Here is a 55,508-nt window from a genome sequence, read left to right on the forward strand (position 1 = left end):
CGGGCCGGCCCACGGCGGCAGGTAGTGCACGCGGCCATTGATGCGGTCGAGATGTCCTCGGCCGGTGGGCTTTTCCGGATCATCGTCATTGACCGCGTTGTGATACGCACACAGCGGCACCATATTGGCCATGTTGGTCGGCCCGCCATCTTGGAAGCGGGTGAGGTGATGAATCTGCGAGTCCTCGGCAGGCGCGTTGCAACCCGGCCACGCGCACGTCGGGTGCTCCGCAGACAGCGCGAGGCGCTGCTTGGTGTTAGCGAAACGGCTCGCCATGTACAGGTTCACGGGGCCGTGGTGGGGGTGGACGAGGGTGATGAGGCCGACGTCGGCAAGCTTTTCGCGTACGAACTCCGCGCCCGTCATCGTGGCCCCATTGGTCAGTTGCAGCTCAATCTCCTCACCATCGCCATCCACGATGCGGTCGAGCTCATCCAAGCGCACGATGACGTTGGACTGCAGCTTCTGGCCCGAACCGCCCCCGCCGCGGAACACGGTATGCGCCGCGGTGAGCAAGTCCTTGTCGGTGGTCTTCAGTACGGCCAGCAGCTTCGAGATGTTGAGCGAGGAATCCGTAATACTCAGCGTGTGGTTGCGGCCTGCGCGCCGCGTCACCCGCACGCCCGGGGCGGGGTCCTTGGGCGGGCGCCACTCTTTGAGCTTTGCCTTCGCCACCATGGGGATTTTCTCCCGCGGGGTAGCGGCCAGCAGTTGGCGCAGCTCCCAAGCCTTGCGGGCCTTGAGCTTGGAACAATAGCGCTCGATATCGAGGAGCGTGAACACGTCGTGGCCCGTGCGGCGCGCTTTGCGCTGCCGGGAGCGGAACATCGTGTCCCCGAAATACACCGCGTGCAGCCCCAGGAGCTTCTCCGCGAAGTCCGGTCGCGCACCCATCTCAACCAGCTGCGCGCGCGTGACACCGGCGCATTGCTCGACCACGTCGAGCCCGCGCGTTAGTGCTTGAATGTAACCCCCCAGTTGCATAGCCCACAGCCTAAACCAGGTTGGGCAACCTCGCTACTTGAGCGCAGGAATAGCAGCGCAGAGCTTATCGACGTCCCCCTCTTCCGTCGACCACGCCGTACAAAAACGCACCACGCGTAGGCCTTCGTGTTCTTCGAAGAACTGGCACACGAAGTCCTGTGAGAGCTTCTCTTCCTGCTCGCGTGTCAGCAGAGCGAATTGCTGATTGGTGGGGGAGTTAAAGAGCATGTCGATGCCCGCGGCGTGGAAGGCCTCGGCGATGCGCTGGGCCTGGGCGTTGGCGCGGGCACAGATCTGCTCGTAGAGGGTCGTTGCAGCTGTGCCGGTGACCTCAGTGTCTGGGGTAGTTGCGCTAGCGTCTGCGCAGGAAGCGTTGGTTCCGGGGAGCGCATCGTCGGATTCAGGAGTGGGGGCGCTGAAGAGGGCGGTGAATTGCGCGCCGAGCAACCAGCCCTTAGCTAGCAGGCCGCCGCTTTGCTTCATCGCATTGCGAAAGCGCGGCGCACCCGCGGGGAAGACGATGGCTTCGCCGAAGAGGGCGCCGCATTTGGTGCCGCCGATGGTGAAGACGTCGACAAGCGCGGCCAGGTCCGGCAGGGTGATATCCGAAGCGGACAGGCCGTAGCCGAGGCGGGCGCCGTCGACAAACAGGCCCAACTCGTACTCATCGCAGACCTCGCGCAGGGCCACGAGTTCGGCGCGGGAGTAGGCGGTACCAAACTCGGTGGGCTGCGTGATGTAGACCAGTGCGGGCTCTGGCATGTGTTCCTCCACCCCGGAGGCGCGGTATTCCTCCATGCACGCGCGCACTTGCGCGTCGGTGATCTTTCCCAGCTGGTTCGGCAGCGTGATGACCTTGTGCCCGGTGTGCTCGATGGCGCCCGTCTCATGGGTGGCGATGTGCCCGCTATCCGCCGCGATGACACCCTCCCAGGGGCGCAGCCGGTGGGCAATGATGGTGGCGTTGGCCTGCGTGCCACCGACCATGAAATGCACCTCGGCGTTCGGCGCTTGGCAGGCAGCGCGGATGCGCTCAGCGGCCGTGGCGCACAGTTCATCGGCGCCATAGCCGGCATAAGCCCCGCCCGCCCCCGCGATGGCATCAAGGACGCGGGGGTGGGCGGAGCGGTGGTAGTCGTTGCCGAAGTGAATCATGCTGGGTAAGTCTAGCCGGTGACCGTGACCTCGCCGATGCCTGCGTCGATGTGAATGTTCAGCAGCGCGTCAGGGTCCTGGCGTTCGGTGCAGTTGCTCTCGCCCAGGCCGTCATCACAGGTCAGCGCGACGGGGATGTCTTTCGGGAGGATGACCTCGACGGCGCCGATGCCGGCGTCGACGGTGACGTCGTGCTCGCCTTTCAAGTCGTGGAGCTGGCTGAAGTCTACCGTCGACTCACCGATTCCCAGGTCGTAGTATTCTTCGAGTTCATCTTCATGAGTGGGCGCGATGTGCTGTTCACCGGCGTTAAAGCGGAAGCTGAAACCGGACTCATCGTCGGCCTCGGAGACGAAGGTGACTCCAAGGAAGGCGATCGTCAGGGCGGCGCCCACGGCGCCGAGAGCAATCGCGCCCTCGACCCACTGCGAACCGCGCTTCTTTGTCGGTTCTTCCCGCGGGCCCGGCTCCGGCAGATCCCAGGCATCGGGCACCACACCGAGCGGATCCCAGGACGGCGGGGTCGTGCGCCCTGGCGGGAAGGGGTGGCCGTCTGCCGGGGTATAAGGGTTGAGGTTGACAGGTTCCTCGCGCACCGGCTGCTCGGCAGCTAGTAGCCCGCTGGGTGGTAGCGGCTCGCGTTGGTGAAGGGCGTACCACGCCAGCGCTAACAGGCCGAAGGTCAGTGCAGCGGGCGGAAGGCCGGCGAGGAATTGTCCGCTCAAGAACAGCGGGCCGGAGCCAAACGTCAGAAGGACGCCGATAATCAGCACCCAGCCGAGCTCTTGTTCCTCCTTGACGCCATCCTTGCCCAAGGCCGCATCGAGCGGGCAGTAGGGTGAGCCGAAGCGCGGCATGAGCGCCCACGCGGCGAGGTAGGCGGCGATGCCACCGCCGAAAGCCAACGCGGCGACCACGAAGGCCACGCGCACAATCGTGGGATCAAGCTGGTAGCGCACCGCGATGCCTTCGCAGACACCAGCGATGTGCGCGTCACCGCCCTGTTTCTTGGGAAGGCGGACGGGGCGGGTCGTCCACATCTGGTTGAGTGTGCTGTTCTTCGTCATGCTTTTATGGTGCCGCGTGGGGCCTCGCGGCGGTATCGGTAATCGCCCTGATTTTTCGACCTCAGGGTTGTCCCCGATGTGCCCGAGGGGTGGTGCGTGGGACTATGTCTAGTATGACTTCGCCCTATGTGCCTGCAGAAAACGCGGCGCCTTATCCCGTGATGTCGCGCCCCCAATCTGGCCGCGTGGTCGCCGGCGTGGCGGCGGGGCTGGCGCAGAATCTTGGGGTTTCGGCGCTCTCCGTGCGCATCGCTTTGACCGCGTTGACTCTGCTGGGTGGGGTGGGGGCGATGGCCTATGCGGGGCTGTGGATCTTCACGCCCGCGCTTGACGACGCCCCCTCCACCCGCCGCAGCCCCCTTTCCCTCGTGCTGGTGTTCCTGGCGCTGGCGGGTAGTGCGGTGGGGGTGTTGGGGGTTTCGGGGGCGTCGCTAAGCGTGGCGGTGCCGTTGGCAGTGGTGGCCATCGGCGCGGTGCTGGCGTGGTTGGCGTATGACCGCGGGCTGAACACGCCGGTGGGCCTGGTTGCTGTGGCGGCCGGTGCCGTCTTGGTCATCGGTGGCGTTGTGGTGGCGGCGGTGACGTGGGAGAGCGGATCGGGTTCGGCGATCCTGGCCACGGCGCTGACGCTGGTGGGCTTCGGTGCGCTGGTGGTGCCGCTGGTGTTGAAGCTCTGGCGTTCGCTATCGCAGGAGCAGGCGGCCAAGGCGGTTTCAGAGGAGCGCGCCGAGATTGCCGCCCGCCTGCACGATTCGGTGCTGCAGACGCTGGCGCTGATTCAGAAGCGGGCGGGGGATTCGCGTGAGGTGACGCGTTTGGCGCGCGCCCAAGAACGCGAGCTGCGCGCCTGGCTTTTCGACGCCCCCTCCGCCGCCCCCACCACCTGTTTTGGTGCTCTCGAAGCGGCGTGCGGGGAAGTGGAAGATCTCTTTGACATACGGGTGTCCGCGGTGACGGTGGGTGAGGACACAGAGCTGACGGAGTCCGCGAAGCTGCTTATCCAGGCCGCGCGTGAGGCGATGGTCAATGCCGGCAAGCACGCAGGCGTGGACGTGGTGGATGTCTACGCGGAGTTGTTGGCGGGCGAGCTGAGTATCTTTGTGCGTGATCGCGGGGTGGGTTTCGACGTGGAGAATATTCCTGCTGATAGGCATGGGATTCGTGACAGTATTCGCGCGCGCGTAGAGGGATCTGGTGGGCGCGTGCGGATTTCCTCGACCCCGGGGGAGGGCACCGAGGTGGAGCTCGCGGTAGCGTTATGAGCATGGTGAAGGTCTTTTTGGTTGATGATCACTCCGTCTTCCGTGCGGGCGTGCGCGCGGAGCTGGCGGCGTCCTCGGAGATTGAGATTGTGGGCGACGCCGGCACCGTTGCGGAGGCGCTGGAGGGCATTGCGCGTACCTCGCCGGACGTGGTGCTTCTCGACGTCCACATGCCCGATGGCGGCGGCCTCGCCGTTATTAACGCGACGGCTAATCAGCCGGCGCGGCCGGTGTTTTTGGCGCTGAGCGTGTCGGATGCGGCGGAGGACGTGATTGCGCTGATTCGGGCGGGCGCGCGCGGGTATGTGACGAAGAATATTTCCGGCCCGGATTTGGCGCGCGCGATCCTGCAGGTCAACAGCGGGGATGCGTATTTCTCGCCGCGCCTGGCGGGCTTTGTCCTTGATGCTTTTGCCTCCGGCTCGCCCGCGCCGGAGCCGGAGGAGGGACAGGACCCGGCGGTGGATGCGCTCACGAGGCGCGAGCTGGAGGTCTTGCGGTTGCTCGCGCGCGGCTATACGTACCGCGAGATTGGCAAGCAGCTGTTCATTTCGGTGAAGACGGTAGAAACACACGCCTCCAATATTTTGCGCAAGACCCAGCAGTCCAACCGCCATCAGCTCACGCGCTGGGCCACCTCGCGCGACCTGGCTTAGGTGGCCCGCACACACCAGGCTTGGGGAAAGGTCTAGGCGGACCGACCCAGACAGCTCGGCCCGCACGCCCCGGGCGTTGGGGGAGACGGGCTGAGCCTAGGCCGGGGGCGCGTAGGCGAGCTTGCGGGAGCCGTCGACGTGGGGAAAGAGCAGGAAGGCCGCACCTGAAACGAGCACCCACACCAGAGCGCTGCCCCAGGCAGGTAGTGCGAGGAGCGGGGAGAACATGACCATCAACCACAGCACCATAAGCGGAATAAGCTGTGCGGCGTTGGGCAGCATGGTGACGTTGTGGTGCTGGGCATAATCGCGCAGGTCAGCACGGTAAGGGTGCAGGAGTACGAGCGCGCAGGCCGCGAGAAGGAAGAGCAGGCTGAGCCCTAGCGCGAGGCCGAAGTGGATGCGGCTGGCACCCACCGCCACGGCGGCACCAGCCAGCAGCGAGGCGCCGAGGCGTACCCACGGCGGAGTGGGGATCGGGGTGGTGTGCGCGTGGAGGGGATTCATGGCGCCTAACGCTACCAGCGCAATTGCGCGCGTCCGGAGAGAGGTTCATAATAGGAACCATGAATCAAACAGGTGTTCGCGTAGTGGGTGGATCGCAGGCCGAGCAAATTGCGGTCCTGCGCGCCCAGATTCAACGCCTGGAAACCCCGGATGTTGCTGCGCAGGTGCAGCCGGAGGTGGAGCTTCTCGGCGTCCCCGAAGGGCTATCTGAGCTGCTCCCGGGCGGTGGACTTCCCCGCAAGCGGGCAACCGCCTGTGCGGAATGTGCCGCGCTCGTCGTGGAGCTGGTCTCCCATGTTAGCGCGGCGGGTGGACACGTCGGGGTAGTGGGCTGGCCGGATCTCTCACTCGCACAAGTGACCGAGAGTGGTGATATCTCCCGGGTTATCACGGTGCCCGATCCAGGTGTAGAACCCTGGGCGGTGACCGGCGTGCTGTGCGAGGGGCTGGACCTCGTCGTGCACAAAGGCACAGGCGAGCTGAGCCCCACCCGGGCGCGCCCCGTGCTGGCGAAAGTGCGGGCAGGGCAGGCAGCCCTGCTCACCGTGGGAACCCGGCTGTCGGGCACAGCTGTGGAGATAGGCGCGGAAGTTGTCGCTGTGCATGGCTTGGGCCGGGGCAGCGGGCGGATTCGGGGGGTTGATATAGGGGTGCGGGTGGCGTCGGCAAGCATGCGCCCGCGTCGTGGAGTGCTCACGTGTGGGCAGCATCCGGAAGCGCGCCCGCACTTGGAGGTCGTGTGAGGGTCGCGGCGCTGTGGTTCCCGGACTGGCCTATCCAGGCGCTGCAGGACGCCGAGAGGGCGGCGTGCGTTATTGCCGCCCAGCACCGCGTGGCGGTGTGCAACGCGGTGGCGCGCCGGGCGGGGGTACGCCGCGGGATGCGGGTGCGCCAAGCCCAAGCCCTCCTGCCGGAGTTGCGCGTGGAGGAGGCCAACCCGGACCGGGACGGGGTGGTGTTCGCGGAGATTGCCGCGGGCCTGGACGCGGTGGCTTCGTCGGTGGAGGTGCTGCGCCCTGGGCTGGTCATCGTGGACGCAGGCGCGGCCGGACGTTTCCACGGCAGTGAGGCAAAAGCAGTGGAAATGCTTGTCGACGCCACCGCCAGATCCCACCTCGACGCCACCGTCGGCGTCGCGGACGAGATTGCCACCGCGCTGATTGCTGCGCGCCACCACAACCTGGGCGCGGTAGTCCCGGCAGGCGGCTCGCGCGACTTTTTGGCTAAGCAGCCGGTGGGAGTATTGGCTGCGGAGGTGGCGCTGGGGTGTGCAGCGGACGTGGTGCACGCCTTGGAGCAGCTGGGCGTGCGCACGCTAGGGGAGCTGGCGGGCCTGCCGCTGCGCCAAGTCACCACCCGCTTCGGCGAGGCCGGGCGGCGGTGCCACGCTGTGGCCGCAGTTGCGCCGGATAGGCGCGTGGCGCCGGAGCTTGCGCGCCCCGACTTGGGTGTGGAGCAGGGCTTCGAAGAACCCTTGGAGCGCGTGGATGCTGCGGCTTTCGCTGCGCGTCAGCTCGCGGCGCGCCTGCACGTGCTACTCGAGGAAGCCGGCGTGGTGTGCCTGCGCCTGCGCGTTGCCGCGGAGTTCGAGGGCGGCGAGCGCTTGGAGCGGATTTGGCGTACCCAGGAAGCGCTCAGCGAGGCGGCCACGGCGGACCGCGTGCGCTGGCAGCTCGACGGCTGGTTGAGTGCTGCGCGGGCGGGGAGTGCGCCGGGTGAGGGAGGGGGCATCGCCAAGCTGGCGTTGGAACCGGTGGAGGTCGCCCCGCCGGAGGATGGGCTCCTGTGGGGCGCGGGTGAATCCGCGGAGCAAGCCAAGCGCGTCATCGCGCGCGTGCAATCCCAGCTGGGGGTGGACCGCGTGCTGCAGCCCCGCCCGGCGGCGGGGCGTGGGGTGGCCGAGCGCATCGAGTACGTCCCCTATGGTGAGCAGCGCGATCCGCAGCCGGAGGGCACGTGGCCGGGGCGCATCCCGGCGCCGCTTCCGGCGAGCCTGGCCCACCCAGCCGCGCGGATTCGGCTTATCGACTCCTCCTCGAAGGACATCATCGTCACCGCCGAGGCCCTCCTTTCCGGGGAACCAGCAGGCTTAGGATGGGGCCAGCACCGCTACCGGGTGACTGGGTGGGCCGGCCCGTGGCCCGTGGATACCGGATGGTGGGAGGCGGGTGTGGCGCAGCGTTGTGCGCGCCTGCAAGTAGTGGGAGAAAACGACAAAGGCCAGCGCGCCTGGCTGCTGGTGTGGGCAGGCGGGCGCTGGTCGGTGGAGGCAACCTATGCCTGAACGGATTAATTCAAGATGTCGATAACCAGGCGCGTCGGCGCCCTGAGCACCTGGACCGAGTACGGGTGGCGTTCATTAAGCCCGATAACGAACTGCGAGCGAGCCTCGAAGGTGCCGCTGCTGACCACCTGGGTCACCAGCCCGCCGGCGCCCTTCACGGTGCCGATGTTGGGGTCTTCCATGTCGAGCTGGAAGGGGTAAGCGGTGCCGTCGATGCTGACGTCGAGCGCGGTGGAACCTTCATAAGCAATCGGGTTGCCGGAGCCCTGCTGGGCGGGAGCGTCGGTGTAATCGATGAACCAGCCCGGCGAACCGTCCCCGACAAACTCGAAGACCACGCGGTCAAAACCTTCATGCTTGCCCACGCGGACATCAGTCACCACCAGCTCCGAGGGGGCCGGTGGGCGGAGGGTTTTCATCTCCATGTTGGCGTCGCCCAGCGGGGTCAGCCCAGCCGGTGCGGCCGGGGAGGGGGCAGCAGGAGTGACTGTGGCAGTGGAGGTGGAGGCGCCGGACAGGGTGGCGTCGAGAGTCTTCGTGGGGCCGTCGGAGCTGCCGTCCGGGGAGGAAGACGGAGCGCATCCCTGAAGCGCGAGCGCACCCGAGACAACGAGTGCGGCAACTGGGGCGGCTGTGCGCAAGAGGTTATGTTTCGGCATGACTTCGAGCGTAGTGGCACTACGGGGAATTATATGCATCGCGCTAAGCAACGTAACCACATTGTTGTGAAAAGAGTGATGCCAGTTAAGATGGCGCCATGACCTTCTGCTCCGACGTCCAGGTCGAGCCCCTGGCCGGTACTGCTAAACAAGAATCTGTGTACGTCCTTTTTGAGTGGCCCACGGCGTGGTCCCGCGACGTGCTTGACGGACGTACCTTTGGCCCCGGCTTGACTGCGAAGCTCAAGGCCAAGCTCAAAGGCGTGGCGGGCCTGCAACTCATTCGCCGCCCTGGGCGCGCTGGGCATGAGCGGGGGACGGGGCATTTCCGTTGTTTCGTCGTGTGGGCACGCGAGGGTTTAGTGCAGGATTACGTCCTGAACGGCCCGGAGGACATCCTCGATCTGGATCTGGAGCACCCCACCGGCACGTGTCTGCCGCTGGTGCTCGTGTGCACCCATGCCAAGCGCGATGCCTGCTGCGCAATCAAGGGACGCCCGCTTGCCGCCTCCCTGGCATGCGAATTTGAGGAGACCGTGTGGGAAACCTCCCACACCAAGGGACACCGTTTCGCGCCGTCGGTGCTGTTGATGCCCTGGGGATATTCCTTTGGCCGCCTCAACGTGGAAGCCGGCCGCGAGCTCGTGGGCAAGGCCTTGCACGGCGAGTACTTCTACCCCGCCAACCGCGGTTCCGGCCTCGCCACGCCCCGGGGTCAGGTGGCGGAGCTCGCGGTGGCACGCCAGCTTCTCGACGCCTCCGAGACCCTCCACTACGGCGACCTCACCGTCGACGCGGTGGAGAACCCCGCCGCAAAGAATAGCGTCGTTGTGCGCCACCGTGATGGCCGCGCATGGGACGTAGAGCTCGAAGAAAAAGAGGCCTCCGGCGTCGTCTCTTCTTGTGGAGACGAGCCGAAGACCTCTCGTTTCTATGCCGCGCGCAGCGTCGAAAAGCGCAGCGCATAGAGCGCGGGCGCGGCACCTCTAAACTGTGCCGAGCCAGGCGCGGCGCGCGGCTAGCGGCGCATAATCTTGGCCGAGAGCCAGTTGCCAAAGAACTGCGCTGCCTGCACCAGCACAATGATGATGAGGGTAGCCACCACGGTGACCTCCCACTCGAAGGCGCGGTAGCCGTAGACAATGGCGAAGTCACCCAAGCCGCCGCCGCCGACGTAGCCGGCCATCGCGGACATATCGACGATGCCGATGAACAGGAAGGTGTAGCCCAGCACCAGCGGGCCCAGTGCCTCCGGAATGATGACCGTGGTGATGATCTTCCACGGCGAAGCACCCATTGCGCGGGCTGCTTCAATCACGCCCGGATCCAGCGCCACGAGGTTCTGCTCCACGATGCGCGCCACCGCGAAGGTAGCCGCAATCACCATGACGAACGTGGCCGGCTCACGTCCGATGGAGCTGCCCAGCACCGCCACCGTCAGCGGCTGCACAAAGGCCAGCAAGATAATGAACGGAATCGGGCGAACAAAGTTCACCAGGATATTGATGACGAAGTGGATGGGCTTGTTCTGCAGGATGCCACCCGGGCGCGTGGTGTAGAGCAGGATGCCCAGCACGAGGCCGATGATGCCGGCGAGCACCAGGGTGGTGGCGACCATGATGAGGGTGTCCTTGATGGCGTCGACAAGCGTGCTGCCCAGTCGGTCCCAATTGGCCTGCGCGAGGTAGGTGACGTTCATCGTTGGATCTCCTCAATGTCGGTGGTGCGTTGCATGTGGGCGTAGAAGTCTTCGATGGCGGCGTCTGGGCCGTTGAGGCGCACGGTGATCTTGCCAAAGGAGTGCTTCTGCAAGGTGGTAATGCCGCCGTGGACCACGGCGATGGACACGCCCTTGTCCGCGAGCTTGCCCGCGGCATCGAAGAAACCGGACTTCTCCGTCAGGTTGATGGTGAACAAACGCCCCTCGTGGGCCAAGAGGTCATCGGCCTCCACGACGTCCGGGGTGTTGCGCAGCGAGGTGGCCACGAACTTCTCCGCTACCTTGGTCTGCGGATTGGAAAAGACCTCGTAGACGCTGCCGGCCTCGATAACGCGTCCGCTTTCCATGACGGCCACCTTGTCGGCGATGGAGCGCACGACGTCCATCTCGTGGGTGATGACCACGATGGTGATGCCGAGGTCGCGGTTGACTTTGCGCAGCAGGTCAAGAACCTCGTGGGTGGTGGTGGGGTCGAGCGCCGAGGTGGCTTCATCTGCCAGCAGCAGGGAAGGGTTATTAGCCAGGGCGCGGGCGATGCCGACGCGCTGCTTCTGGCCGCCGGAGAGCTGCTCCGGGTAGTTATCGCCCTTGTCCGCCAGGCCGACGAACTCCAGCAGTTCCTGTACGCGCTGTTTACGCTCTTGCTTGTCGACGCCCTGCAGCTTCAGCGGGTACTCAATATTGCCCGCCGCGGTGCGCGAGGACATGAGGTTGAACTGCTGGAAGATCATGCCGATGTTGCGGCGGATGCCGCGGAGCTTGGACTCGGGGAGGGGGACGACATCGGTGCCGTCGAGAAGCAGCTGCCCTGAGGTCGGCTTGTCCAGGCCGTTGATCATGCGCACCAGCGTGGATTTGCCCGCGCCGGAGAAGCCGATGATGCCGATGATCTCGCCGGGCTCGACGGTCAAAGAGACATCATCAAGCGCTTTCGTGGTGGCCTTTTTGTTTTTAAAGACTTTGGTGATGTTGCGGAATTCAATCCGGGTGCCCCGGTGGGCGCCTTGTTGTTCAGTCACGTGGTTTTCCTTTGTACGTGTCCGTGTGGTGAATAAGCAGGGAGTAACGGGCAAAATCCCCCGGGTCACGCAAACGAGCGTGAGCGCGGGGGAGGAGGGAGATTCGCTTAGCTGGAGGAGGCTTCCTCTTCCAAGCGCTCCAGAATCTCCTGAAGCTCTGGCTGCGGTTTATCCACGAAGATAGTGGTGCCACCCGTGGTGTCTTGCACCGCGGCCTTCACCTCATCAGAGAGGTAGAGTTCAGCCAGCTTCTTGACCTTCTCATTGTCCTTGTCTTTTTCCTGTACAGCCCACACGTTGACGTAGGGGTCGAACAGGATCTTCGGGTCGGCGTTGGGGTTTTCCGGGTCGTCGTAAAGCACGGCGTCGGCCGGGTTGATACCCGCGCGCTTGAAGAAGGAGTTGGTGATGATGGCGGGCTTGCCCTCGCCGAAGGCGGACGGGGTCTGGGAAGCATCGACCGGGGTGATGCTTACCTTGGATGCGGCCTCGTCGATGTCGGCGGGATCCGGGGTGAGCTTGCCCTCTTCCTTGAGCTTCAGCAAACCGTTGGCTGCCAGCAGGTTGATGGCGCGGCCCTGGTTCGTGGCGTCATTCGGAATGGCGATGTCCTGGCCCTCGATGCCGTCGATGCTGTCGTGGCCCTTCCAGAACAGCGGCATGGGGTAGACCTGCGTGGAGGCCACCGGAACGAGGTTCGTGCCGTTGCCCACGTTGTACTCGGCGAGGAACTTCAGATGCTGGAACTTGTTGGTATCCGTGCTGCCCTCAGCCAAGGACTGGTTGGGGGTGGCGTAGTCGGTGAAGCTCTTCATCTCGATCTCGATGCCTTCCTTGGCAGCGAGCTCTTTGAGTACGCCCCACTCCGGAAGTTCGGCGTCGGTGGTGCCGACGATGATGGGATCCTCGGCGGTGCCGGCGGCGAAATCGGAGCTTGCAGACGAGCAGGCGACCAAGCTGGTAGCAGCAACCAGGCTAGCGGCGGCGGCTGCTACGAGGCGGCGGATGCGCATGATTCGTCCTTTACTAGTTAGTCAGTGATGGGATTGTGCTTAGACCTGCTCTTCGAGGCGCTCCAGAATCTCCTGGAGCTCCTCCTGGGAGCGGTCGACGGCCACGGCGGTATCACCGGAGGACTTCAGAACGGCATCGGTGACCTTCGGGTCCTTCCACAGCTCGGCCAGCTCGTGAAGGGTTTCGTTATCGGCGTCGTCGGCGCGTACGGCCCAGACGTTGATGTAGGGCTCGGCCTCAGTGGAGTCCGGGTCATCCTGAGCGACGGCAGACTGCGGGTCAATGCCAGCGCGCTCGAGGAAGGAGTTGTTGATGACGGCCGGCTTACCCTCGCCGTACGCGGCCGGAGTCTGAGCAGCGTCTACCGGGGTGACCTTGACCTTGGACTTCTCCTCATCGATGTCCAGCGGGGTGGGGGTCAGCGGGCTGCCCTCCTTGAGGGTGACCAGGCCTTCCTGAACCAGCAGGCCGATGGCGCGGCCCTGGTTGGTGGAGTCATTCGGAATAGCAACTTCCTGGCCCTCGATGTCAGCGAGGTCCTTGTGGTCCTTCCAGTAGATGGCCAGCGGGTAGATCTCGGTGGCGGCCAGCGGGACGAGGTCGGTGCCGTTGCCCTTGTTGTACTCAGCCAGGAACTTCAGGTGCTGGAACTTGTTCGTCGTCAGCTTGCCCTGGTCCAGAGCCTGGTTCGGAGTGTTGTAATCGGAGAAATTCTCCAGCTTGACGTCGAAGCCAGCTTCCTTGGCCAGGTCCTGGAAGACGGCCCACTCTTCCATGTTGGCGTCGGTGGTGCCGATGGTGATGGTGGAGTCCTTGGTGATGGCTTCGCCGGAATCCTTGGACTCGGCGGAGTCCGAGGAATCGGAGGAGCAAGCAACCAGCCCGGTTGCGGCGATGACGGCTGCCGAGGTGGCGGCAAGTACGCGACGGATGCTCATGGTGGGTTCCTAGTGTCCCTTCTTGGTTTGTGCGGCAAGTCGTGTCACCGCAGGAGTGTTCACTGCAGGAAAAACTAGCAACGATTGAACCGCTTTGTCTATCCGGCGGATCGTTCAACGACAACCTTGACGGGAACCTGTGTTCGAATATAGTATGTGAGCCTATGAGATTCAATGGGGGTGAGGCGCTACCGTGGTCTCGGGTGGAGAGGATTCTCTCGGGCCGTCCAGGGCCCGTCCCGGTGTCGGTGGACCACCTACCGCAGGCCGCGGACGCGCCGAAGGTGGGGCATTCCGCCGTGCCTTTCGCGGAGCTGCACGCGGTGAGCTCGTATAGCTTCCTCCACGGCGCCTCCGAGCCGGAGGAGCTCGTGGCGCGCGCCGTCGAGCTGGGCCTGTGGGGGATTGCGCTGGTAGATAGGGATGGATTCTATGGACTTATGAAATTTGTGGAAGCTGCCGCCCAGGTGGGGCTGCCCGCCGTTTTTGGCGCGGAGCTTAGCCTCGACCCGGCTCCGCTGACGGTCTTGGCGCGCACCCCGGAGGGCTACCGGCGGCTATCCCGGCTCATCTCCCGCGCACGCATGGAGGCGGGGGAGAAGGGGGTCGTGTCCTATCCTTCCCTGGCGGAGATTGGTGCGCAGTTGCAGGATGAGTGCCTCTTTCTGGTGGGCTGGGAATGGGCGGAGCATTTCGATCTTCTGGTCGATGGAATAAAAATAGACAGCATGGTTCTGGAGTACGCATGTACCCAGCTCCCGGAGGACGCGGACCACCACCTACTGCTGGATTCCTTGCCGGTTCCGCGCGCCATAGCCACCGCCCACCCGGCTGCCGCCACGCGGGAACACGCGCGGTTGGCCGGAGCCAAACAGGCCTTGTCCAGACGCCTCGCGCTTGCCGACGCCTCCCCCAACTCCCACCCCATGGGCTCGTCCTGGCTGCGCTCCGGGGAACAGATGGCGCGCTTGCTGCCTGAGCGTCCCGAGCTCATTGTGGAAACCGTCCGCGTTCTCGAGGAGTGCAGCTTCACGTGGGAGGCGCTGGCCCCGAACCTGCCTGATTTTGACGTGCCGGAAGGCCATACCGAGATGTCCTGGCTGGAGCACCTCACCTTCGAGCGAGCAGCGGCGCGCTATGCCACGCGCCCCGAGGAGATTCGGCGCAGGGCGTGGGAGCAGATGCGGTATGAGCTGGGCGTCGTCAAGCAGCTGGGCTTTCCCGGCTACTTCCTCATCGTGTGTGATCTCGTGGACTTTTGTAAACGGGAGAACATCCTGTGCCAGGGGCGCGGGTCGGCGGCGAATTCGGCGGTGTGTTTCGCGCTGGGGATTACGAATGCGGAGCCGATTTCCGCGGGCCTGCTCTTTGAGCGCTTCCTCTCCCCGGACCGCGATGGCCCGCCGGATATTGACATCGATATTGAATCCGGGCGGCGTGAGGAAGTCATTCAGTACGTCTATGCCAAGCACGGTCGCGAGCGCGCCGCGCAGGTGGCCAACGTGATTACGTACCGCCGCAAAGGGGCGTTGCGGGATGCTGCCCGCGCGTTGGGCTATCCGCAGGGTTCGGCCGATGCCTGGTCGAAGGGCATTGCGCCCGCGCCTTCGGATGTTGAATCCTTAGCCGAGCAGTTTCTGGGCCAGCCGCGCCACCTGGGTATTCACTCCGGCGGCATGGTGCTCTGTGATCGACCGATTGCGGATGTCGTGCCCGTGGAATGGGCACGCATGGAGAACCGTTCAGTGCTGCAGTGGGATAAGGATGATTGTGCCGCGGCCGGGCTGGTGAAGTTCGACCTGCTGGGCCTGGGCATGCTCGAAGCCCTGCACCACATGATGGATTTGGTGGAGGAGAGCACCGGCAGGGTGGTCAACCTGTGGGAGTTGGACCTGGCTGACGTGGAAGTCTATGACATGCTCTGCCGCGCGGATGCGGTGGGCGTGTTTCAGGTGGAGTCGCGCGCGCAGCTGAGCACTCTGCCGAGGCTCAAGCCGCGGGTCTTCTTCGACCTTGTGGTGGAGGTCGCCCTCATCCGCCCGGGTCCCATCCAGGGCGGGTCGGTGCACCCCTACCTGCGCCGCCGCGATGGCAAGGAGCCGGTGACCTATGACCATCCGGTGCTGGAGAAATCCCTGGGCAAGACGCTGGGGATTCCGCTCTTTCAGGAGCAGCTCATGCAGATTGCGGTCGATGCCGCCGGTTTCAGTGGCGCGGAGGCCGATGACCTGCGGCGCGCGATGGGCTCGAAGCGCTCGCCAGCCAAGATGGCAGCGCTCAAGCAGCGCTTCTATGAGGGCTTGGAGGAAACCAACGGGATTGTCGGGGAGGGGGCGGATAAGTTGTGGGCCAAGATCGTGGCTTTCGCCGCGTATGGCTTCCCGGAGTCCCACTCGCAGTCTTTTGCCTCCTTGGTGTACTTTTCGGCGTGGTTTAAGCGCTATTACCCGGCGCAGTTTTGCGTTGGCTTGTTGCGCGCGCAGCCGATGGGCTTCTATTCGCCGCAGTCGCTTATTCAGGATGCGCGCCGCCATGGGGTGGAGGTGCTGCCGGTCAGCGTCAACGAATCGGGCCGCGAGGCGCGCGTGGTGGTGGGCGCGGACGGCCAGGCTCGCATCCGCTTAGGCCTCAACCTCATCAAAGGCCTAGGTGATAAGGCCGCCGACCGAATTGAAGCGGCCGCGCCGTTTGTCGACGTCCCCGATCTCTCCCGCCGCGCCGATCTCACCGTCGATCACGTGGAGACCCTCGCCGTGGCGGGGGCCTTGGATGTCTTTGGGATGGATCGCCGCCAAGCGCTGTGGCAGGCGGGTGTGGCCGCAACGGAGCGGGCGGGAATGCTGCCGGGGCTGTCTGCTATCGAGGCGCCGTCCTTGCCGGGGATGAGCGCTTTTGAGCTCATGGCGGCGGACGTGGCGAGCACCGGCGTGACCCACAATCAGCAGCCAATGGAGCAGGTTCGTGGGGAATTGCAGGCCCGCGGAATCCTATCGGCGGCGGACCTGCCGGGCGTGGAGGATGGCACTCGCGTGCGCATCGCCGGGGTGGTCACGCACCGCCAGCGCCCGCACACAGCGGGCGGCGTGGTCTTCTTCGGTCTGGAGGATGAGACCGGGTTGATGAACGTGATGGTCTCACCCGGCCTGTGGGCCCGGGATAAGGTCACCGCGCGAACAGCGCCCGCGCTCATCGTGCGCGGCATTGTGCAGAATGCCTCCGGGGCGGTCACCGTTGCCGCGGACCAGCTTGAGCCACTGGCCTTCGGTGAGGCTCTTTCGCGGGGCTCGCGGGATTTCCGCTAGTGCTCGACGCTGAAGAGATCGCCGGGCTGGCACTCCAGGGCCGCGCAGAGTGCGGCGAGGGTGCTAAAGCGCACGGCCTTGGCGCGATTATTCTTCAGCACTGAGAGGTTCACCGGGGTGATGCCGACTTGCTTGGCCAGGTCGGTGCCGGTGATCTGGCGCTGGGCCATCACCTCGTCGAGGTGGCAGGTCACGATAGGTTCAGTGTTGTTAGACAAGGCCATCCACATCCTCTTCGAGTGCGCTGCCACGCTTGATGGCTACGGAAAAGAGAATCAGCACGCAGACTGCGATATAAGGGATGGCCAGTTCCGCTAGGGGCGTGCCCGTCTGGTTGGCCCACCAATCAATTCCTAAGTCGTTGGCGGCCCAGTTATTGCCCATGCCCTCGATGCCGAAGCGGGCGATGGCCCACACGAAGATGCACACGGCGAGTCCGTTGAGCGAGCGCGTGGAGCGGGGGTCGAAGAGCTTGCCCTGCTGCATCGTGCGGGCGAGGGAGAAGATGAAGCCCGCGGCGGCGAAGATCGCCACGATCTTGAGGATGAGCGCGGTCATGAGCATCCAGTAGGCGCCGCCGTCCAGGTTGTGGGCGCCGAGGCCTTCCGGCACGGCCGCGCTGAGGGCGGTGTTAAACGTGCCGTCGAAGACGTCCCTGGCGTAGTTGGGCAGGATGAGCGCGATGGTTAGAACGGCGATGAAAATAGCGGCGCCGATGTCGTTGCGCTCCTTCTTTGCTTTCTTTTCGGGGTCTGTCATGGTTGTCCCTTCCGCCGATATCTTATCGACTATCGATGTTGTCGTAATTCGATAATATCGATTAGCGATAAGTATGGCAAGGGGTGCGGGGTTATTCCTTTGAGATGAGCTCGTCGCGATTCATTTTGCCGGCCAGGGAGCGCGCCACGGAGAAAGGAACCCACACCATGAGCAGCAGGATGATTTTGAGGTAGAGCTGGGAGACGAATGCGCCGTCCATGATGGGCATGGCTCGGGCACCCCAGGCAATGAGACCGGTCACCGGCAGCAGGATGACGAGTGCCGTGAGGGAGAATTTGAGACCGTCGTCGCGGGCCTCAAGGTGTTGCTGCATCTGGTACTCATCAAGTTCCGTTCCGGGTAGGTCTGCCGCGTTGATAGTGGTACGCAGGCGAGCGGTCATCAACGCGCAGAGCAGCGTGCCGAGGGCGGCAACCATGAGTGAGGTAAAGGCGCTCCAGAACTGCAGGGGGATGGAAGCGATGATGAGGGTGGTGAACAGGTCGGTCAGGGTGATGTAGCGCTTGCGGGTCTTAACGGAATCGGGAATGGTGGCGGCGGACATGGGTGGGTTAGTCCTTTCGGTAGATTTCGGAGGACATGGGGGTGAATTCGGTCCGGGAGAACACGGCTTCCACGGGCAGGTCGAAGACTTCGCAGATATTGAAGGCGAGGTCCAGGCTGGGGGAGTGGTCGCCGCGCTCGAGGGCGCCAATGGTTTGGGGGTTGACCCCGATGGCGGCGGCAAGCTGTGCGCGCGTCATGTCCCGTTCAGCGCGGAGCACGCGGACCCGGTTAAATAGTGGGCGGGTTGGCTTTTTCTTTGGGGACATACACCGCAGTGTTGTATAAACCCAACGACTTGTCAAGGGTTCGTGTTAAAGTTGCGGCATGAATTCCGTATCCCCGTCACTCACTAAAGCCCGCTACATTTCGCGTTTGAGTTGGGACGTCATTCTTGCTGCCCTGGCGGCCGGGGCGGCGTATTTCTGGTGGGATTGGCTCTATTGGGTCGCCGGCGCGCTCATCGTGTGGGCGCTCTACGAACTCTGGCTCATCCCCGCGCAAGTCAGGAACTTAGGCTGGCAGGAAACCGCCGACGAACTCTTGGTTACGCGCGGCAAAATCTGGCACACCTTCACCGTCGTGCCCTATGGCCGCATCCAATTCGTCGACGTCACCGCCGGCCCTATCGAGCGCGCGATGGGGCTGAAGAAGGTGCAGTTGCACACGGCGTCGCCCAGCAGCGACGCCACCATTCCCGGCCTCCTTGCCGCCGACGCCGACGCCTTGCGCGAGCGCCTCGCCGTCAAGGCCCGCGAGAGGATGAGTGGGCTGTGAAGGACCGCGCGCTTGTCGACGTCGACGGCTACACCCGCGTCCACCGCCTCACCCCGCTGCTGCGCTTTTGGTCGCTGATTCTGGCGCTGCTCGCCATTTTTGCGGTGAACATCAACGCCTCCATGATTTCTGATGTTCTGTCTTACCTGCAGAGCGGGCACTTGGGCGAGATCGGCCGCGGCACTCTGCTGGGTGCCGGCGGCTTCGTGCTCGTGTGCGCGGTGATTTGGCTGATGTCAGGAATCTGGTGGCGCAAGCTGGGCTACAAGCTCACCGAGGATGAAATCGCTCTGCGCCATGGGGTCATCTCTACGTCTTTCCGCTCTGCGCGCTACGAGCGCATTCAAGCGGTAGACGTTGTGGAATCCGTCATCGCGCGCCTGTTGGGGCTGGCAGCAGTGCGCGTGGAGACCGCGGGTGGCACCTCTTCCGTCATCAAAATTGAGTACTTGTCCAAGGCGAAGGCGGAAGAATTACGCGCGGAGTTGCTGCGGCGCACGAATAAAGGTCCTACCAGTGAGCCAGCACCAGAAGCGGAGGAAGCCACCGCCCTGATCCCGGAAATTCCCATTCTGCGCACGATTGCTGCCGAGGCGCTGCGTCTGCCCACGCTGATTAGCGCGCTCGTTATTGGCGGTTTGCTCTTCATTCCGGGCATGTGGACCGCGCTGCTGCCCATCATCGTGGGTTTCGTGGGGCGCGTGTGGGGGCTGGTAGATTCCTCCTGGAAATTCACCGCGCTTCACGACGCCCCCGCCAACGCCCTCAACGTCTCCTACGGTCTTGCCGACCGGCGCCGCCAAACCATCCGCATCAGTCGCATCCACGGCGTGCGGGTGAGCCAGCCTTTCCTGTGGCGGCGCTTTGGCTGGTACGAAGTAAACGTGTCGGTGGCCGGCTACGGCGCTAAGGGCAGTGGCAAGCAGTCTGGTTCTACGCGCATCCTGCCGGTGGGCACTCGCGAGCAGGTGCTGGAGCTTTTAGAGCTCATCTCAGATCTAGACCGCGCGCAGATTGAGGATTTCGCACGCCCTGAAGGGCACACCCAGCCCACCTATACGTCTCCGCGCCGGGCCACTTGGGTGAGCCCCATCGACCGCAAGCAGCAGTCGGTGACGTTGGTGGATTCGCCTCAGCCCGTCACCATCGTGCATCGAGGCCGCATCAACCGCCGCGTCATGGTGATTGGCACCCCGCACATCCAGGAGCTCACACTGAAAGTCGGGCCGCTGGGGCACCTCGCGGGTGTGCGCACCGTGCGCTTCGACCTTGTGGCCGGCCCCGTGAAGATGGCTGGCCAAGACCTCACGCCTGCCGACGCCTCCGAGCTCCTCACCCGCCTGCGCTCCCGCCGCCTCCCCGCTCTTGAGTCTGCGCCTGCTCCTAGCGGCGGCGACGAAGCTTAAGCAGCACCGGCCCGCGGGTGCTGCTGGGGCCGGCACACGCCGAGGCTGCCGAACAGGACCCGCATCCGCCCGCGGGGCAGGAGCCGAGCGGCTCCATATTGAGCACCCCGCTGGCGGTGAGATGATCCAGAATCACATCGACCGTGCCGGGCTCTAGCCCGGTCTGCGCCGCGATGGCTACGCGCGAGCGCACTCCGGACTCGATGGCTTGCTGTACGGCGTGAATGGGCGAGGCGGACACTAGATAAACACCCTCAGTATCTGGAAGGCGCTCACTGCCAGCACCCACGCGGTGGCCAGCTGAATGCCGAAGCCAAAGAGCGTCCAGCGCCAGCCAATCTCGCGACGCTGCGCGGCAATCGTGGCCACGCACGGAGTGTAGGCCAGCAGGAAGAGCATGTAGGCCCACACCGCGGCGAGGGGATGGCCACCGGAGGCGCGGTCGAAATCTTGACGCACGTGGTCACTGAGCGCGCTGTGGGATTGCTCCTCTGCGGAAGCGTCGGTGACGTCGTCGACGGCGTAGGTCTGCGCCCATGTCGAAATCAGCGCCTCCTTGGCCACGAAACCCGTGACCAGCGGACCGGCCAGGGACCAGGAATTGAAACCAGCCGGAGCAAAGGCCGGGGCAATGGTGCGCGAGACCGCGCCGTAGGCGGAATCCTCCGGTGCTGGTGGCTCGCCCAAGGTGGTCTCGTGCACCGCGGCCCCAACCGGGATGGCCATGAGCAGCCACACCACGACCACCGTGCTCACGATGATGCCGCCGGCGGTCTGCAGGAAGCCTTTCAATCGCGTCCACATCACGCTCAGTGCCAGGCGCGCGGTGGGCAGCTGGTACGTCGGCAAGTCAATAACCAGCGCTTCCTCAGGCACCGCGCGCCACAGCGTCTTTCGCAGCGCCAAACCCACCAGCACGAGCAGCGCGATGGAGATGACGTACATGAGAAACACCACGCTGCCGGCGTGCTCCGGGAAGAACGTGGCCGAGAGCATGACGAAGACCACCAAGCGCGCCGAGCACGAGGTAAACGGGATGAGCAGCGCCGTCATAATGCGATGCCGAGGGCTTCCCAGCACGCGCGTGGCCGAGATCGCCGGCACGTTGCAGCCAAAGCCCACCACAATCGGGATAAAAGCCTTGCCCGGCAGGCCGATGGCCCGCATAAGACGATCTGTGACCACTGCAGCACGCGCCATGTAGCCGGAATCCTCCAACACCGCCAAACACAAAAACATCAGCGCCATGAGCGGGGCAAAGGTGAGGACCATGCCGACGCCGCCGATGAGGCCGTCGACAAGCAGGCCAGTGACGAGGGGGTGACCTAGGCCGATGGCCTCTAGCCCCGCCCGCGCCCAGTCGCTCAAGGGGCCGGAGATCAGGGCCTCCAAGCCATCCTGCAGGGGAGCGGCCACCGTGGTGGTGATCTGGAAGACTAGCCACATCACGGCCAGGAACAGCAGCGGCCCCACCACCGGGTGGAGGGCCATCGCGTCGAGGCGGTGGGAGAGTGGCGTGGCATGCTCGACCTCGCTCACCGAGGCCTTCGCCGCCGCATCCAGCTCCGCGAAGCGGCCCTCCAGGCCGGTGTCCTCGCGCAGCTGCACGGGCTCAGCCGCCAGAGAATCTACAACAACCTCTCGCAGCTTCTCGACGCCCTCCCTCCTGCGCCCATCGACCACGACCACGGGGATGGAGGTAGCTTCTGCGAGCGCGGCGGGATCGACCGACTGGCCCTGGTTGAGCGCCACGTCGGTCTTGGTCAGCGCGATGATGAGGCGGTAGGGCTGCTCCGCTAATTGGAGGGCGACGTTGAGGCCGCGCGCCACAGCGCTGGCATCGACGACCACGACGACGGCGTCGGGGCGCTCATCATCGGGGCAATCGATGAGCATGGCGCGGGTGAGCGCCTCATCGGGGCTGAGCGGGTCGAGCGAGTAGGTGCCGGGGAAGTCGATGAGATCGGCGGTGGATTCACCCAGCTTCCACGCACCGCGGCTGACCTCAACGGTGGTTCCCGGCCAATTGCCGGTCTGCGCCTTCGCGCCGGTCAGGGCATTAAAGAGTGTGGACTTGCCGGAATTTGGGGAGCCTACGAGCGCGATGATGGGCGCTCCGGCAGGGGCTACCGCGCCGCCCGGATCGCCGTGGCAGCTGGGTTTCGTGGTGGCCATGGTTTAGACCTCGATGGCTTGCAGTGTTGCCTTGTCGATGGCGTAGCGGCAGCTGCCCACCGAGACAACGCGGGCGCCGCCGGCCACGCGCGGGCCCATGGTCAGCGTGGCGCCGGGGCGGATGCCCAGCTCGCCGAGGCGCACCGCTAAAGCGGCGTCGCAGGTGCAGGAAATGCACTCGTTTCCCAAGGTGATGGTGCATCCCATGGGGATGGCGTCGGCGGTTTGCCGTGGGCACCCAGACAACTTCACGGTGAGCTCTCTTCCTCTAAAGCATTACCGTTATAGGTTACCCTAAGTAAATATAGGTCTGTCTAGTTTTTGCCGCTTTCGGTTAGGTGATCCTCACCACGCGGCGCTCGGGGCGCCGCGTGTCCTACGTGCTGCCTGAATTAGTTGGTCCAGCTGCTCACCTGGCGCAGCTTTTGGCGGTTCTTCAGCCGCGACTGGCCCAGCTTGCGGGACATGCGGTCCAGAATCTGAATCGCCTCCGTGATGTGCGGGCCTTTGTTGAGCATGACGCACTCCGCGCGCAGCGCATAGCCCGCGTCCGTGATTTCCGCGCGGGAGGGAAGCCCCGTCTTGGCCAGAGTCTCCAGCACCTGCGTGGCCATGATGACCGGGATGTGGGCCGCCTCCGCGACCTTCATGATGCGCCCCGGCACCTGGACCATCTCCTCGAATCCCAACTCCACGGCCAAGTCACCGCGCGCAATCATGATGCCGAACTTGGCGTGTCGCATCCCCTCCAGCAACACGCTTCCCAGCTGCTCATAAGCCGGAACCGTCTCAATCTTGAGCACGATGCCGAGGTCACGCACGCGCTGCGCCATCTCCTCCGATTCCTGCTCGGCGGCAATCGTCTCGAGAGTGTCGTAGAGGAAAGCCACATCAGCCGGCGTGCGGATGAAAGAGACCGCCGCGATATCGCAGTGCGTGGCCACAAAACGCAGTGCCTCGATGTCCTCTTCGGTGAGGCTGGGCAGCGGGACGTCGGTATCCGGAAGATTGATTCCCTTATAGGCGGCCAGGTTGGTGCCGGTAGGCCCGGCATGCTCCACGGTGACGACGGCCTCGCGCGCCGCACCATTATCCCGCACCTCGCGGACGCGGCCGGCGATGGCGCCATCATCGAAAATCACCCGGTGTCCCACCTCGAGCGCACCGACCACCTCCGGCAGCGTGCAGCCGATGGTGGTCACCTCACCCTCGACAATCCGCGCCGGCTCCTGCGAAGTGCTGAGAACCACCTCCTCGCCGCGGTGCAGGCGAATCTTCTGCTCGAGAGCCGGCGCCCCATGCACCCGAGTGATCTCCCCGCCGTGGTTGAGCACCGTCCCCTCGGCGAGGTAGCAGTTGCGCTCACCGTGTATCACAGCCACGCCTGCGTCCACGCTTTCCACGGTGAACACACGGGAGCGTCCGCGCGCCTCCGTGAAGCGCACTTCGCTGCCGGGCTGCAGGCCAGCGACCCACTCACCATCCACCTCCAGCGCTACCGCCGGGCGCGCCGCGCTTGGCGACGCCTCCCTCGCCACCCCGTGGGCGCGGGTGGTGGAGGGGGCGTCGTGAAGCACGAGCGTTGCCGGACTCAGCAGCTCGCCTGCAGCGGTGCGCTCGCCGCGCACGCGGATGACCTGCGGGCCCGGCTCGATGGTGCCGGTGCGGACCTTGGGGCCAGCAATATCGCAGGAAATCAGAATCTCGCGCCCCACCTCCTCAGCGGCGCGGTGGACGTGCTCCACCATTTTCGCCCAGGCAGCCTGGTCATCGTGGGCGCAGTTGATGCGGGCCAATTCCATGCCCGCGCGGGCGAAGCCGAGGACCAGCTCATAATCCTCCGCGGCCTCGGTGGGAAGGGTCACCATGATGCGCGCGTGGGTGTCCTCCTGGGTGGGGCCGAGGAGGGCTTCGGTGTTGGCGTCGAGGATATCGTCCGCGTCCGCATACGCCGTGGCGATGGGCTGCACGGGGTAGGTCGGTGCCTGGCCATCGAAGGCGTCGAGCACGTTGCGTGCCGCGTGGAGACGCTCCAGCACCGCGGGCTCCGGGTGGCTGAGGCTCGTGGCGCCTAAGGCCGTGAGGCCTTCCTGGATTTCGACGGCGTCCTGGGAGCGCAATTCCATATAGCGCACGAGGTTGACCGCGCCGGGGCGGTGGACGGGAGCCACGCGCGCGATCTGTGCGGCGTGGGCGGCAGACGAAGCTTCGACGCGGGTAGTGAGGGAATCAAGCAGTGGGCGCAGGCTGGGCACGGTGTCTCCTTCGGTGTGAAAGTCCACCCATATTGTGCCGCGACTTGTTAGACCGCGCCACGGAAGCCGAGCTGCCGCCAAGCCTCGTACACGGCCGTCGACGCCGCGTTAGATAGATTCATCGAGCGTCGCGCCGGCATCATGGGGATGCGCACGCGCTCCGTTACCCGCGGGTGGAAGGCGTGCTCCTCCGGCAGGCCGGTGGGCTCGGTGCCGAAGAGAAGGACGTCCCCCTCCTGGTATTCCACGTCCGTGAACCACTTTTCTGTGTGGGTGGTAAAGGCGAAAACGCGCGCGTCGGGGAGGGCCTCCATGCAGGCATCGAAATCCTTGTGGATCTTGAGGTCCGCTAAGTCGTGATAGTCCAAACCGGCGCGCTTAAGGTGCTTGTCCTCGAAGTTGAAGCCGAGGGGCTCGATGAGGTGCAGGCTCGCGCCCGTGACGGCGGCGGTACGGATGGCGTTGCCGGTGTTGGTGGGGATCACGGGGTTGTCGAAGACAATGTGCAAGCTGCTCATAGGCATCAGTCTAGGATGGTGGGCATGAGCGCTACCAAACTAGATGGCAACTTGTACCGCGACGAGATTTTTGAGGACCTGGCCCAGCGCGTGGCCGCCCTCAAGGAGAAGGGAATTACCCCGGGACTGGCCACGGTCCTGGTGGGCGATGATCCGGGTTCGCATTCCTACGTGAAGATGAAGCACCGCGATTGCGAGAAGCTCGGAATCAATTCGATTCGCAAGGACCTGCCTGGCGACGTTACCCAGGAAGAACTCGAGCGCGTCATCGAAGAGCTCAACAATGACGATGCTTGCACCGGCTACATCGTGCAGCTGCCGCTGCCGAAGCACCTGGATGAAAACCGCGTGCTCGAGCTCATCGACCCAGCCAAGGACGCCGATGGCCTGCACCCGATCAACCTGGGCAAGCTGGTGCTCAACGAGGACGCCCCGCTGCCGTGCACGCCGAACGGTTGCATCCACCTGCTGCGCCGCTTCGGCGTGGAGCTCGATGGTGCCAAGGTCGTGGTCATCGGCCGCGGCGTGACCGTGGGCCGCCCGATTGGTCTGATGCTGACCCGCCGCAGCGAGAATTCCACGGTGACGCTGTGCCACACCGGCACCAAGGACTTGGCCGCGGAGACCCGTGAGGCCGATGTCATCATCGCGGCCGCTGGCAAGGCACACATGCTCACCGCCGATATGATTAAGGAAGGTGCCGCGGTTCTCGACGTCGGCGTGTCCCGCGTCGACGGCAAACTCGCCGGCGACGTGGCTGAGGACGTCTGGGAGAAGGCCGGCTACGTTTCCCCGAACCCGGGCGGCGTGGGCCCGCTGACGCGCGCGTTCCTGGTGAGCAACATCGTCGAGCGTGCCGAAAAGCTCGCCGCTCAGTAGCGCGTGAAGTCGAGCGCTCGAGTAGTGAGTATGTCTGAGCAACCAGCACAGCCGCGCGGGAAAACTGCGCCGCCGGTGTCTTTATCGAACCCGCACGATGCGCACCTGAAGCCCTCGGCGCTGCCGCCGGCTCTTCAGTGGTTGGCCATCGGCTTGTTCGTGGCGGCGGTTGTGGTGTCGGGCTTCTATGCCGTGTTCGAGCACTGGCGCCGCGCCACGCTGCTGCTGGGCGGGGCGCTGGTGTGGCTGACGGTGGTTCGTCTGACCTGCGATTCCTCGCGGGTTGGCGTGCTCGCGGTGCGCTCCCGGCGCTTCGATGCCTGCTTTACAGGCATCTTGGGCACGGCGATGGTGTTCATGGCCTTTTCCATCGACGCGCTTGGATCGTAACGCGTTTGGCTCCCGGAAAGAGCCAAACGGCTTCTTAAATGTAATACTCGTCGCCCACGTACGCAGGGCCCACGTCTAAGCCATTTGGCGCCGAGAGCAGCAGGAAGTTGCGCAGGATACGGTTCATCTGCCGGGTCTCCGTCAGAAAAGCATCGTGTCCCACGGGGGAGACAATCTTGGCCATCGCCAGCAGCTGGTTGACGTTGCGGGAGATGTGCTCCTGCTGGTGATAGGGGTAGAGGATATCCGTGTCCACGCCCACCACCATCGTCGGCACCTGGGAGGCAGCCAGTGCTTTGATGAGCCCGCCGCGCCCGCGGCCGACGTCATGCCGGTTCAACGCCTCCGTGAGCACCACGTAGGAACCCGCATCGAAGCGCTCGGTGAGTTTCGCCCCCTGGTAATCCAGGTAGGAGTTCACCGCGAAACGCTGGTTGAGCTGGCGGTGCGGCCCCAACGGATCCTCGCCCTGCTGGGGCTGGGCGCCGAAGCGCTCGTCGATTTCCTGCTCACCGCGATACGTCAAATGCGCAATACGGCGCGCGGCAGCCAGACCATCCCGCGGAGTCTTGTCCGTGAGGTAGTAATTTCCGCCATGCCAGAAGGGATCGCGCTCGATAGCAGAAATCTGCGCGGATTGGATACCAATCTGCCAGCCCGAAGCCCGGGCCGACACCGCAATCACACACACCGCCGACACGCTTTCCGGGTGCAGCAAGCTCCACTCCAGAGTCCGCGCCCCGCCCATCGAGCCACCGAGCACCGCGTGCACACGCGAAATGCCCAGCTCCTTCAAGCAATCGTGCTCGGCCTCCACCAAATCTCGAATCGACAGCGCCGGAAAGCGCCCGCCCCACGGCTTTCCATCCGGGTGCAGGGACTTCGGCCCCGTCGAGCCGTTGCAGCCACCCAGCGCATTGGTCGCGATAACGCACCAGCGCGTGGTGTCCAGGGCCTTGCCGGGGCCGACCAGGTCGGACCACCAGTCCGCCACATTGGAATCCCCGGTCAGCGCGTGCTCAACCACCAAAACATTGTTGACGCCGTCCGGGTCGCCGGCGAAAGCGCCCCAGCGTTGGTAGGCCACGTGGGCGTCGGCAAGCACGGCGCCTGCTTCCGTGGTGAAGTCACCGATGGGGACGACGGCGAGCTCGCCTTCGGGTGCGAGTTCCGGAATCGGGCTAAGCAATGGCTGCGAACCCACGCTCGAGGTCGGCGATGATGTCGTTGACATCCTCGATGCCCACCGACAGGCGCACCGTGGCCTGCGTAATGCCCGCGGCCTTGAGCGCGGCCTCGTCGGACTGGGAGTGCGTGGTGGTCGCCGGGTGCACCACCAGGGAGCGGGTATCGCCGATGTTGGCCAGGTTAGAGTGCAGCTGCAGGGCGTCGATAAACGCCCAGGCCTCCTCGCGGCCGCCGTCGATGTCGAAGGAGAGCACGGAGCCGGTGTAGTCATAACCCAGCTTCTCCTTCGTGGCCTTGTACGGCGAGGACTCCAGGCCGGCGTAGTTGACCTTCGTGACCTTGGCGTGGGACTCCAGGTACTCGGCCACGGCCTGGGCGTTGGCATTGTGCTTCTCGACGCGCAACTGCAACGTCTCGATGCCATTCAGCGTCAGCCAGGCGTTGAAGGGGGAGATGGCGGCACCCGTATCGCGCAGCAGGCCCGCGCGCGCCTTGACGGCGAAGGCCGGGGCGCCCAGGTCGGCGTACTTGAGGCCGTGGTAAGCCTCGTCCGGGGTGACGAAGTAGGGGAAGACGGGCTCGCCGTCGCGCTCGACGGTCCAATCGAAGGAGCCGCCGTCGATGATGGCACCACCGATGGCGGAGCCGTTGCCGGTGTAGAACTTCGTGGTGGAAACGACGACGATGTCCGCGCCCAGCTCCAGCGGGCGGGCGAGCGCGCCGGTAGCGATGGTGTTGTCCACGATGAGCGGGACCTGGTTCTTGTGGGCTACCTCGGCGATGGCGGGGATGTCGAGGACATCGGCGACTGGGTTGCCGAAGGTCTCGCCGTAGAAAGCCTTGGTGTTGGGCTGGACGGCGTCCTGCCAGGATGCCGGGTCATCGGGGTTCTCCACGAGGGTGACGTCGATGCCCAGGCGCTTCAAGGTCACGGTAAAGAGGGTGGAGGTGCCGCCGTAGAGGCGCGGGGAGGTCACGATATGGTCGCCGGCGGAGGCGAGGTTCAAAATGGCCGCGGTCTCGGCGGCCTGGCCGGAGGCGAAAGCCACGGCGGCGACGCCACCTTCGAGGGAGGCGAGGCGCTCCTCCAGCGCGTCCTGCGTGGGGTTGGTCAGGCGGGTATAAATCGGGCCGGCATCCGAGAGGTTGAAGCGGTTGGCGGCGTGCTCGGCGTCGTTGAAGACGTAGGAGGTGGTTTGGTAAATCGGCACGTTGCGTGCGTTGGTGGAGCCGTCCAGGTTCTGGCCGGCGTGGAGGGCGCGGGTGGCAAAGGACCACTCGTTTGCTGCGGAATTATCGTATTTGGTGCTCATGTCATGAAAGGCTAGACCAAGCGGTTCAGTGCAGTTAGTGGTTTTCTGGAAACCGCAGGCACGCCCGAGAATAAAAATAGACCGAGCGGTTGGTTTGGTGGCCTGTGCGTGCCGTAGATCTCCCTGCAGTGCGAAGGCTCCAGGCTGCTGTTAGGCGTCGATGCTTTCTCCGACCTGCAGGCGCTGGTAGCCGGTCACGCCGGCGCGTTGGAGCATGCCGTCGGTGATTTGCTTGCCGGCGTCGGAAAGCACGGCGTCATGGATGGGCACCGTCACGCGCGCGCCGATGCGCATGGCATAATCCGCGGCATCCGCCCCGCGCACCCACGGGCCGGCGATGGGGAGTAGGAGGACATCTACCGTGCGTCCCTCAGGGAGGCACCACTGGTCGCCCGGGTGGAGCACGCCATTAAAGATATAACCGAGGTTCTCCGGGCGCGGAATGGTGGGATGGATTTCCTCGTGGAGGCCACCCAGAACCTGAATCTCAAGGCCCAGAACCGCAAACGTCTCTCCTGCATGCACGACGGTGCCGGAGCCGATGGCGTCGACGGCCTCGCGCGTTCCCCACACGGGCAGGCCGCTCGCGCGCACGGAGTCGACGTCGAGGTGGTCACCGTGCGCGTGTGTGAGTAGCACCGCTTCGGCGCTGTCCAGGCAACTGAGGTCTGAAAGGGGGCCGGGATCGATGACGATGCGCCCCTGGGGAGCCTCGACGGCTACGGCGGATTGTCCATGCAGCGAAATCTTCATGATTCCCACGCTAGCCAAAAGTAAAGGAATACAGCGAGAGTCCTTCGCTTACCTCCAGCTCGATGGTTTCGGTGTGGTTGTCGGGGTCGCGGATGAGATCCACCGTGCCGTCGTGGGTGATGTCGAAGGCGTCAACCGAACCATCCGTGCGGTGTACGCGAACCGTTCCGCGCCCTGATGTCACGAGCTGCACCCAGGCGGCACGGTAGTTCAGGCGCAGGCGCGCGTTAGGTCCGGCGGTGATGGGCTGGTCAGCCAAAGTCCACGTACCGCCCAGCGAATACTGGCCTAATGGAGGCTCGCTCGTGGTGAACTGGTGCGTGCCGTTGCGGTAATCGAGGTTGGTGAAATACTGTGCGCGTGCGGTACCGAGGTAGGTCTCCGGCGAGCGCGGCGCGCTGTTCAGATCGGCGGCCTCAATTGGCTCAGGCAGCTCGATGGAGGGGTCGCGCTCGAGGAGAAGCTCGCGGATGAGGCGCTCGGTCTCGGCGTACTCTCCCTCGCCGTGGTGGGATTGGCGTAACATGCCGTGCTTGTCGACGAGATAGTGCGCCGGCCAGTACCGATTCCCAAAGTTCTTCCAGGTGGCAAAGTTATTGTCCTGTGCCACTGGATACTCGATTCCCTGCTCGCGGGCCGCCCGACGCACATTGTTGGCCTCGTGCTCGAAGGCGTACTCCGGTGCGTGGATGCCGATGATGTCGAAGCCGTAGTCCTTGTAGTGCGCATAGAGCTTGGTCAGGTGCGTGTTGTTGCGCTGGCAGTTGATGCAGGCGTAGGCCCAAAAATCGATGAGCGTGACCTTGCCGGAGGTGCGCGGGTCGACGGGCGCATCCGTGTTGAACCATCCGGTCAGCCCCGCAAACTCGGGTACTGGGGTTCCTTCCGCTGTGCGGGCGGCTTGTTCAACGGGCGTGGCGTCGGCGTTGATACTGGGGAGTTTTTGCTGCAGCCAGGCGGGCGCGCCGAGGGATATCGCACCAGCCATAGCGATCACCACAATTCCCGCGGTGATGCGCACCCCGCGCTGGTGGGAGCGGAAAGCATCGACGCGTTTGCCCACCTCGTTGCCGCCTAAGGCGAAAGCCAGCAGCGGGATCGCCACGCCGAGGGCGAAGGAGAGACAGAGAGCGAGGATGTGGGCGTCGACAGTTCCGGTGGCACCCGCCACTGAGATTGCGGCCAGTACCGGGCCCGCGCAGGGAACGAAGACAACACCCATGGCTAGGCCAACGACGAAACCGCCCTTGTCGCGGGCCCTGGTTTGCAAGCCGCCAGCTTTCGGGAGCTTCTGGAAAGGCCACTCGAGGGCTTCCTGCAGGCGAGGGAACAACATTCCCAGGCCCACGAGAACGAGCAGCGCGATTCCCACCTTCCACAGGATGTCGGCGGGCAGTCCTAGGGAATTGAGCAGCGTTGTCGCAAACAGCGTGACGAGGCTGAAACTGGTGACGAGTCCGCCTACGACCTGCCATGGCCGCCACCGTGAGCCGCCGCTAACGGCGAGGATCAGCGGCAAGACCGGCAAGATGCAGGGCGAGATGCCCGTGATAAGGCCACCGGTAAACCCGATGAATAGCGTTGATAGCATGCTGTGTTCCTTCGTTTGGTGTGCGGTGTGGGTATGCAACTAGTTCGGAACACGAGTGAAAAGCGGATTGGTTTTAAATCCGTCCAATCCGCATCGCGGGGCGGCTCCGAATAGTCAGATACAGGGCCCGGAAAAGCCGAGCCCCGATTGCTTGAAGAAGGAGCACCGAAATGAAGAAACTTGTAACTGTCGCCGCTGCACTTGTCGTTGCCGCCAGCGGGTTGGTTGCCTGCAACGACAAGAAGGAGGAGGTGGACATGATGCCCAGCTCTGAGATGATGGCGCCGAGCGAAGAAATGACTAAGTAAAAGTGCCATGTTCGCCCCGTTGCTGGAGGTAAGCTCTACACCCGTGTCTGCGATGTCACCTGATGAACATGCGCGGCTGAACCACCTGCTCGTTCAGACCGCTGCGGCAGACAAGCATGCCTTCAGCGCGCTATACGACGCCCTCGCACCCACCGTGTACAGCGTGTGCCTGAGCGTTCTGCGCAATCCCGCCTTAGCAGAGGAAGTTGCTCAAGACGTCTTCGTTGAGGTCTGGACCTCCGCCGCGAAATTTGATCCGCAGCGGGGAAATGCGCGGTCGTGGGTGGGTAGGTTGGCGCATGGGAGGGCCGTCGATAAGCTGCGCAGCCACGTTGCCGCAGTGCACCGTGATGACCGCGACGCGCTGCTGACCCAGGCCACCTACTCGGAGCCCCTCGAAGAGGAAGCTCTGGGGAACGTGGAAGCACACCTCCTGCGCCGGGCTATCGACGAGATCGGGGAGCCGCATTCCACCGCGGTGGCGCTCGCTTTTCTCAATGGCTTGACGCATGCTGAGCTGGCAGAATCAACGGGAGTACCTCTGGGTACGGCGAAGACGCGCGTGCGCGACGGCGTTAAGAAGCTAAAAGCGATTCTCGGAAGGAGGGATGATGAGCAATACGCATGAGTTTTCTGATGAGACTTTCGATGACTTCCTCGATTCCCTCCCCGAGGTCGAACCGCCAGCGCGAATGAAAGATGCCATCTTTGCTGAAATTGATGGTGGCGAAGCTGCCGAGGTCATCGAGTTGCCACGCCGCCGGTGGCGAGCCTTCGTGGCGGTGCCAGCGGCCGCGGCAGTGCTCGTGGTAGGCATGGTTGCCGCGCCGCAGCTCTTGCAGTTGGGCCAGCCCGATGCAGCGGATAGCGCGCGAGTCGAAGCTGAATCGCCGGGCGAGAAATCCATGCATGACATCATGGGCGCAGAGGACCTCATACAGGGCAATGCCGATGCCTCGGGAGCGCAACTGGATATCGTTTCCTCCGCCTCGATGGCGAAATCCGGCGCGATGGTCGATGGCCAGCCGCAACTCGCCGACGGCATGGGCGCCCAAGTGTGGGCAGTTAGTGCCGATGGTGAGATGGCTTCAGCGGGGGTCATCGGCCAGGACCCACACGAGGGGGTGTGGATGCCCTTCGACGGCGCCGCGGTCAAAGTCATGGTCACCGAGGAACCCGCAGGCGGCAGCATGCAACCGACGGGCCGCACCCTTGCTACCGTGACCTTGGCAAGCGCCGGTTAGGGCTCAGTCCGCTAAAGCCTGTTTGATCAGCTCCAGCGCGGCGGCGAGTTCGACGTCGCTCAAATGCCCAAAGCCCAAGACCACGCCTTCCTCGGCGGGCGCGCCGCCCCAATAATCGCGCAGCGGGGTCAGCGTGAGGCCCAGATCGGCCGCGCGCTGGACGACGCCCTCCTCACACAACAACACCGCGTGGAGCCCGCCGTGGATGGGCAGGAGAGTGGCGGGGGTGTTTTCCAGCGCGGCTTGGACGAGGTCGCGGCGGCGCTTGTAGGCGCGGCGCATCCGCCCGGTATGCCGCCGCAGCGCCCCGCTGGCTAGGTAGTTCGCTAGCGCCGCCTGGGGAATAGCGCCGACGGGCTGGCCGAAGACCTCCCGCACGCGGTCCACGCCCGCGCGCAGGTTCGGCGGCACAACCAGATAGCCGCAGGCAATCGACGGCGAAATCACCGAAGAAAACGTGCCCAGCAACACCGTGTGTTCTGGGGCGAGCGCGGTGAGCGCGGGCAAGGGCTGGCCGACGTAGCGCAGCTCGGAATCGAAATCATCCTCGATGATGAGCACGTCGTTGCCGCGCGCCCACTCGACGAGCTCCGCGCGCCGGGCAGCCGGCAGCGAACCGCCATAGGGGTGCTGGTGGGAGGGGGTGACGATGAGAACGTCGAGGTCAGCGGTGGGGACGGTGACGCCGTGGGCGTCGGTGGGGACGTCGACAAGCGTGTGCCCCAAGGCCTGGGGGATGCGGCGCAGGCTGGGGTAGCCGGGGGATTCCACGCCCACGCGCAAGTGGCCGCCCAGCGCGCGCAGCAGCACCGACAGCCCGTCGCGGGCGCCGGCGGTGATGACGACGTACGCTGGGTCGACGGTGAGCCCACGCATGTGGCGCAGGTGCGTCGCCACCTCGCGGGGGAGATCGCCGGACGGGTCGACCGCAGCCTTGCGCCACGCCGCCCTCCATTCGGGGGTAATGATTCCAGCCGTATCGGGCAAACCGGGGGTCAACTCCACGCGCGGTGGGGCAAGGGTGGGGCGCGGTGCCGGAGCAGGCTGCGGGGCGCGCCCGTGGGGCAGGTGCGGGTTGATGACGGTGCCCGATCCAACCGCCGCGGTGAGGTAGCCCTCGGCGGTCAGTTGCTCGTAGGCGGTAACCACGCTGCCTCGGGAAATGCCCAAATCGCGGGCGAGTGATCGCGTCGACGGAACCTGCTCGCCGGGCAGTAGAATGCCCGCCGCGACTTGGGCGCGGAGGGCTTCGGCGATCTGCACCGGCAGCGCGCGCGTATCAGATGGGTCGAGGCGGAAAGACACGGCCCCATCATAAGTGGTCTAATTCAACACTCGGGAAATGGCTCTTGTCTTGGACCAATTTTCTGCGCCACTATGTGAGCCATGACTGAACAGAAGAATGAACAGGGACGCGCCACGACGCGCGTCAAGCGTGGACTAGCTGACATGCTCAAGGGCGGCGTCATCATGGACGTCGTCACCCCGGAGCAGGCACGAATTGCGGAAGACGCGGGCGCTTCCGCCGTCATGGCGCTCGAGCGCGTGCCGGCCGATATCCGCGCCCAGGGCGGCGTGGCCCGCATGTCTGACCCGGACCTCATCGAGGGCATCGTCAACGCCGTGGACATTCCGGTGATGGCGAAGGCCCGCATTGGTCACTTCGTGGAGGCGCAGATTCTCGGCGAGCTGGGTGTTGACTTCATCGACGAGTCTGAGGTGCTCAGCCCGGCCGATTACGTCAACCACATCAACAAGTGGGATTTCGACGTTCCTTTCGTGTGCGGCGCGACGAACCTAGGCGAGGCCCTGCGCCGCATCACCGAAGGTGCTGCCATGATCCGTTCTAAGGGTGAGGCCGGCACCGGCGACGTCTCCGAGGCTGTCAAGCACCTGCGCACCATCAAGGGTGAAATCGCGCGCCTCCAGAACCTGGATCGCGACGAACTCTACGTCGCCGCCAAGGAGCTGCAGGCGCCGTATGACCTCGTTGCTGAGGTGGCGGAGACCGGCAAGCTGCCGGTCGTGCTGTTCGTCGCCGGCGGCGTCGCCACGCCTGCCGACGCCGCCCTCGTCCGCCAAATGGGCGCCGAAGGCGTCTTCGTCGGCTCCGGCATCTTCAAGTCCGGCGAGCCTGCGAAGCGCGCGGAGGCCATCGTGAAGGCAGCGACCCTCTACGACCAGCCGGCCGAGCTGGCCAAGATCAGCCGCGGCCTGGGCGAGGCCATGGTGGGCATCAACGTCAACGACATCCCCGCCCCGCACCGCCTGGCCGAGCGCGGCTGGTAGGACCTGTGCGAGCACTGAGCATAGAACGCGCAAAGGGAACGATGGTGGCAGCGGACACGGCGCGGCCACTCGTCGGAGTGCTCGCGCTGCAGGGCGGAGTGGAAGAGCATATCGCTGTGCTGGAGAGCCTCGGCGCCGAAACGCGCCGGGTGCGTCTGCCTAAGGACCTCGACGGGCTGGACGGAATCATTCTGCCCGGCGGCGAGTCGAGCGCCATCGATAAGCTGGCGCGCTCCTTCGGCGTTGCGGAGCCGCTGCGCCGCGCCGTCGAGGGTGGGCTGCCGGTCCTCGCCACCTGCGCGGGGCTCATTTACAGCGCCCGCGAGCTGGAAAACCCCGCGCCGGGCCAGCAGACGCTGGGGCTTATCGACGTCACCGTGCGCCGCAACGCCTTCGGCAACCAACGCTTCTCCGAGGAGCGCATCGTTCCCGTCGCGATGCAAGGCCAGTGGCCCGATGTAGAGACCTCAGAAGTTGGGCCACGGCGCACCGAGTCCCGGGACACCGAGACTAATGGCGAAGGGCCCGGAAGTATCACGCTAGACATTGAGGCGAGCTTCATCCGCGCGCCCATCGTTACCCGCGTGGGCGAGGGCGTCGAGGTCATCGCCACCGTGCCCGCCCCTGCGCCCGACACTGTGACTGGTGGCGCGGCTGGCGAAGATAGCGCGGCGTGCAAAGATGGCGCCGAACATGACGGGGAGCTAACTCATCCCTCCGCAGGCCACGAGGTAATTGTGGGCGTGCGCCAAGGTCATGTGACGGCGTTGAGCTTCCATCCGGAAGAGAACGGCGACTCGCGCCTCCACGCAGCGTGGCTCGCTTCCTTTGCCCATTAGCTCTTTCTGTCCGAGCCCCTTTCTGCCCGCAATCTCTTTCCTTAAATAACTATCGCTCTATAGTGCTCTGGGCTACATTGAGATGTGCTAGCTGAACACATCACTCCCAGAAAGGCTCCTCGCCGTGAGCACACCTGCCCCAGAACAAGTCCGCGAAGACATCCGCTTCCTCGGCCGGGTGCTCGGCCGAGTTATCGCGCAGCAGGAAGGTGAGGATGTCTTTGCGCTCGTCGAATCGACCCGCCGCATGGCCTTCGACATTGCCCACGGCGATGCCAAGCCGGAGGACCTCGTCGCCATCTTCCGCGACCTCGACATCACCAAAGTCAACCTCGTGGCGCGAGCGTTCAGCTATTTCGCGCTCATCGCCAACCTAGCGGAGGACTTGGATGACGAGTCCGTCGAGGCGCCGGTTTCCCTGCGCAAGACATTCGCCAAGCTCAAGGAAGAAGGCGTCGCGCCCGCCGACGCCGCCTCCGTCATCCGCGGTGCGCACGTCGCCCCCGTTCTCACCGCGCACCCCACCGAAACCCGCCGCCGCACAGTCTTCGACACCCAGACCCGTATCAAGAATCTCCTCAAGGAAGCGCATCGCGGCGGCGACATGGCGGCGATCGAGAAGGAAATGTACCTGCGCATGACGCTGCTGTGGCAGACCGCGCTGATTCGCATCGCCCGCCCCACCCTCGAAGACGAGATTGACGTCGGCCTGCGCTATTACAAGCTGTCGCTACTCGACCAGGTCCCTGCACTCAACCGTGCCATCCGCCGCGCCATGCGCGAGACTTTTGGCCAACAGCTGCCCGATTCTCCCGTCGTCCGCCCCGGCTCCTGGATTGGCGGCGACCATGACGGCAACCCGTACGTCGACGAGCGCACCCTGACCTATGCCACCCGCAAGGCCGCGGCGACGGTGCTGCAGTACTACGCCGACGAGCTCGGCGAGCTGGAGCGCGAGCTCTCCCTGTCGGATCGCTATTCCTCCAGTTCCAAAGAACTGGGCGCGCTTGCCGACGCCTCCCACAACGACGAAAAATCCCGCGTCGACGAACCCTACCGCCGGGCCATCTTCGGCATCCGGAAGAAGGTGCTGGCGAGGTTGGAGGGGGAGGCGTCACCAAGCGCCTATGCGTCGCCGGAAGAGCTCAAGCGGGACCTGGACGTGATCGACCGCTCGCTGCGCCAGTTCAATGACGACATCATCGCCGATGACCGCTTGGCTCGATTGCGCTCGGCGGTGACGACGTTTGGATTCCACCTTTCGACGCTGGATATGCGCCAGAACTCGGAGTCCTTTGAGAACGTCCTCACCGAGATTTTCGCCGCGGCCAGCATCACCCCGGACTACCGCGCGCTGGGGGAGGAGGAGAAGGTCGCGCTGCTCGTGCGCGAGCTGCAGACCAATCGCCCGCTGCTCTTCCCCGGCTCCGAGCGGGAGTTCAGCGAAGATACCGCGAAGGAGCTGGGGATTTTCCGTGCGGCGGCATGCGCTGTGCGGGACTTTGGGCCGGAGTCGGTGTCGCACTGCATTATTTCTATGACTGGAACCGTCTCCGACATACTGGAGCCGATGGTGCTGCTCAAGGAGGTGGGCCTGAGCCAGGTGGACGTGGTGCCGCTGTTTGAGACCATCGAGGATCTGAAGGCCGGCGCCGGCATTCTGGAGAAGCTGTGGCAGGTGCCTGTTTACCGCGAACATCTGCGCTCGCGCGGGGATATCCAAGAGGTGATGTTGGGGTATTCGGATTCCAACAAGGACGGCGGTTATTTGCAGGCGAACTGGGCGCTATACGACGCCGAACTGGCCCTCGTTGAGCTCTGCGCGCGCCACGGCGTGGAGTTGCGGCTGGCGCATGGTCGCGGTGGGGCGGTGGGCCGCGGCGGTGGTCCGACGTATGATGCGATTTTGGCGCAGCCGAAGGGCGCGGTGTCGGGTTCGGTGCGCATTACCGAGCAGGGGGAGGTGATTTCTGCGAAGTACGGTGCGCCGGAGACCGCGCGCCGCCACTTGGAGGCGTTTGTTTCCGGAGCGCTGGAGGCATCGTTGTTGGATACCGAGCCGATTGCGGATCCGGAGCGCGCCTACGAGATCATGCGTGAGCTGGCGGCGTTGAGTGGCGTGGCCTACCGCCAGCTTGTCGACGACCCCGGGTTCATCACCTACTTCACCCAGTCCACCCCGCTGCACGAGATTGGCGAGCTTAACTTGGGCTCGCGCCCGACTTCTCGCAAGCAGACCACCGCGATTACAGATTTGCGGGCGATTCCCTGGGTGCTTTCGTGGTCGCAGTCCCGCACCAACATTCCGGGCTGGTTCGGCGTGGGCAGCGCGGTGACGGCGTGGGTTCAGCAACCCTCCGGAGGTGCAGCAGGAGCGGTAAATACCACAGCGGATGTAGTAGCGACCGAGAAAGCTGGAGCAGATACCGGAGCTGGCGAAGAAGAGAAGCGCTGGGAGGAGCTGCGCGAGCTGTACCGCACGTGGCCCTTCTTCCGCTCTGTGTTTGCCAACATGGCGCAGGTCATGGCCAAGGCGGAGATGCAGCTAGCGCGCCTGTACGCCAACTTGGTCGACGACAAGGACACCGCGGACCGCATCTTTGGCCTGATATCCGAGGAATTTGAGCGCACCCGCGAGGTCTACCTCAAGGTCACCGGTAACGCGGATCTGGTGAGCGAGAATCAGCGCCAAGCACGTTCACTCAAGCGGCGCTATCCTTATCTGCTTCCGCTCAACGCCGTCCAGTTAGAGCTGCTGCGTCGCTACCGCCGCGGCGACGACCAGTTCCTGGTATCCAAGACCATCCAGGTCACGATGAATGGGTTGGCCACCGCGCTGCGCAACGCCGGCTAAATTGGCCGCCCGCATCATCGGGCATCCGGCCCAACCGCTTGGCCCGCCAGCATTCCTGCGGGACAGGCTCGAGGGCATGATCAGTTCCATTAGTTAAGCCGGCACGCCGAAGGCCCCGCGAGGAGGTGATTTCCTGCGGGGTTCGACCAAACAGTGCTGGAAGAATGCCCTGGCGTTGGTAGCGGCGTTGCTTGCACAGCTACGTGCTCTGGTGGGGCGGGGCACACTGGTGCCTTAGCGGGCATTGGGGTTAGTTGAAAGCGCTGGTGAAGACCGGCGCGGCGTCGTATGGCGGAATCCAGGCCACCCGCCCGCCGATGCGATCCATGTGGCCGCGTGAGGGCGGGGCATCGGGGTCGTCGTCGTTGACTCCGTTGTGGTACGGGCATAGCGGCACCAGGTTGAGGATGTTGGTGGGCCCGCCGCGAGCCCAAGCCTTGATGTGGTGGATTTGGCACTTCTCAAAGGGAACCTTGCAGCCCTCCCAGGCGCAGCAGGGATTCTCCGCGGCCAAGGCGAGGCGCTGCTTGGCGGTGGCAAAGCGCTGGAAGCGGAACACATCGAGCGGACCGTGTTCGCGGCTGACCGCCACGACGATCCCCTTGTCCAGCAAAGCGCGCTCCACCAGCTGCGAACCGGTCATCGTCGCACCACTGGTCGTCCGGACGATGAACTCTTCGCCGTCCTTGTCGGTATTGCCCTTGAGCAGCTCGGCGTAGTCATCGAGCTGCAAGACCGCCATGGTGGCGACTTCTGTCTTGACGCCGCCGCCATCCAGATTCTCCAGGAAACTCTCGCCGGGGCGTTCCTGATCGATGCCCTCGAAGACACCGGTCAGCTGCAGCGAGTCCGCGGTTACCGTGAGCGTGGCTAGACCATTGCCGTGCTGCGTGAGTTTCGCGCGCTCGGCATACGTGCGGGGTTTGCGCATTTGACGCAGGCGCTTGCGCGCTACCTTTTCCACCAGCTCCGCGCTGGTCTGGCACAGCTCCACGCGCAAATCCCATGCTTTGTTGTGGTCCCGAACTTTGGCCACGAAGTGCTCGATAAGCTGCAAGGTCACCAGCCCGTGTCCCCGCCGGCGCGCGGCTTCCACCGCCGTGCGCTGCTTCTTCGTCGATGAGGTGTTTCCGAAGTAGGTGTGGTGGAGGGAGAGGAACACGGTGGCGTCGGCAGGTGCGGCGCCGAGGGCCACCAAGTCAGATTCAGACAGGCCCGCGCACTCGGCCACCAGGTCAATGGCGCGGCCGAGGGCGGCGAAGAAGGTCTGCAATCTCATACCCCGCAGCCTAAAAGCGCCCAACCCCCACTCCAAGCCCCCAACTAGCCATCCATCGAAATCTGTGGATAACTAGTCGGCACTAGGCGCCGGCGAGGCCGCGGCGCTTGAGCAGCGGCGCAACGTCCTTGTCGCGGCCGCGGAACTCGCGGTAGGCCTCCGTGAAGTCGCGGGACGCCCCCTTCGACAGGATGACATCGCGGAACTTCTGACCGGCCTCGCGCAGGTCGGTCTGCTCCTTGAACCACTCGAAACCATCGGCGTCGAGCGCCTCGGCCCACAGGTAGGAGTAGTAGCCCGCCGAGTAGCCGCCGGCGAAGATGTGGTTGAAGTAGGTCGAGCGATAGCGCGGCGCAATGAGCTCGTTGTCCAGCCCGGCCGCGCGCAGGGCTTCGGCCTCAAACTCGGCGACGGCCTCCGGGGTAGCCTCCAACTTGGCGGCCTCGGCAGCACTCAGGGAATGCCACGCGAGGTCGATGATCGACGCCCCCAGATACTCCGAGGTAGCGAAACCCTGGCCGAACTCGGAGGCGGCGGAGATGGCGTCGAGAAGCTCGTCCGGGATCGGCTCGCCGGTCTCCACGTGGCGGGCGTACTCCTTGACCAAGTTCTTATCGAGCGCCCAGTTCTCGTTGATTTGCGAGGGGAACTCCACCCAGTCGCGCGGCACGTTGGTGCCGGCGAAGGTGGGGTAGCGGACGTCGGAAAGCAGGCCGTGCAGGGCGTGGCCGAATTCGTGGAAGACGGTGCGGACCTCGTCCATGCTCAGCAGCGGTTGGGAGCCGTCGGCGGGCTTGGTGATGCCCATGACGTTGACGATGACCGGCTTGCGCTCCAGCAGTCGGGACTGCCCCACGAACTCGCTCATCCATGCGCCGCCGCGCTTGGTGGGGCGCCCGAAGTAGTCGGTAAGAAGAAGGCCGATCCCGTGCGAGTCCTTATTCACGTGATTGACGTCTCCGTCCCGCACCTCCCAGACGCGGACCCCCTCCGCGTAGCCCTCGAGGTCATCGCGCGGGATGACGGTGATGCCGTACAGGCGCTCGGCGGCGGCGAAGACGCCCTTCTCCAGGACCTGGTCCAGCGGGAAGTACTTGCGCAGTTCCTCCTCGTCGAGGGAGAAGTCGCGGGCGCGGACCTTGGATTCCCAGTAGGGCCAGTCCGCGGCGCTAAAACCCTGGCCGTTGAGTGTTGCTTCCTCCGCGAGGAGTTTCTGCTCGCCTTCGGCGTTGGCAGCAGCGGCGGGGGCGAGGTCGAAAAGCATGGTGCGGGCGGCGTCGGCAGTCGCGGCGGTTTCTTCGGCGATGACGTAGTCGGCATGCGTGGCAAATCCCAACAGCTCGGCGCGCTCGGCGCGCAGCTGCACGGCCTCGATGAGCCCCGGGATGTTGTTCTCGGAGCCCCTGCTTGCCGACGCCCCATACAACCTCCCCCTCGCATCCTCCCGCGCCAGACGGCTCAGCTCCGATTGTACGGTCGGCAGTTCTAGCGGAATGACGAAGCCCTCGCGGCCTAATGCTTCGGCATCGGCCTTGGCGGAAGCGATGCGCTCGGCGGGCAGGCCCTCGAGTTCTTCCTTGGTGAAGGAGACTGCGCGCTCGCGGGTAGACGCCATGAGGTTGCGGCCGAACTCCTCCGAGAGCGCGGAGATGCGCTGGTTGATCTCGGACAGGCGGGCCTTGCCGGCCGCGTCGAGGTCGGCACCCTTGCGGGCAAAGGTGCGCAGGAGGTGGTCGTGGAGGCGCTGGCCTTCGGCGTCGTCGGCAGGCGGCGTGGCCTCCTTGATGCGCGCGTAGAGCACCTCGTTCTGGTAGATCGCGTCATAATGCGCGGACAAGCGCGGGTAGATGTCGGCGGCGATCTCCTCCATCTCATCGGTGACATCCGTACCGGAGAGGTTGCCAAAGACCGCCATAACGCGGTCGAGGTCCTGGCCGGAGCGCTCGAGCGCCTCCACCGTGTTTTCCCACGTCGGGGCGGCGGGGTTGTCGGTGATGGAGGCGATCTCGGCGTCGTGAAGCGCGAGTGCCTCGTCGAAGGCGGGGCGGTAGTGCTCGACCTTGATCTCCGCAAACGGCGGCAGCTGGTAGGGCAGCGTGGAGGGAGTCAGCAGTGGGTTAGTCATAAGAAACTACCGTACCCATGCACGTTGCTCTATGTGATGGCATTCACTACTTTCTTCTGTCGTGGTGTGTGGATGAGGATGACATCGAGAACCAAGAACGCCGCCAAGGTGATTCCTAAGAGCGGCAGGAAGACACCGACGGTGGCCGCGAATAGCGCGCCCAGTCCTGTGGTGGCCCAGGAGAAGTGGGCAGTCGGGAGGAAGCGCGGGCGGCGTTTCCACCACATGTAGTAGCCCAGCACCACCAGCGCGGCGGTGGCGAGGCCCAGTGCGAGCAGCGCAATCTGCAATGGAAGGCCAAACATGATGCCCATGTGCAGGTACGTGCCCCAACTGCTGAGTTTGCTAAACAGCGGCAGGCTGGAGAAAGGTTGCCGGTCGATGACCTCTCCGGTGGCGCCGTCCACCGAGAGCGCATCGGAGGTGGTGCGCCATTCCACCCAGCGTTCGCTGACCTGCCAGGCGGAGTTGGCGTCCTCCGGTGGGTACAGGCGCAGCGGTCCGGTCAGTCCCTCGGCGCGGCCGGTGGCGAGGACGCGCTCGGCATCGGCAGCCACGCTCGCGCTTGCCGACGCCCCATGCCCTTCATGGCCTTCATGCCCGGTGTGCTCATGCGTTTCAGCGGTGGTGCCGTGCAGGGCGGTGTTGATGGGAGTGGCTTTCCAGTGCATGCGCTCGACGAGGGAATCGACGTTGTCGCCGGCCAGTCCCGACCACGTGATACCGGTGGCAGAGAGGCCAAGCAGACCGATGAAGATCCACGCGCCAACAGTGGAGTGCAGGCGAGTGGCCTTCCAGCGGGCAGAGCGCTTAGGCTGCTGCTGTGCGGCGTTCGCGGTTGCTTTGTTCTTCGGGCGGCGGCGAATCCACCACATATAGAGGCCTCCACAGGCCATGACCCACAACCAGGAAGCGGCCAGCTCCGAGTAGAGCTCACCGATCTTGCCCAGGTGGAAGCTTTCGTGCAGGGAGGAAATCCAACGGCGCAGCGGCATCTCGCCTAAGCCGGAATAGGTGGGGTAGTCGCCGATGACCTCGGCGGTGGCGGGGTCGATGAAGACGGTGCGCTGCAGGCTCTCGTCGATGCTTTCATCGGAGACCAGCACGCGCGTGGAATCCGTCGGTGTCGTGGCGGGCCAGACCTGAGTGACCGGCATGTCAGGGTGCTCGTGCTGTGCGGCCTGGATTTGTTCCTCCAGTCTCAGCGGATTCTCCACGGTAGGCACCGTCAATACGTCGTGGTAGACCACTTTCTCCAGGGTGGGTGCCATGGCATAGAGGCAGCCAGTCAATGCCGCGATGAGGATGAAGGGGCCGATGAACATGCCGCCATAAAAGTGGATGCGTTGAATGAAGGATCGCAGAGCCGTCCGACTCATAAGTAGTGCTCTTTCGGGGTCTATCGATTAGGGCCCCTGCTGAACGTTCGCGGGGCGTTCAGGAGGGGCGATGGACAGGTGCTGATATCAACTGCACTAGTAGTCGGAGGCGAGGGTTTCTCGGTTCCCAGGTATTGAAAAACTTTTTAACTAACTGGGGTCCTCGGCATGAAAAGGGCGAAAAATTCGCGAGATAAGGCGCGAGAAGCAAGAAACAGTCAAGAAAAATTCTTCGCAGCTCAACGGGTAAAAATGGCGTCGCGGAGTGCTGTTTTAGGCCTGTTTGTGGTTAATGAAGCAAGAAAGCGATCCCTATTCGCTCCAGAACGGAACATAGCGCAACGAACGCGGACCGGCGTTGGGATCGTAGGCATGGATGAGCCCTTCCTCGACGGTGGCAGCAAGCAGGCGCGTGGCCTGAGCGGCTTGTGAGTTCTTCAGCCCGAAGCGCTGACGGATTGAGGAATTGTTAACGGGGAGGTTCTCGAGGAAGCGAAGGCAAGCGTGTTGATAGACGGCTTGGGTCTTTTCTTCCATAGTCATCAGCGCAAAGGGGCGGTAGGCGCTGAGGGAGACGGTGGTACTTCCGTTGGCGCGAATGAGAGCAGGTGGGAAGTGCTCGGCTTCGAGTGAAGAGACGATTTTATCCCAGCCACTTCCGCGTTGCTCGACAAAATGCGCCAGACGTAAAGCTTCACCGAGATGGGTATTGCGGGTGGTGGACGCGGAGTCAATGAACCGTTGGGGGTCGATGAGCGGGGTCCCTGGGTTGGTTACTTCGACCCGATCGCTGAAAACCTCCACGGTCAAGAACCGGCCGCGCTGTTCAAGATCCTGGTGCATGAGCGCATTTGCTAGCACCTCGCGGAAGGCTACCGTTGGCAACAACGGAGTCACTACGCGCTTACCACTGGAATCAATATGTTCGCCACCTGGACGAATGGTGTTGAAGAGCGTGACTATGTGGGTGAAGGAAGACGCATAGCCTTCGGTGAATTCCCATTCTCGTTCCACCTCCGTGCGTGAAGGGCCGTTGAAATGTAGGACGCGGGGAGCGCGCCCGCGCAGCTCCGGAAAGTCCTGAAGAGAGCGCGCATACATGAGTGCGGACCAAGCCGGAATATGCCAGCCTTGCTCGTGTGAGTAGGAGATGGCTTTGGCGCTCCTTAACGTGTCGATAAGGGCGGCGCCTGTCGTATGCGGGAGTTCCGGTCTATTAAGGAAGAAAGCCTCAGGATCAAGCAGGTCGGTAATCGATTCGGGCTCAAGGCCCTCGGCCACTACTGTGTTCTCGAATTCGAACTGGTTGAGTTTTTGCCAGAGCTGACGTTCCTCATTGGGAAAGTCCATGAGGTTTTTCATGTAGCTGACCTTGCGGAAATACCGCTTCCCTTCGAAGGAATACGGGGCGGACAATGCGGCGGGGATGCGCAGAAGCACAACGAGGTGTCCATCAACCGTGATCTCGTCGAAGGTCAGTTCAGGGGCTGGGCTAATGACGCGGTTGAGCCAAGGAAGGAGATCCTCGTTTCCCTTCCCCTTGGTGAGCTGCCAATTAAAGGTCGTCCCGACGATGGTTCGGTCGTCGTTGACACCCCACACGAGATATCCCGCTGGCTCATCATGCAGGCGCGCCGAATTTCCCAACGCGCAAGCATATTTCGCAATCTCCGCGCCAGAGGACAGCTTGTTTACCTTGAACTCGAGCCACGGTAGCTCAGCCGGAAGCGCTGTAAACCGCTTCACGCGGGCTACAAGCTGTTCCTCAGGCGCAGTATTTATGGGAGTCATGAGTAAAAGTATGCGCGAGAAGCAAGAAACAGTCAAGAAAAAGTCTTCGCAGCTCAACGGGTAAAAATAGCGTCGCGGAGTGCTGTTTTAGGCCTGTTTGTGGTTAATGAAGCAAGAAAAGACCGCCTCGAACTCCGGGGAGGAGACGAAGCGGTCTTTTGTTAAGCGCCTAGCGCAGAATTACTTCTTCAGGCCGTCAATGATGTCGTTGAAGGCAGCAACCGGGCGCATGGTCTCGTTGAGCTTCTCCTCGTTCGGGGCGTAGTAGCCGCCGAGGTCGACGGGGGAGCCCTGGACGTCGAGAAGCGCCTGCTCAATCTCGCCAGCCTTGGCCTCGAGGGCCTCAGCAACCGGCTTGAAGGCCTCCGCCAGCTCGGCGTCGTCAGCCTGCGCAGCCAGCTCCTTGGCCCAGTTGAGGGTCAGGAAGAAGTGGGAGCCGCGGTTGTCGTTCTCGCCCACCTTGCGGGACGGGGACTTGCCCTCATCCAGCAGGGTCTCGGTGGCCTTGTCCAACGCAGTGGCCAGCACGCCTGCCTTGGCGTTGCCATTGGTGTTGTGCTCGTGGCGGAAGGACTCAGCCAGAGCCAGGAACTCACCGAGGGAGTCCCAACGCAGGTGGTTCTCCTCCTGGACCTGCTGGACGTGCTTCGGGGCGGAGCCGCCGGCACCGGTCTCGAACAGGCCGCCGCCAGCCATGAGCGGAACCACGGACAGCATCTTTGCGGAGGTACCCAGCTCGAGGATGGGGAAGAGGTCAGTGTTGTAGTCACGCAGCACGTTACCGGTGACGGAGATGGTGTCCTCGCCCTTGCGGATGCGCTCGACGGAGATCTTGGTCGCGGTGACCGGGTCCTCGATGGAGATGTCGAGGCCCTCGGTGTCGTGATCGGCCAGGTACTTCTTGACCAGCTCGATGAGGTTGGCGTCGTGGCCGCGCTCCGGGTCGAGCCAGAAGATGGCCTTCATGCCGGACAGGCGGGCACGGTTGACAGCCAGCTTGACCCAGTCCTGGATCGGGGCGTCCTTGGTCTGGCAGGCGCGCCAGATATCGCCAGCTTCCACGTCGTGAGAGATGAGAGCCTCACCCTTGGAGTTGCGAACCTCGACGGTGCCCGCTGCTGGCACCTTGAAGGTCTTGTTGTGGGAGCCGTACTCCTCAGCCTTCTGTGCCATGAGACCGACGTTCGGGACGGTACCCATGGTGGTCGGGTCGTAGGCGCCGTTAGCCTTGCAATCCTCGATCACGGCCTGGTAGACGCCGGCGTAGGAGGAATCCGGGATGACGGCGAGGGTGTCCTGCTCCTCGTCGTTCTTGTTCCACATGTGGCCAGAGGTGCGGATCATGGCCGGCATGGAGGCGTCAATAATGACGTCAGACGGAATGTGCAGGTTGGTAATGCCCTTGTGGGAGTTGACCATGGCGAGGTCAGGACCGTCGGCAAGCGCGGCATCGAAAGCAGCCTTGATCTCAGCACCATTCTCCAGCTTGTCCAGGCCCTCGTAGATGGCGCCCAGGCCGTTCTCGCCATTGAGGCCAGCGGCCTCGAGCTCCTCGCCGTACTTCTCAAAGACGTCAGCGAAGAAAGCGCGCACCACGTGGCCGAAGATGATGGGATCAGAGACCTTCATCATGGTGGCCTTGAGGTGAGCGGAGAAGAGCACGCCCTCTTCCTTAGCGCGGGCAACCTGGGCCTTGAGGAACTCATCGAGTGCCTTGGCAGACATGAAGGTGCCGTCGATGACCTCGCCCTTGAGGACCGGCAGCTTCTCCAGCAGGGTCTGCTCGCCCTCGGCGGTCTTCAGAACGATGGAGAGGGTGTCCTCCTCCGGCATGATGACGGACTTCTCGTTGTGGCGGAAGTCGTTAGCGTCCATGGTCGCCACGTTGGTCTTGGAATCAGCGGACCAAGCACCCATCTTGTGCGGGTTCTTCTTAGCAAAGTTCTTGACCGCAATCGGGGCGCGGCGGTCGGAGTTGCCCTCACGCAGAACCGGGTTGACGGCGGAGCCCTTGACGGCGTCGTACTTCTCCTGAGCCTCTTCGTACTCCGGGAGATCAAAACCGGCTGCCTGCAGCTCAGCAATAGCCTTCTTCAGCTGCACCAGGGAAGCGGAGATGTTCGGCAGCTTAATGATGTTGGCTTCCGGGGTCTTGGCCAGCTGTCCAAGCTCAGCCAGGGCGTCGGAAACCTTCTTGTCACCAAGGCGCTCCGGGAACTGGGCCAGGATGCGGCCGGCCAGGGAAATGTCGCGGGTTTCTACCTCGATGCCCGCGGTGGAAGCGAAGGCCTCCACGACCGGCTTGAAGGAGTAGGTCGCCAGCAGCGGCGCCTCGTCGGTACGGGTCCAGATAATCTTTGCCATGGTTCTCCTAAAGAAGTTGAAAACTGTTCAACCTCACAGGATACCTGTCTTATTTTCTCGCGGTGCCGGTCCCCCTGTGACTCGCGCCACCAACGGGGCAGGGCTGTGTGGTTGCTACGGCCTTCTCGTCTGCGCGCGGGAAAGGGACTAAGGTACGCGCACGTGAATCTCCCGCACTCTGCTCCCCGCATCCAACGCCGTCCCGTCCCACGCCAGACGGAAATCTCCACGACGCGCCGCACCATCGTCATGATCGCCATGGCGCTGGGTGCCTTCGCCATCGGCACCACGGAGTTCACCTCGATGGGCCTGCTGCCGCTCATCGCGGATGATTTCGGGATTACGGAAGACACGGCGTCGGTAGTCATCTCTGTCTATGCGCTCGGCGTCGTCGTGGGCGCGCCGGTCATCGCAGCACTCACGGGCAAGCTCCCACGCCGCCGCCTCATCATCTTGCTTATTGGATTCTTGCTCGTGGGCAACCTGCTCACGGCCGTGGCCCCTAACTACGGCGTCCTGCTGATGGCGCGCTTCATCGCGGGCCTGCCGCATGGCGCATACTTCTCCGTAGCTAATCTGGCGGCGGCCTCGATGGCCCCACCGGGCAAGCAAGGGTTTGCCATGTCGATGGTGGGCATGGGCCTGTCCATCGCCACCGTGATCGGAGTGCCCGCGGCCCAAGCGTTGGGTCAGGGATTGGGCTGGCACGCGGCGTATTTCCTGGTCGTGGCCATAGCGGGGCTCACGATGATCCTGCTCTTTTTCCTCTTCCCACACATGACGCGCATGCCGCAAACGGACATGTTTACTGAGCTCGGCGCTTTGAAGAACAGCCAGGTTCTGCTCACCGTGTTCCTCGGCACCGTTGGCTTCGGCGGCATGTTCGCCGTCTATACCTACATCACGTGGACCATGACGGAGGTCGCCGGCATGGACCCGAACTACACGTGGATTGTGCTCATGGCCTATGGCATCGGTATGACTGTCGGCAACGTCGCTGGCGGTGCGCTGGCGGACCGAAACCTGGAATTCGGCATCATCTTTGCTCTCATCTGCATGGTTGGAGTGTCGGTGACCTTCTACTTCGTGGCGCACAGCGCGTGGGCGGGCACGCTTGTCTTCGGCGTCTTGGCCTTCTTCGGCTCCATTCTCGTGCCCTCACTGCAGCTGCGCTTGGTCAACGTGGCGGGGGATGCGCAGACCCTCGCGGCGGCGTTGAACCAGTCCGCCCTCAACATCGCCAATGCGGCGGGCGCGGCCATCGGCGGCGCAGTCGTGGGCGCGGGCTACTCCTATAACTCCACCGCGCTGGCCGGGGCGGGCCTGGCGGTGGCAGGCTGCCTCACCTGGGTTATCACCATGTGGGACAAGCGCCGTCTAGCCCCTTCCGTGAAGATTATTGAACAGAGTTAGACTGGCCGGCATGAGTTTCACCATCGCCTCCGTCAACGTCAATGGCATCCGCGCGGCCTGCAAACAGCGCAACGAGAACAACCCGGGCATGAACGCGTGGCTGGAGACCACTCCGGCCGACGTCGTCCTTATGCAGGAGGTGCGCGCCAACCCCGAGCAGACCCAGAAGGCTCTGGCTCCGGCCCTGGAGGCCGGATGGAACCTGGTACAGGCCGAATCCGCCGCCAAGGGCCGCGCGGGCGTGGGCATCCTATCGAAGCACGCGCTTGGCGACGTCTCCGTAGGCTTCGGCTCCTTCGCCGAATCCGGCCGCTTCATCGCCGCCACCGTGGAAGGCGTGCGGGTGGCTTCCCTGTATTTGCCGTCTGGTGATACCGATTCCCCGAAGCAGGATGAGAAGTACCTCTTCTTGGATGAGTTTTCTGAAGTTTTGGATGAGATGGCTGCAACGTACCCGGAGGCCGTCATTGGCGGTGACTGGAACATCTGCCACCGCGCCCAAGACCTAAAGAACAATAAGGCCAATGAGAAGAAGTCCGGCCACCTGCCGGAGGAGCGCGCCTTTATGGACCGCGTCTTCGGTTCTTTCCCGGATGAGCAGCCGCAGGACAAGAAGGGGCTCGGGGACTGGCTCGGCGTGGTGGACTATGAGACCAAGACCGCCTGGGAGGCGGCTGCGGATCCGCAGTGGTTTGACGTCGCCAGGCGCCTGCACCCAGAGGCGGATGGCCCCTACACCTGGTGGACCTACCGCGGCCAGGCTTTCAACAACGACGCTGGGTGGCGCATTGACTACCAGGCGGCCACGAAGGCCATGCTGGAGCGCGCGCAGCGCACGTGGGTGGAGAAGGCACCGACGGTGGAGGAGCGCTGGTCTGATCACTCTCCGCTTCTGGTCGAGTACAAGTAGCCCACTCCAAGTAGTGGTACGATAATCCCGTCTTAACGTCCTTTTCTATTTCGCAGGAGATGCTCATGACCCGCGCAATCATCTACTTTGTCCTCGGCGCTATTCTGCTTGCCCTGGGTATCTGGTGGTGGACCATCGTCGGACCGTCCTTTGCCTTCCTTGGCCCGATCGTCCTCCAGGGTGTTGGCGGCGCGTTCATGGTGGCCGGTTTCGCCGTCATGATGGACGTTATTAGCCCGACCTCCCGCAAGATTTAACCGACGCAGCGCCGCCCCAGCGGAGGCGGCAGAGTAGAGTAGTCAACCATGACTGACTCCACTTCTGCATCGACCTCCGCTTCTCGAGTCCTCTCCGGCATCCAGCCCACGGCGGACTCCTACCACCTGGGTAACTACCTCGGAGCGCTCAAGCAGTGGATTGACCTGCAAGACTCCCACGAGGCTTTTTACTTCATCCCGGACCTGCACGCCATCACGGTGGAGCAGAACCCGGAGGAACTGCGCCACCGCACCGTGGCGGGCGCCGCGCAGCTTATCGCATTGGGCATTGACCCGGCGAAATCCACCCTCTTCGTACAATCCCACGTCCCCGCACACGCGGAGCTGACGTGGGTTTTGCAGTGCCTGACGGGCTTCGGTGAGGCCTCCCGTATGACCCAGTTCAAGGACAAGTCCCTCAAGCAGGGCCAGGACCGCACGTCCGTGGGCTTGTTTACCTACCCCGTTTTGATGGCTGCGGATATCCTTTTGTATTCCCCGCACTACGTGCCGGTGGGGGAGGACCAGCGCCAGCACCTCGAGCTCACCCGCAACCTGGCGGAGCGTTTCAACAACAAGTACGGCGAGGTCTTCCGCGTACCGGAGGCCTTCATTCCGGAAGGCTCGGCCAAGATTTATGACCTGCAGGAGCCGACGTCCAAGATGTCGAAGTCGGGGGCAAACCCGAAGGGCATCGTAAACCTGCTCGATGCTCCCAAGACCTCCGCCAAGCGCATCAAGTCCGCGGTGACCGATGACCTCGGCGTGGTGGCCTTTGACCGCGAGAAGCAGCCGGGCGTGTCCAACCTACTGGCCATCCAGTCCGCGCTGACGGGGGAGAGCATCCCGGATCTCGTGGACAAGTATGCCGGCCAGGGCTATGGCCACCTCAAGGTCGATACGGCCGAGGCGCTCGAGGCCTTCACCACTCCGCTGAAGGCTCGCTATGACGAGCTCATGGAAGACCGCGGCGAGCTCGAGCGCATCTTGGCCCAGGGTGCCGAGCACGCCACGGAGATTGCCACCCCGCTCGTGGACAAGGTCTACGAGGCGGTGGGCTTTCTCCCCGCGCGTCGCGGCTGAGTTGGCTAGCATGATGAAGACTGTGTAGAGGATTCTGTAATCAATTTTTAAGGGGAAGGCCTGTGGCGCCAACGACACGACCTGATGAGAAGAAGACCGATGATTACGGCATCGAGCGTGCCTATGCCGATGAGCCGGACGCGGTAGATAAAGTCCGTGAGAAGTCCGGCTTCATCGACCACATCATGAAGATGCTGGACCGCTACGGTAGTGAAGGCGGCAACCAGTTCGCAGCCGGAATTACATATTTCTCGGTCCTGGCTCTCTTCCCGATCTTCATGCTCACCGTGGCCGCTGCCGCGACGGTGCTGGCGAACCGCCCCGACCTCATGCAGCAATTGGAGGAGCAGATCGCCAACGCCGTGTCGGGCGATCTGGGGAATTCGATCACGGAGCTTCTTCACACCGCGATTGAGCAGCGCGGCGCAATGTACGGCATCGGTGGCCTGACCACCCTGTGGTCCGGGCTGGGCTGGATGAATAACCTGCGCATCGGCATTTCGGCGATGTGGATGCAGGATCCGACTGACGCTCCGGGCAACTTTGTGACCAAAAAGCTCAGTGACTTGCTGGGACTCATCGGCCTGCTCGTAGCCATGGTTATCGCCTTCGGCGTGACGGCGGCGGGCTCTTCCGGGCTGACCCAAAAGATTTTCGAGTGGGTTGGCATCGAGTCCTTCCCCGGGATGGGCACGGTGCTTGTTCTCGCCGGTATCGTGATCGGCCTTATCGCCAACTTCTTGGTCTTCTGGTGGATGGTAGCCTTCCTGCCTCGCACGAAGGTTCCCACGAAGTCTGGCTTGATGGGCGCGGCCATCGGTGCGGTGCTCTTCGAGGCCATCAAGCAGCTGTCCACCGTCATCATGTCCTCCGCGGCGGGCAACCCGGCCGGTGCCGTGTTCGGCCCCGTCATTGTCCTCATGGTGGTCATGTACTTGGTCTGGCGCGTCGTACTTTATGTCTCCGCGTGGACGGCTACCACCGAAGAGTCCCTCGAGCTTCTGGTTCCGCCGGTTCCGGATCAGGCAGTCATCCGCGTCCGCAACGAGATCCGCCAGGGTCCGAACACGGGCGTGACCTTGGGCGCCGGTGCCGCCCTCGGCGCGGCCGCTGCGGGTGCATGGGCCCTGCTGCGCCGAAAGTAGGGCGGGATGCTACCAGCGTCTTTTGCTCCGAACCTCTACGAGCACTTCACCTTGGATTCGCGCGCGACCTCACGCGAGCTGGGCGTGCAACTGGCGGCTGCCGACGCCCGCCTCGAAGGCCTCGGCTACCTCTCCGACAACCCAGAGCGCGAGGAACTCGCAGTTGCCGCCCGCATTCTTTGTGAGCCTTCCTCCCGCGCAAGCTATGACCAAATGCTGGAATCAGGTGCTCGGCTCACGTGGGCGCAGCTGGATGATTACGCCACGACCGGCCGCTGGGGCGCGAACCACCATGCTCCCGCGCCTGATGCGCCCGTTCAGGACGCCCCGCGCGCAACTCCCGGCACCCGCGTGCTCTTGGCCGTCATCGACTACGTCATTGCGGCGATCGGTGCGTCCCTCTTCGTTAGCATCGGGGTGTATAACTCCAGCGTCAATGAGGTCTGGCTCACCAGCATCACCGGCATCATCACGGTGGCCTACTACCTCTGCTTCGAGGTCCTCGTGGGAGCAACGCCTGCAAAGATGATTGCGGGCTACACCGTGCGCGATGTCAGCACTCACAACAAGCTCACCTGGCAACAGAGCTTTAAGCGCAATTGGTGGCGCGTGGCCTCCCTCGTGCCGCTCATCGGCCCGCTGGTCGCCTTCTTCGGTGCGCTCTACGTGGTGACCACGATTAGCCCAAAGAATGCGCTCCGCGGCCAGCACGACATCATGGCTAACGCCGAAGTAGTGAAAAAGTAGCGACCACTACGACAAGGAGGGCGACGAGGCCTGCCACCAGCCAGCCGATCCAGCCCTGCGAGTCCCCAAAGGACGAAGACCCCGCAGTCGCCTCCGAGGCGGCGGGCGCAGAAGGCGTGGTAGGAACCGGGCTGGTAAGTGCAGGTTCCGAGGGCTCTTCTTTCCCAGCCGCGAAATCATCCAAAAGCCCTACGCCATCGCCGGGGCGGACGTCGGAGGCTTCGTCGAGAAGCATCTGCGCCTGCTCCCAGGCGCGGAAACCATGCTCGACGGTTGTATCGAGGAGGACCGCCTGCAGGCGGCGCCCGTCGCGATTAATTGCGCCGACGAAGGTGTGGTGCGCGTCCTCGGTATAGCCGGTCTTTCCGCCGATGCCATCCGGGTCGTTGAGGAAGAGCCCATTGTCATTCCACAGCTCATAACCGGGCATGTCACCCCAGCCGGGAAACTCCACGTGCTCAGTATCGACGATGCGCGCGAAGGTGTCGTTGGCAAAAGCCGCGCGGTAGATCAGCGAGATATCCGCCGCGGACGTCGACATACCCGCCGCGTCCAGCCCGGAGTAACTGGCCGCCACCGTCGAGCGCGTGCCAATCTCCTGTGCCTTCGCGTTGACCTTCTTTAGCGCCTCCTCATCCCCGCCAACGGCCTGCGCGAGGGCGTGCGCGGCATCGTTGCCGGAAGCCATGAGCAAACCCTGCAGAAGCTGCTCCACGGTGTAGACCCCATCGGGGCCGAGGCCGACGGCGGAGCCTTCGACGGAGGCGTCGTCAAGCGTGGCGGTGATGCGCTGGTCGAGGGGAAGCTCCTCGATAACCACGAGCGCCAGCAGCGCCTTGATGATGGAGGCCGGGCGATAGCGCCCGTTGGGATCCTTCATGGCGATGATTTCGCCGGTGTCCAGGTCACTGACCATCCATGCCGAAGCTACAACGTCCTTGTTCAGCCGAAAGCCGCGCGGGGCCGTCACGCCACACGCAGCGCCCTCAACCGCGGGCAGGGGAGTGGGCGCTTCCTGGCCGGGCGCCAACCTTTCTGAGGTGGTCGTCGGTTCCTCGGGAACGAGAGAATGCGGGCAGGCGTCGGTATCCGGCGCGGTGGTGCGCGTGGGCGATGAGGACTCTTCCTCTTCTGCGAACGCGGGCGGCGTTGCGGCCAGGGCGATGGCGGTGAGGAGCGCGGGGACATGTTTCATAGCGTGCTTAATCCTAGACCTCGTCCTAGGATGATCCTCATGCATGACGCACCACTAATTAGCCCAGAGAACAAAGACTCCGGCGCCGAGATTTTCGCCGGTCTGCCCAAGGTGACGCTCTTCGCACCGTTGCCCACGGATGCTTCCACCCCGGAGGAGCTGCGCGCGGCCACGCAGGCTGTTGTGCAGGCGCTTGTCGACGACCACGTGGTTTACGCCGAGCTCCGCCTGTGCCCCAGTGCTTTCTCCTTCGGCGCCGCTGAGGCACTCGCTGCGGCGCAGGAAGGACTCGACGTTCCCGGAATCGATGCCCGCCTCATCGTTGAGGGCGATGCCAATAGCTGGGATGCCGGCGAAGGCGTTGCCGGTGCTGCGCTGACTGAGCTATCTGCGGCTGAGAAGCTCCGCGCAGACTTCATCCCGTGGGAGAGGGACGTTGCCTCTTATGAGGACGCCGTGGCGGCTGTGCAGGCGGGTGCGACGCGCCTTGTTCATGCCACTGATCTCGTCGACGATTTCAGCGCGGATCTCGAAGGCGTTCGCCCAGGTAAAGCCTCGGCGTGGGTGCGGGATCGCCACATCGCGCTGACCTTTGCGCCGCTGGAGGAAATGCCCGCAGAGGAGCTGGCTGATCACCCTCTGCCGCTGTTGCAGCAGCTCGGCTTTACCTGCACGGTGGCGGGCGAGAAGCTCAGCGATGTGTTCCTCGCTCTGAGCGAGACCTTTGGCTATGGCCTCGAGGAGTTCTTCGACCTCACCATCAAGGCCATTGAGAATTCCTTTGCTAGCGAAGAAGACCGCCAGCGCCTCATTGAGCAGGAGATCCTGCCCGCCTATGAGGAACTGGCGGATCCGGAATTTGCGGAAGACGCTTCCGGTGTGAGCGACTCCGAGGCGGAAGAAGTCAGTGAGTCTTCCGAATAGAAACTAGAAGCGGGAGAAGCGTTTCGTCAGCATTTCCTCCAGGCCCTTCCAGGACTCCGCGTGCTCGGTGTAGGGCTTGGAGGGCACGTAACCCGCGTGCTCGGTGGAGCCAAGCATGTAGCCCAGGTAGTCCTGGAAGCGCGGGTTCTGCAGCATGTAGGAGTTGATGGAGTCATCCCCAGCCCAGTCGGCGGCGTCCGCGCAGACCTCGTAGCAGCGGCTCATTT

The 55,508-nt window shown here is 64.0% G+C and carries 53 protein-coding genes (1 of these 53 only partly in view); 23 read left to right on the forward strand and 30 right to left on the reverse strand.

Annotated features, from left to right (window positions below; genetic code table 11):
- The 3 genes from HMPREF2537_RS08900 to HMPREF2537_RS08910 form a co-directional block, all read right to left on the reverse strand.
- The coding region (locus HMPREF2537_RS08900) for an HNH endonuclease signature motif containing protein (RefSeq protein WP_070527925.1) at window positions 1–984 on the reverse strand (984 nt) is incomplete at its 3' end.
- A gap of 33 nt (window positions 985–1,017) precedes the next feature.
- Window positions 1,018–2,139 (reverse strand): threonine aldolase family protein, encoded by a 1,122-nt coding sequence (locus HMPREF2537_RS08905; protein ID WP_070527928.1) that lies wholly within the window; start codon window positions 2,137–2,139, stop codon window positions 1,018–1,020.
- An 11-nt stretch (window positions 2,140–2,150) separates the two neighbouring features.
- Window positions 2,151–3,206: a PspC domain-containing protein gene (locus tag HMPREF2537_RS08910; protein ID WP_070527932.1), complete on the reverse strand. Its 1,056-nt coding sequence runs from the start codon at window positions 3,204–3,206 to the stop codon at window positions 2,151–2,153.
- Between the two features lie 113 nt (window positions 3,207–3,319).
- On the opposite strand from HMPREF2537_RS08910, the gene HMPREF2537_RS08915 reads away from it, so the two are divergent.
- Together HMPREF2537_RS08915 and HMPREF2537_RS08920 are read left to right on the forward strand one after the other, a co-directional pair.
- A complete protein-coding gene (locus HMPREF2537_RS08915; protein WP_187357532.1) occupies window positions 3,320–4,468 on the forward strand; it encodes an ATP-binding protein in 1,149 nt (382 codons plus the stop codon).
- A 2-nt stretch (window positions 4,469–4,470) separates the two neighbouring features.
- Entirely contained in the window at window positions 4,471–5,124 is a 654-nt protein-coding gene (locus tag HMPREF2537_RS08920) for a response regulator (protein WP_070527938.1), read from the forward strand.
- A 96-nt stretch (window positions 5,125–5,220) separates the two neighbouring features.
- On the opposite strand, the gene HMPREF2537_RS08925 is transcribed toward HMPREF2537_RS08920, so the two are convergent.
- Complete coding sequence (locus HMPREF2537_RS08925; protein WP_070527941.1) at window positions 5,221–5,631, reverse strand: hypothetical protein; 411 nt, start codon at window positions 5,629–5,631, stop codon at window positions 5,221–5,223.
- 59 nt (window positions 5,632–5,690) lie between these two features.
- Here HMPREF2537_RS08925 and HMPREF2537_RS08930 point away from each other — a divergent pair, with 59 nt between their 5' ends.
- Together HMPREF2537_RS08930 and HMPREF2537_RS08935 are read left to right on the forward strand one after the other, a co-directional pair.
- On the forward strand, window positions 5,691–6,374 hold the full coding sequence (locus HMPREF2537_RS08930; RefSeq protein WP_070527944.1) for a hypothetical protein: 684 nt from the start codon (window positions 5,691–5,693) through the stop codon (window positions 6,372–6,374).
- The gene (locus HMPREF2537_RS08935; RefSeq protein WP_070527947.1) at window positions 6,371–7,915 is read left to right on the forward strand and encodes a Y-family DNA polymerase; all 1,545 of its coding nucleotides are present in this window, start codon (window positions 6,371–6,373) and stop codon (window positions 7,913–7,915) included. Before HMPREF2537_RS08930 ends, HMPREF2537_RS08935 begins: the two co-directional genes overlap by 4 nt.
- 5 nt (window positions 7,916–7,920) lie before the next feature.
- On the opposite strand, the gene HMPREF2537_RS08940 is transcribed toward HMPREF2537_RS08935, so the two are convergent.
- Entirely contained in the window at window positions 7,921–8,574 is a 654-nt protein-coding gene (locus HMPREF2537_RS08940) for an AMIN-like domain-containing (lipo)protein (RefSeq protein WP_070527951.1), read from the reverse strand.
- A 98-nt stretch (window positions 8,575–8,672) separates the two neighbouring features.
- On the opposite strand from HMPREF2537_RS08940, the gene HMPREF2537_RS08945 reads away from it, so the two are divergent.
- On the forward strand, window positions 8,673–9,542 hold the full coding sequence (locus HMPREF2537_RS08945) for a sucrase ferredoxin (protein ID WP_070527954.1): 870 nt from the start codon (window positions 8,673–8,675) through the stop codon (window positions 9,540–9,542).
- Between the two features lie 50 nt (window positions 9,543–9,592).
- Here the strand turns inward: HMPREF2537_RS08945 and HMPREF2537_RS08950 are convergent, their stop codons facing one another.
- From HMPREF2537_RS08950 to HMPREF2537_RS08965, 4 genes are all read right to left on the reverse strand, one after another.
- Window positions 9,593–10,273 (reverse strand): methionine ABC transporter permease, encoded by a 681-nt coding sequence (locus tag HMPREF2537_RS08950; RefSeq protein WP_010189436.1) that lies wholly within the window; start codon window positions 10,271–10,273, stop codon window positions 9,593–9,595.
- Window positions 10,270–11,313 carry a methionine ABC transporter ATP-binding protein gene (locus HMPREF2537_RS08955; protein WP_070527957.1) on the reverse strand — a complete coding sequence of 348 codons (1,044 nt, stop codon included), beginning with the start codon at window positions 11,311–11,313 and terminating at the stop codon, window positions 10,270–10,272. Before HMPREF2537_RS08955 ends, HMPREF2537_RS08950 begins: the two co-directional genes overlap by 4 nt.
- 107 nt (window positions 11,314–11,420) lie before the next feature.
- Complete coding sequence (locus tag HMPREF2537_RS08960; protein ID WP_070527960.1) at window positions 11,421–12,326, reverse strand: MetQ/NlpA family ABC transporter substrate-binding protein; 906 nt, start codon at window positions 12,324–12,326, stop codon at window positions 11,421–11,423.
- A 39-nt stretch (window positions 12,327–12,365) separates the two neighbouring features.
- A complete protein-coding gene (locus HMPREF2537_RS08965; RefSeq protein WP_070527963.1) occupies window positions 12,366–13,265 on the reverse strand; it encodes a MetQ/NlpA family ABC transporter substrate-binding protein in 900 nt (299 codons plus the stop codon).
- 164 nt (window positions 13,266–13,429) lie between these two features.
- Here HMPREF2537_RS08965 and HMPREF2537_RS08970 point away from each other — a divergent pair, with 164 nt between their 5' ends.
- Complete coding sequence (locus HMPREF2537_RS08970) at window positions 13,430–16,567, forward strand: error-prone DNA polymerase (RefSeq protein ID WP_070527967.1); 3,138 nt, start codon at window positions 13,430–13,432, stop codon at window positions 16,565–16,567.
- Here HMPREF2537_RS08970 and HMPREF2537_RS08975 read toward each other — a convergent pair.
- From HMPREF2537_RS08975 to HMPREF2537_RS08990, 4 genes are all read right to left on the reverse strand, one after another.
- Window positions 16,564–16,791, reverse strand: a complete 228-nt coding sequence (locus HMPREF2537_RS08975; RefSeq protein ID WP_046648395.1) for a helix-turn-helix domain-containing protein — start codon at window positions 16,789–16,791, stop codon at window positions 16,564–16,566. The genes HMPREF2537_RS08970 and HMPREF2537_RS08975 overlap by 4 nt on opposite strands.
- Window positions 16,778–17,326: a DUF2975 domain-containing protein gene (locus tag HMPREF2537_RS08980; RefSeq protein ID WP_148138144.1), complete on the reverse strand. Its 549-nt coding sequence runs from the start codon at window positions 17,324–17,326 to the stop codon at window positions 16,778–16,780. Before HMPREF2537_RS08980 ends, HMPREF2537_RS08975 begins: the two co-directional genes overlap by 14 nt.
- A gap of 91 nt (window positions 17,327–17,417) precedes the next feature.
- A complete protein-coding gene (locus HMPREF2537_RS08985) occupies window positions 17,418–17,891 on the reverse strand; it encodes a hypothetical protein (RefSeq protein WP_070527973.1) in 474 nt (157 codons plus the stop codon).
- 7 nt (window positions 17,892–17,898) lie between these two features.
- Window positions 17,899–18,159: a helix-turn-helix transcriptional regulator gene (locus HMPREF2537_RS08990; protein ID WP_070527976.1), complete on the reverse strand. Its 261-nt coding sequence runs from the start codon at window positions 18,157–18,159 to the stop codon at window positions 17,899–17,901.
- A gap of 58 nt (window positions 18,160–18,217) precedes the next feature.
- Here HMPREF2537_RS08990 and HMPREF2537_RS08995 point away from each other — a divergent pair, with 58 nt between their 5' ends.
- Both HMPREF2537_RS08995 and HMPREF2537_RS09000 read left to right on the forward strand, forming a co-directional pair.
- Window positions 18,218–18,667 (forward strand): PH domain-containing protein, encoded by a 450-nt coding sequence (locus HMPREF2537_RS08995; RefSeq protein ID WP_070446450.1) that lies wholly within the window; start codon window positions 18,218–18,220, stop codon window positions 18,665–18,667.
- Window positions 18,664–20,073, forward strand: coding sequence for a PH domain-containing protein (locus HMPREF2537_RS09000; RefSeq protein ID WP_070527979.1), 1,410 nt, complete (start codon window positions 18,664–18,666; stop codon window positions 20,071–20,073). Before HMPREF2537_RS08995 ends, HMPREF2537_RS09000 begins: the two co-directional genes overlap by 4 nt.
- On the opposite strand, the gene HMPREF2537_RS09005 is transcribed toward HMPREF2537_RS09000, so the two are convergent.
- The 5 genes from HMPREF2537_RS09005 to HMPREF2537_RS09025 form a co-directional block, all read right to left on the reverse strand.
- Window positions 20,051–20,314 (reverse strand): FeoC-like transcriptional regulator, encoded by a 264-nt coding sequence (locus HMPREF2537_RS09005; protein ID WP_070527982.1) that lies wholly within the window; start codon window positions 20,312–20,314, stop codon window positions 20,051–20,053. The two genes, HMPREF2537_RS09000 and HMPREF2537_RS09005, sit on opposite strands and share 23 nt — an antisense overlap.
- On the reverse strand, window positions 20,314–22,248 hold the full coding sequence (gene feoB / locus HMPREF2537_RS09010) for a ferrous iron transport protein B (RefSeq protein ID WP_070527985.1): 1,935 nt from the start codon (window positions 22,246–22,248) through the stop codon (window positions 20,314–20,316). The genes HMPREF2537_RS09005 and feoB overlap by 1 nt, the downstream gene beginning before the upstream one ends.
- A gap of 3 nt (window positions 22,249–22,251) precedes the next feature.
- Window positions 22,252–22,500, reverse strand: coding sequence for a FeoA family protein (locus HMPREF2537_RS09015; RefSeq protein ID WP_070521454.1), 249 nt, complete (start codon window positions 22,498–22,500; stop codon window positions 22,252–22,254).
- A 140-nt stretch (window positions 22,501–22,640) separates the two neighbouring features.
- Window positions 22,641–24,503 (reverse strand): pyruvate kinase, encoded by a 1,863-nt coding sequence (locus tag HMPREF2537_RS09020; RefSeq protein WP_070527988.1) that lies wholly within the window; start codon window positions 24,501–24,503, stop codon window positions 22,641–22,643.
- A 47-nt stretch (window positions 24,504–24,550) separates the two neighbouring features.
- Complete coding sequence (locus tag HMPREF2537_RS09025) at window positions 24,551–25,021, reverse strand: tRNA (cytidine(34)-2'-O)-methyltransferase (RefSeq protein ID WP_010189418.1); 471 nt, start codon at window positions 25,019–25,021, stop codon at window positions 24,551–24,553.
- Between the two features lie 24 nt (window positions 25,022–25,045).
- On the opposite strand from HMPREF2537_RS09025, the gene HMPREF2537_RS09030 reads away from it, so the two are divergent.
- On the forward strand, window positions 25,046–25,900 hold the full coding sequence (locus HMPREF2537_RS09030; protein ID WP_070527991.1) for a bifunctional methylenetetrahydrofolate dehydrogenase/methenyltetrahydrofolate cyclohydrolase: 855 nt from the start codon (window positions 25,046–25,048) through the stop codon (window positions 25,898–25,900).
- A gap of 75 nt (window positions 25,901–25,975) precedes the next feature.
- Window positions 25,976–26,290: a DUF3017 domain-containing protein gene (locus tag HMPREF2537_RS09035; RefSeq protein WP_083299009.1), complete on the forward strand. Its 315-nt coding sequence runs from the start codon at window positions 25,976–25,978 to the stop codon at window positions 26,288–26,290.
- A gap of 34 nt (window positions 26,291–26,324) precedes the next feature.
- Here HMPREF2537_RS09035 and HMPREF2537_RS09040 read toward each other — a convergent pair whose 3' ends face one another.
- The 4 genes from HMPREF2537_RS09040 to HMPREF2537_RS09055 all read right to left on the reverse strand — a co-directional run bounded on the left by HMPREF2537_RS09040 (window position 26,325) and on the right by HMPREF2537_RS09055 (window position 31,135).
- Window positions 26,325–27,524, reverse strand: coding sequence for a homoserine O-acetyltransferase MetX (locus tag HMPREF2537_RS09040; protein WP_246820281.1), 1,200 nt, complete (start codon window positions 27,522–27,524; stop codon window positions 26,325–26,327).
- Window positions 27,472–28,791: an O-acetylhomoserine/O-acetylserine sulfhydrylase gene (locus HMPREF2537_RS09045; protein ID WP_070527998.1), complete on the reverse strand. Its 1,320-nt coding sequence runs from the start codon at window positions 28,789–28,791 to the stop codon at window positions 27,472–27,474. The genes HMPREF2537_RS09040 and HMPREF2537_RS09045 overlap by 53 nt, the downstream gene beginning before the upstream one ends.
- Before the next feature lie 150 nt (window positions 28,792–28,941).
- Complete coding sequence (locus HMPREF2537_RS09050; protein ID WP_070528186.1) at window positions 28,942–29,544, reverse strand: MBL fold metallo-hydrolase; 603 nt, start codon at window positions 29,542–29,544, stop codon at window positions 28,942–28,944.
- 10 nt (window positions 29,545–29,554) lie between these two features.
- Window positions 29,555–31,135, reverse strand: a complete 1,581-nt coding sequence (locus HMPREF2537_RS09055) for a cytochrome c biogenesis protein CcdA (RefSeq protein WP_070528001.1) — start codon at window positions 31,133–31,135, stop codon at window positions 29,555–29,557.
- Window positions 31,136–31,305: 170 nt separating this feature from the next.
- Between HMPREF2537_RS09055 and HMPREF2537_RS12835 the strand changes: the two genes are divergently transcribed.
- From HMPREF2537_RS12835 to HMPREF2537_RS09065, 3 genes are read left to right on the forward strand one after another with little or no spacing between them, the layout of a single operon-like run.
- A complete protein-coding gene (locus tag HMPREF2537_RS12835; RefSeq protein WP_168162410.1) occupies window positions 31,306–31,443 on the forward strand; it encodes a hypothetical protein in 138 nt (45 codons plus the stop codon).
- Window positions 31,444–31,450: 7 nt separating this feature from the next.
- The gene (locus tag HMPREF2537_RS09060; protein WP_083299001.1) at window positions 31,451–32,071 is read left to right on the forward strand and encodes a sigma-70 family RNA polymerase sigma factor; all 621 of its coding nucleotides are present in this window, start codon (window positions 31,451–31,453) and stop codon (window positions 32,069–32,071) included.
- Window positions 32,055–32,687 carry an anti-sigma factor gene (locus HMPREF2537_RS09065; protein ID WP_070528004.1) on the forward strand — a complete coding sequence of 211 codons (633 nt, stop codon included), beginning with the start codon at window positions 32,055–32,057 and terminating at the stop codon, window positions 32,685–32,687. Before HMPREF2537_RS09060 ends, HMPREF2537_RS09065 begins: the two co-directional genes overlap by 17 nt.
- A 3-nt stretch (window positions 32,688–32,690) precedes the next feature.
- On the opposite strand, the gene HMPREF2537_RS09070 is transcribed toward HMPREF2537_RS09065, so the two are convergent.
- Window positions 32,691–33,992, reverse strand: a complete 1,302-nt coding sequence (locus HMPREF2537_RS09070) for a MocR-like pyridoxine biosynthesis transcription factor PdxR (protein ID WP_070528007.1) — start codon at window positions 33,990–33,992, stop codon at window positions 32,691–32,693.
- An 81-nt stretch (window positions 33,993–34,073) separates the two neighbouring features.
- Here HMPREF2537_RS09070 and pdxS point away from each other — a divergent pair, with 81 nt between their 5' ends.
- The 3 genes from pdxS (at window position 34,074) to ppc (ending at window position 38,669) form a co-directional block, all read left to right on the forward strand.
- Window positions 34,074–34,976 carry a pyridoxal 5'-phosphate synthase lyase subunit PdxS gene (gene pdxS, locus HMPREF2537_RS09075; RefSeq protein ID WP_070528010.1) on the forward strand — a complete coding sequence of 301 codons (903 nt, stop codon included), beginning with the start codon at window positions 34,074–34,076 and terminating at the stop codon, window positions 34,974–34,976.
- A gap of 44 nt (window positions 34,977–35,020) precedes the next feature.
- Window positions 35,021–35,815 carry a pyridoxal 5'-phosphate synthase glutaminase subunit PdxT gene (gene pdxT, locus HMPREF2537_RS09080; RefSeq protein WP_371591625.1) on the forward strand — a complete coding sequence of 265 codons (795 nt, stop codon included), beginning with the start codon at window positions 35,021–35,023 and terminating at the stop codon, window positions 35,813–35,815.
- A gap of 124 nt (window positions 35,816–35,939) precedes the next feature.
- A complete protein-coding gene (ppc, locus tag HMPREF2537_RS09085) occupies window positions 35,940–38,669 on the forward strand; it encodes a phosphoenolpyruvate carboxylase (protein ID WP_070528017.1) in 2,730 nt (909 codons plus the stop codon).
- A gap of 250 nt (window positions 38,670–38,919) precedes the next feature.
- On the opposite strand, the gene HMPREF2537_RS09090 is transcribed toward ppc, so the two are convergent.
- The 5 genes from HMPREF2537_RS09090 to HMPREF2537_RS09110 all read right to left on the reverse strand — a co-directional run bounded on the left by HMPREF2537_RS09090 (window position 38,920) and on the right by HMPREF2537_RS09110 (window position 47,607).
- Complete coding sequence (locus tag HMPREF2537_RS09090) at window positions 38,920–39,948, reverse strand: HNH endonuclease signature motif containing protein (RefSeq protein WP_070528020.1); 1,029 nt, start codon at window positions 39,946–39,948, stop codon at window positions 38,920–38,922.
- A gap of 82 nt (window positions 39,949–40,030) precedes the next feature.
- Entirely contained in the window at window positions 40,031–42,073 is a 2,043-nt protein-coding gene (locus HMPREF2537_RS09095) for a M3 family metallopeptidase (protein ID WP_070528023.1), read from the reverse strand.
- 29 nt (window positions 42,074–42,102) lie between these two features.
- On the reverse strand, window positions 42,103–43,452 hold the full coding sequence (locus tag HMPREF2537_RS09100) for a PepSY-associated TM helix domain-containing protein (RefSeq protein WP_070528026.1): 1,350 nt from the start codon (window positions 43,450–43,452) through the stop codon (window positions 42,103–42,105).
- A 312-nt stretch (window positions 43,453–43,764) separates the two neighbouring features.
- Window positions 43,765–45,243, reverse strand: a complete 1,479-nt coding sequence (locus HMPREF2537_RS09105) for an RNA-binding domain-containing protein (protein ID WP_083299002.1) — start codon at window positions 45,241–45,243, stop codon at window positions 43,765–43,767.
- 180 nt (window positions 45,244–45,423) lie between these two features.
- Window positions 45,424–47,607 (reverse strand): NADP-dependent isocitrate dehydrogenase, encoded by a 2,184-nt coding sequence (locus HMPREF2537_RS09110; protein WP_070528031.1) that lies wholly within the window; start codon window positions 47,605–47,607, stop codon window positions 45,424–45,426.
- Between the two features lie 162 nt (window positions 47,608–47,769).
- Here HMPREF2537_RS09110 and HMPREF2537_RS09115 point away from each other — a divergent pair, with 162 nt between their 5' ends.
- From HMPREF2537_RS09115 to HMPREF2537_RS09140, 6 genes are all read left to right on the forward strand, one after another.
- Window positions 47,770–49,020 carry an MFS transporter gene (locus tag HMPREF2537_RS09115; protein WP_070528034.1) on the forward strand — a complete coding sequence of 417 codons (1,251 nt, stop codon included), beginning with the start codon at window positions 47,770–47,772 and terminating at the stop codon, window positions 49,018–49,020.
- A 10-nt stretch (window positions 49,021–49,030) separates the two neighbouring features.
- Entirely contained in the window at window positions 49,031–49,930 is a 900-nt protein-coding gene (locus HMPREF2537_RS09120) for an exodeoxyribonuclease III (RefSeq protein ID WP_070528037.1), read from the forward strand.
- Between the two features lie 65 nt (window positions 49,931–49,995).
- The gene (locus HMPREF2537_RS09125) at window positions 49,996–50,187 is read left to right on the forward strand and encodes a hypothetical protein (RefSeq protein ID WP_049157254.1); all 192 of its coding nucleotides are present in this window, start codon (window positions 49,996–49,998) and stop codon (window positions 50,185–50,187) included.
- A gap of 48 nt (window positions 50,188–50,235) precedes the next feature.
- Window positions 50,236–51,270 (forward strand): tryptophan--tRNA ligase, encoded by a 1,035-nt coding sequence (gene trpS, locus HMPREF2537_RS09130; RefSeq protein WP_070528041.1) that lies wholly within the window; start codon window positions 50,236–50,238, stop codon window positions 51,268–51,270.
- Between the two features lie 62 nt (window positions 51,271–51,332).
- Window positions 51,333–52,415 carry a YhjD/YihY/BrkB family envelope integrity protein gene (locus HMPREF2537_RS09135; RefSeq protein WP_070528044.1) on the forward strand — a complete coding sequence of 361 codons (1,083 nt, stop codon included), beginning with the start codon at window positions 51,333–51,335 and terminating at the stop codon, window positions 52,413–52,415.
- 6 nt (window positions 52,416–52,421) lie between these two features.
- On the forward strand, window positions 52,422–53,162 hold the full coding sequence (locus tag HMPREF2537_RS09140; protein ID WP_070528045.1) for an RDD family protein: 741 nt from the start codon (window positions 52,422–52,424) through the stop codon (window positions 53,160–53,162).
- Here the strand turns inward: HMPREF2537_RS09140 and HMPREF2537_RS09145 are convergent.
- Entirely contained in the window at window positions 53,137–54,357 is a 1,221-nt protein-coding gene (locus tag HMPREF2537_RS09145; RefSeq protein ID WP_070528049.1) for a D-alanyl-D-alanine carboxypeptidase family protein, read from the reverse strand. The two genes, HMPREF2537_RS09140 and HMPREF2537_RS09145, sit on opposite strands and share 26 nt — an antisense overlap.
- Before the next feature lie 39 nt (window positions 54,358–54,396).
- Here HMPREF2537_RS09145 and HMPREF2537_RS09150 point away from each other — a divergent pair, with 39 nt between their 5' ends.
- Window positions 54,397–55,281: an amidohydrolase family protein gene (locus HMPREF2537_RS09150; protein ID WP_083299003.1), complete on the forward strand. Its 885-nt coding sequence runs from the start codon at window positions 54,397–54,399 to the stop codon at window positions 55,279–55,281.
- A 3-nt stretch (window positions 55,282–55,284) separates the two neighbouring features.
- Here the strand turns inward: HMPREF2537_RS09150 and HMPREF2537_RS09155 are convergent, their stop codons facing one another.
- Window positions 55,285–55,508 carry the 3' portion of a hypothetical protein gene (locus HMPREF2537_RS09155; protein ID WP_070528056.1) on the reverse strand. 1,015 nt of this gene lie beyond the right edge of the window, so only the last 224 of its 1,239 coding nucleotides appear in the window; its start codon lies off the right edge, out of view; its stop codon occupies window positions 55,285–55,287.

It is taken from the genome of Corynebacterium sp. HMSC074E01, assembly GCF_001808885.1.
Lineage (GTDB): Bacteria > Actinomycetota > Actinomycetes > Mycobacteriales > Mycobacteriaceae > Corynebacterium.

Coding starts and splice junctions, on each gene's coding strand:
- trpS (WP_070528041.1), top strand. CDS start 50,236: ATGACTGACTCCACTTCTGCATCGACCTCCGCTTCTCGAGTCCTCTCC.
- HMPREF2537_RS08985 (WP_070527973.1), bottom strand. CDS start 17,891: ATGTCCGCCGCCACCATTCCCGATTCCGTTAAGACCCGCAAGCGCTAC.
- HMPREF2537_RS08965 (WP_070527963.1), bottom strand. CDS start 13,265: ATGAGCATCCGTCGCGTACTTGCCGCCACCTCGGCAGCCGTCATCGCC.
- HMPREF2537_RS08905 (WP_070527928.1), bottom strand. CDS start 2,139: ATGATTCACTTCGGCAACGACTACCACCGCTCCGCCCACCCCCGCGTC.
- HMPREF2537_RS09110 (WP_070528031.1), bottom strand. CDS start 47,607: ATGGCAAAGATTATCTGGACCCGTACCGACGAGGCGCCGCTGCTGGCG.
- HMPREF2537_RS09150 (WP_083299003.1), top strand. CDS start 54,397: ATGCATGACGCACCACTAATTAGCCCAGAGAACAAAGACTCCGGCGCC.
- HMPREF2537_RS09040 (WP_246820281.1), bottom strand. CDS start 27,524: ATGTCAACGACATCATCGCCGACCTCGAGCGTGGGTTCGCAGCCATTG.
- HMPREF2537_RS09050 (WP_070528186.1), bottom strand. CDS start 29,544: ATGAAGATTTCGCTGCATGGACAATCCGCCGTAGCCGTCGAGGCTCCC.
- HMPREF2537_RS09060 (WP_083299001.1), top strand. CDS start 31,451: ATGTTCGCCCCGTTGCTGGAGGTAAGCTCTACACCCGTGTCTGCGATG.
- HMPREF2537_RS08930 (WP_070527944.1), top strand. CDS start 5,691: ATGAATCAAACAGGTGTTCGCGTAGTGGGTGGATCGCAGGCCGAGCAA.
- HMPREF2537_RS08975 (WP_046648395.1), bottom strand. CDS start 16,791: ATGGCCTTGTCTAACAACACTGAACCTATCGTGACCTGCCACCTCGAC.
- HMPREF2537_RS08990 (WP_070527976.1), bottom strand. CDS start 18,159: ATGTCCCCAAAGAAAAAGCCAACCCGCCCACTATTTAACCGGGTCCGC.
- HMPREF2537_RS09125 (WP_049157254.1), top strand. CDS start 49,996: ATGACCCGCGCAATCATCTACTTTGTCCTCGGCGCTATTCTGCTTGCC.
- HMPREF2537_RS09030 (WP_070527991.1), top strand. CDS start 25,046: ATGAGCGCTACCAAACTAGATGGCAACTTGTACCGCGACGAGATTTTT.
- HMPREF2537_RS08950 (WP_010189436.1), bottom strand. CDS start 10,273: ATGAACGTCACCTACCTCGCGCAGGCCAATTGGGACCGACTGGGCAGC.
- HMPREF2537_RS08980 (WP_148138144.1), bottom strand. CDS start 17,326: ATGACAGACCCCGAAAAGAAAGCAAAGAAGGAGCGCAACGACATCGGC.
- HMPREF2537_RS08945 (WP_070527954.1), top strand. CDS start 8,673: ATGACCTTCTGCTCCGACGTCCAGGTCGAGCCCCTGGCCGGTACTGCT.
- HMPREF2537_RS12835 (WP_168162410.1), top strand. CDS start 31,306: ATGAAGAAACTTGTAACTGTCGCCGCTGCACTTGTCGTTGCCGCCAGC.
- HMPREF2537_RS09140 (WP_070528045.1), top strand. CDS start 52,422: ATGCTACCAGCGTCTTTTGCTCCGAACCTCTACGAGCACTTCACCTTG.
- HMPREF2537_RS08970 (WP_070527967.1), top strand. CDS start 13,430: ATGAGATTCAATGGGGGTGAGGCGCTACCGTGGTCTCGGGTGGAGAGG.
- HMPREF2537_RS08940 (WP_070527951.1), bottom strand. CDS start 8,574: ATGCCGAAACATAACCTCTTGCGCACAGCCGCCCCAGTTGCCGCACTC.
- HMPREF2537_RS08960 (WP_070527960.1), bottom strand. CDS start 12,326: ATGCGCATCCGCCGCCTCGTAGCAGCCGCCGCCGCTAGCCTGGTTGCT.
- HMPREF2537_RS09065 (WP_070528004.1), top strand. CDS start 32,055: ATGAGCAATACGCATGAGTTTTCTGATGAGACTTTCGATGACTTCCTC.
- HMPREF2537_RS08910 (WP_070527932.1), bottom strand. CDS start 3,206: ATGACGAAGAACAGCACACTCAACCAGATGTGGACGACCCGCCCCGTC.
- HMPREF2537_RS09090 (WP_070528020.1), bottom strand. CDS start 39,948: ATGAGATTGCAGACCTTCTTCGCCGCCCTCGGCCGCGCCATTGACCTG.
- HMPREF2537_RS08995 (WP_070446450.1), top strand. CDS start 18,218: ATGAATTCCGTATCCCCGTCACTCACTAAAGCCCGCTACATTTCGCGT.
- feoB (WP_070527985.1), bottom strand. CDS start 22,248: ATGGCCACCACGAAACCCAGCTGCCACGGCGATCCGGGCGGCGCGGTA.
- HMPREF2537_RS09025 (WP_010189418.1), bottom strand. CDS start 25,021: ATGAGCAGCTTGCACATTGTCTTCGACAACCCCGTGATCCCCACCAAC.
- HMPREF2537_RS08925 (WP_070527941.1), bottom strand. CDS start 5,631: ATGAATCCCCTCCACGCGCACACCACCCCGATCCCCACTCCGCCGTGG.
- HMPREF2537_RS09105 (WP_083299002.1), bottom strand. CDS start 45,243: ATGACTCCCATAAATACTGCGCCTGAGGAACAGCTTGTAGCCCGCGTG.
- HMPREF2537_RS09055 (WP_070528001.1), bottom strand. CDS start 31,135: ATGCTATCAACGCTATTCATCGGGTTTACCGGTGGCCTTATCACGGGC.
- pdxS (WP_070528010.1), top strand. CDS start 34,074: ATGACTGAACAGAAGAATGAACAGGGACGCGCCACGACGCGCGTCAAG.
- HMPREF2537_RS09100 (WP_070528026.1), bottom strand. CDS start 43,452: ATGAGTCGGACGGCTCTGCGATCCTTCATTCAACGCATCCACTTTTAT.
- HMPREF2537_RS08920 (WP_070527938.1), top strand. CDS start 4,471: ATGGTGAAGGTCTTTTTGGTTGATGATCACTCCGTCTTCCGTGCGGGC.
- HMPREF2537_RS09045 (WP_070527998.1), bottom strand. CDS start 28,791: ATGAGCACCAAATACGATAATTCCGCAGCAAACGAGTGGTCCTTTGCC.
- HMPREF2537_RS09120 (WP_070528037.1), top strand. CDS start 49,031: ATGAGTTTCACCATCGCCTCCGTCAACGTCAATGGCATCCGCGCGGCC.
- HMPREF2537_RS08915 (WP_187357532.1), top strand. CDS start 3,320: ATGACTTCGCCCTATGTGCCTGCAGAAAACGCGGCGCCTTATCCCGTG.
- HMPREF2537_RS09095 (WP_070528023.1), bottom strand. CDS start 42,073: ATGACTAACCCACTGCTGACTCCCTCCACGCTGCCCTACCAGCTGCCG.
- HMPREF2537_RS09145 (WP_070528049.1), bottom strand. CDS start 54,357: ATGAAACATGTCCCCGCGCTCCTCACCGCCATCGCCCTGGCCGCAACG.